Below are 55499 nucleotides of genomic sequence, written 5' to 3'. Positions count from 1 at the left end.
TCCCCAATGCCACCCCCACTGCCCGCGTTGGCGTCGATGTCGGCGGCACCTTCACCGATCTCGTCCTGCACGACCCGGCACGCAACCTGGTCCGCACCGGCAAGCTGCTGACGACGCCCGAGGATCCGAGCGAGGCCATCCTCGCCGGCATCGCCCGCATCCTGCGCGAGGCCGGGCTGCGGCCGGAAGACGTCCACAGCGTCATCCACGGCACCACCCTCGTCACCAACACCATCATCGAGCGCACCGGCGCCAGGGTCGGGCTGCTGACCACGGACGGCTTCCGCGACACGATCGAGATCGGGCGGGAGACGCGCTACGACCTCTATGACCTGTTCCTGGAAACGCCGGCCCTGCTGGTGCCGCGCGCCCTGCGCCTCGAAATTCCCGAACGCATCGCCGCCGATGGCCGCGTGCTGAAGCCGCTGGACGAGGCCGCGGTCGCCGCCGCGGCGCGGCAGCTGGTGGAGGCGGAGGGCGCCGAGGCCATCGCGGTCGGCTTCCTCCATTCCTACCATGCGCCGCTGCACGAGGTGCGGGCGGGCGAGATCATTCGTGGCCTCTATCCCGGCCTGCCCATCTCGCTCTCGGCCGAGGTGGCGCCCGAGATCCGGGAATTCGAGCGCATCTCGACCGCCTGCGCCAACGCCTATGTGCAGCCGCTGATGGCCCGATACCTGGATCGGGTGCGATCCTCGCTCGCCGCCACCGGCTTTCGCGGACAGCTCTACATCATGCTCTCGGGCGGCGGCATCACCACCCTGCGGGAAGCGAAGGACTTTCCCATCCGGCTGATCGAATCCGGCCCCGCCGCCGGCGCCATGGCCGCCGCCTTCATCGCCCGGCTCGCCGGGCTCGACCATGTCGTCTCCTTCGATATGGGCGGCACCACGGCGAAGATGTGCCTCGTCGACCACCAGGAGCCGAACCACAAATTCGAATTCGAGGCCGGACGGGTGCGCCGCTTCCAGCGCGGCTCCGGCCTGCCGCTCAAGGTCTCGGTGGTGGACATGATCGAGATCGGCGCCGGCGGCGGCAGCCTGGCGCGGATCGACCCGGGCTCTGGCCTGATGAAGGTCGGGCCACGCAGCGCCGGCGCCCGGCCGGGCCCGGTCTGCTACGGCCGCGGCGGGACGGAACCCGCCGTGACCGATGCCGACCTGCTGCTCGGCCGGCTCGACCCTGCCTATTTCCTTGGCGGCGAGATGGCGCTCGACCTCGCGCCGGTGCGGGAGGCCTTCGCCACCCGCATCACCGCCGAGACCGGCATCGGGGTGGAAGGGGCGGCGCTCGGCGTGCAGCGCATCGTCGATGAGACCATGGCCTCGGCGACGCGGATGCATCTGGCGGAGAAGGGGAAGGACCCCCGCCGCTACACCATGGTCGCCTTCGGCGGCGCCGGGCCGGTGCATGCCTGGAACCTGGCGCGGCTGCTGAAGATCGGCCGGGTGGTGGTGCCGCTTGGCGCCGGGGTCGCCTCGGCGCTCGGCTTCCTGGTGGCGCCGCCGGCGACCGACATGGTCCGCAGCTATGTGGCGCGGCTGGAGGCGCTGGACTGGGCGCGGGTGAATGCCCTGTTGGCCGGGATGCGCGCCGAGGGCGAGGCGCTGCTGACCGAGGCGGGCGCTGCCCCGGACCGGATCACCTACCGCCCCGTCGCCGAGATGCGCCATGTCGGCCAGGGCTTCGAGATTCCGGTGCCGCTGCCGGGCCTGACGCTCTCCGCCGCCGACCTGCCGGCCATCCGGAGCGCCTTCTTCGCGGCCTATCGTGCCCGCTTCGAGCGGGTGGTGGAGGAGAGCCCGATCGAGGCGCTGAGCTGGCGGCTGGCCTGCGCCGCGCCGGGCGGGAGCATCGACCTCGCCGGCGCCGTGCCGGCGGAGGCGGGCGCCGCGCCGCCCGGCCCGCGGGCGCATCGCCGGGTGCTGTTCGAGGGGGCGGGTTGGCTGGATTGCCCGGTCCATGACCGCTACGCCTTGCCGGTCGGGGCGCGCCTCACGGGCCCGGCGCTGGTCGAGGAGCGGGAATCCACCTGCGTCATCGGCCCCGGCGCCACGGCCGAGGTCGATGCCTGGCGGAACCTGGTGATTACGCTGGCCTAGCCGCCCGGATCGCGCCCCAGATCTTCGCCGGCGTCACCGGCATGTCGAGCGTCGTGACGCCGAGCGGCGCGAGGGCATCCAGCACCGCATGCATCACCGTCTGCGGCGCGCCGATGCAGCCCGCCTGGCCAGACCCCTTCACGCCCAGCCGGTTCGACTGCGTCGGCACCTCGACCAGGCGGATATCGAGCGGCGGCAGGTCGGCGGCACGCGGCAGCACATAGTCCATGAAGGAGGCGGTGAGGAGCTGCGCCGAATCGGGGTCGTAGGCCACCTCCTCGAACAGCGCCTGGCCGATCCCCTGGGCCAGCCCGCCCTGCACCTGGCCGAGGGTCAGCATCGGGTTGATCAGGCGCCCGTAGTCATCGACGGCGGTGTAGCGGTCGAGATGCAGGAGGCCGGTCTCCGGGTCGATCTCGACCTCGGCGATCTGGCAGCCATTCGGGAAGGTGACGAGGTCGAGGTCGCTATCCACCTCGGCATCGAGCGGGCTGCTCGCCTCCCGCGCCGCCGCGGCGAGGTCGAGCAGGCCGATGCCGCGGCCCGGATCGCCGGCCACGGCGAAGCGCCCGGCCGCGAATTCCAGCGCCGCCGCATCCGCCTGCAGCAGTTGCGCCGCCAGGTGCCGTGCCTTGGCCAGCACGGCATCGATCGCCCGCACCAGCGCCTCGCCGCCCATATGCAGGGACCGGGCGCCGCCATGGCCCTGGCCGCGCGCCACCGCCGCCGTATCCGCCTGCACCAGGCGGAAGGCCTCGACCGGCAGGCCGAGCAGGTCGGCGGCGACCTGCGGGAAGCTGGTCTCATGCCCCTGGCCGTTGGATTGCGTGCCGAGGGCGAGCTCCACGCTGCCATCCGCCGGGAAGCGCACTGCCGCCCATTCGCCCGGCGCACCGCGCGAGGTTTCCAGGAAGCAGGCGAGGCCGAGGCCGCGCAGCAGCCCCCGCGCTTCGGCGGCAGCGCGGCGGGCGGCGAAGCCGGCGATATCGGCCGCCTGCATGGCGCGGTCGAGATTGGCGGTGAACTCGCCACCATCGACCAGCATCCCCATCGCCGTGCGATAGGGGAATTCGGCGATCAGGTTCCGTCGCCGCAACTCGGCGGGCGCCAGGCCGAGGCGCCGCGCGGCGAGATCGACCAGCCGCTCGATCGCGTAATTCGCCTCCGGCTTGCCGGCGCCGCGATAGGCATCGATGGGGACGGTATTGGTGAAGACGCCCTGCACCTCCATCAGGACGGCCGGAATGGCATAGAGCCCGCCCATCGCCGCCCCCGGCGCGGTGGTGGAACTGCCGGGCCCGCTGCTGGACATGTAGGCGCCGAGATTGGCCACCGTCTCGACATGCAGGCCGAGGAAGCGGCCTGCCTCATCCAGTGCCAGACGCGCCCGGGTGCGGTTGTCGCGCCCCTGGACGGTGGCGAGGAAATCCTCCGTCCGGTCCCCGGTCCAGCGCACCGGTCGGCCGAGCCGCCGCGCTGCGACGAGGACGAGGACATATTCGGGGAAGACGAAATTCTTGGCGCCGAACCCGCCCCCGACATCGGGCGCCACCACCCGCACCCGGTCGCGCGGCAGGCGGAGAATGCTGTCGGCCAGCTGGTCGCGCATGGCATGCACGCCCTGGCCGGTCGCCTCCAGCAGGAAGGATTGCGTGGCGGGGTCGTAGCGGCCGATGGCGGCGCGCGGCTCCATCGGCGCCGCGGTGACGCGGTTGTTGACCAGGTCGAGCGAGATGATGCTGGCGGCGCGGGCGAAAGCCGCCGTCACCGCCGCCGGATCGCCCTTGCGGAAGCGGTAGGAGAGATTGCCCGGCGCCTCCGGCCAGAGCTGCGGCGCGCCCGGGGCCAGGGCGGCGGCGGCATCGGCCACGGCCGGCAGGATCTCATACTCGACGGCGATCGCCTCGGCCGCATCGCGCGCCGCGGCCGCGGTCTCGGCGATGACGCAGGCGACCGGGTCGCCGACATGGCGCACCGCGCCCTCGGCGAGGGCCGGGCGCGGCGGGGCGATGAGTGGCGTCTCGGTCGCCACCTTGGCGGTGCAGGGCAGGGGGCCGATCCCTTCCTCTCGCAGCTCCGCCGCGGTCAGCACCAGCTGCACGCCTGGCATGGCCCGCGCCGCCGCCACGTCCAGCGAGAGGATGCGCGCATGCGCATGCGGCGAGCGCAGCAGCACCGCATGCAGCGCGCCCTGCACCGGGATGTCCTCGACGAAGCGGCCGGCGCCGCGCAGGAAGCGATCATCCTCCAGCCGGCGGCGGGAGGTGCCGCGTTCGGCGACCGGGGCGGGGAGTGCAGGGGGTGTCATGCCCGGCAGCTTGGCACGGCCGCGGCCGGGCTGGAATCAGTCCCGCGCCACCGCCACCAGCGCGGTCGCCGGCGCATCGCCGATGCGGCGCAGCCGGTGCGGCAGATGGCCGGCGAATTCCGCCGCATCGCCGGCCGAGAGCTGCAGGCTGCGATCGGCGAAGGCCAGCTCGATCCGGCCTTCGAGCACATAAAGCAGCTCCTGCCCGCCATGGTCCTGCGCGCCTTCCTCGGCGAATTCGGCGGGCGGATGGATCAGGAAGGCGGCCAGCGGGCCGGAGCCCTCGGTCAGCATCTGCATCGGGGCGGCCCGGCGGCGGCTGGCGCGGGTGATGCGCACCGCATCGGCTGGCAGGGTCTCACCCAGCAATTCGGCGACCGAGACGCCGAGGCTACCGGCCAGCCGCAAGAGGGTGGCGATGGAGGGCGCCTTCTGCCCCCGCTCCAACCGCGAGAGATAGCCCTTGTCCAGCCCCACCGCCTCGGCCAGCGCATCCAGCGTCAGGCCGCGCGCCTGGCGCAGCCGGCGGAGCTGCGGGCCGAGGATGCCGGTGGCGGTCGGTGTCTCGCTCACAGGTCCAGCACCAGGCGCGGGCCGGCGCAGCCGGCGACGCAGGCCATGCAGTCGGTGGCGCGCTCCGCCGGCTTCAGCACCCGGTCGCGGTGGATCGGCGGGCCTTCCAGCCAGCGCACCCGGCAGGCGCCGCAGATGCCGCCCTCGCAACTCGCCTCGACCGCGGCGCCGAGGGCGCGCAGCGCGGGCAGCAACGGGGTGCCGGCGGGCAGGTCCATGCTGCGGCCGCTGCGGGCGAGGACCAGGGTGAAGGGCCGGGCATCCGGCGCCGGGGCGAGGGGCGGCGGGACGAAATGCTCGACCTGGGCCTGCTCGACGGGCCAGATCGCCTCGAAATCCGCCAGCAGCCCGGCGGGGCCGCAGGCATAGGCCTGCACCCCTGTCTCCGGCGGGCCGAGCAGGGCGGCGAGATCGGGCCGGCCGGCGCCCGTGTCGTGCAGGACGGCTTGGCCGCGGGCGAGCAGCGGGGCGAGCTGCGCCGGCATCGGCACGGCGCCGCGATGCAGGACGTGCAACAGGTAGTCGCCCCCGGCGCGGTCCAGCGCCGCCGCCATCGAGAGGAAGGGCGTGACACCGATGCCGCCGGCCAGGAACAGGTGCCGCCGCGCCCCCGCCGCCAGCGGGAAGGTGCAGCGTGGCAAGGAGACGGAGAGCTCCCCGCCCACCGCCAGCCCGTCATGCAGCCAGGCGGAGCCGCCGCGGCCCGCATCCTCCCGCTTCACCGCCACGCGCCAGCGATCCGCCTCGGCCGGGTCGCCGCAGAGGGAATAGGCCCGCACCAGCCCGTTCGGCAGGTGCAGGTCGATATGCGCGCCGGGCCGGAAGCGGGGCAGGGGCCAGCCATCCGGGTCCATCAGGGTCAACAGCCGGATGCCGGGCCCGGCCGGCTCCGCGGCCCGAAGGATGGTGCGGATATGCCTCAAGCGGGGCGGATCGGGTCGCCGAGCCGCACCGTGCCGCCTTCCAGGATGCGGCAGTTGAGGCCGGAGCGGTTGATCATCGGGTCGAAGACCGGCTTGTCCAGGATCTCCTCGATATGCCGGCAGGGGATGGAGAGGCGCGTCGCTTCCAGCAGGCAGTCGCCCAGGCGGAAGCGGCGGCCGACGAGGTGCGTCAGCGGCACGCCGCGCGTGGTGACGTTGCGGCGGTGCTCCTCCGGCAGCAGCTCGATCCCATGGTCACGGCGGATCGCCTCCAGCGCCTCCTCCTCGAACAGGGTGACCTGGCGGCCGGGCTCGGGCTTGGCGGAATAGAAACCCTCCTCCGTCCCGATCCGGTAGCGGTCGCCGAGGATGCCCTCGCCGGCGATCAGCTCGATCGCCTCCATGGCGCGCATGGGCAGGAAGGCCCGGGCGGTGATGTGCAGATGCGCGACGGTGCCGAGCCAGGTGGGGGTGACGGCCATGCGGATGCTCCGGCTTTGGGCAACATGTTGCCCGACAGACAGCCAAATGCCACGCCCGGGGCGCGGATTCAAGCGGTGCCGGACTGGCACCAGCCTTGCAACCAGCCCGGTGAGACAGGAGGCCCCACCATGCAGCGTCGCTTCATGCTTGCCGCCGGCGCCACCGCGCCGCTCGCCCTCGCCGCGCCCTTGGCCGCGCCGGCCATCGCCCAGACCCTGCCGGAGCTGCGCTGGCGGCTGACCAGCAGCTTCCCCCGCAGCCTCGACATCACCTATTCCACCAGCGAATACATGTGCCGGATGGTGGGCGAGATGACGGATGGCCGCTTCCGCATCACCCCCTTCGCCGCCGGGGAGATCGCGCCGGCCCTGCAGGCGATGGATGCGGTGCAGTCCGGCGGCGTGGAAATGGCGCATACCGGCGGGCTGTTCTTCACCGGCAAGAACAGCGCGCTGGCCTTCTCCACCACCGTGCCCTTCATGCTGAATGTCCGCCAGCAGCATGCCTGGTTCTTTCATGGCGGCGGCAACGAAATGCTGAACGCCGTCTACAAGGACTTCAACATTCACGCCCTGCCCTGCGGCAATACCGGCAACCAGATGGGCGGCTGGTTCCGCAAGGAGATCCGCTCGGCCGAGGATCTGAAGGGGCTGAAATTCCGCGTCGCCGGGCTTGCCGGCAATGTGATGCAGAAGGTCGGCGTGGTGCCGCAGCAGATCGCCCCGGGCGACATCTACCCGGCGCTGGAGCGGGGGACGATCGACGGCGTCGAATATATCGGCCCCTATGACGATGCGAAGCTCGGCTTCAACAAGGTCGCCCGCAACTACTACTATCCGGGCTGGGGCGAGGGCGGCGCGATCTTCCACGCCTTCGTGAACCTGCAACGCTGGCAGGAGCTGCCGCCGGCCTACCGCGCCGCGATCGAGACCGCCAGCACCGCCGCCACCACCTGGATGCTGGCGCAGTACGACTGGAAGAATGTCGATGCGCTCTACCGGCTGGTCGCCGAGGGCGTGCAGCTCCGCGCCTTCCCGAACGAGGTCATCGATACGCTCTACCGGGCGACAGGGGAGGTCTTCGCCGAGGCCTCCGCCGCCAATCCGCAGTTCAAAGCCCTGCTGGACAGCCAGGCCGCCTTCCGCGACCGCCACTACGCCTATCATCAGGTCTCGGATTACGCTTTCGACAGCATGATGATCCGGCTGCGCCGGCAGCAGGGGCGATAGCCTGCTGGGCCCAGCCCTGTAGCCTTTTGTGGCTTGCGCGCGGCTGGGCTTGGCCCTTCAAATGCAGCTGTCCAGGATGAATCGCGGTTGACCCGGAATCGGGCGCCAGGGCCGCGAAGGGAGGTTGCATGGGGAGAGGGCGCAGTGACTCGCGGCTGCGTGGGCCCACCATTCCGCTTCGGGGTGGCTAGGGCGCATGGCGCTGCTCGAGGTTCGCGATGTGGTCGTCCGCTTCGGCGGCGTCACCGCCGTGGCCGGTGTCTCCTTCGATGTGGAGGAGCGGCAGATCTGCGGGCTGATCGGCCCGAACGGGGCCGGCAAGACCACCCTCTTCAACGTCATCAGCGGCATCTACAAGCCGACCGAGGGCGAGGTCCGCTTCGCCGGCCAGATGGCGACCGGCCTGCCGCGGCACCGCATGGCCCCGCTTGGCCTCGGCCGCACCTTCCAGAACCTGGCGCTGTTCCGCAGCATGACGGTGCGGGAGAATATCCTGGCCGGCGCCCATGCCGAGGGCCGGGCCGGCTTCCTCGCCAATGCGCTGCGCCTGCCGGCCGCCCGGCGGGAGGAGCAGGCCGCCGCCGAGCATGCCCGCTCCCTCCTCGCCCTGCTGGATCTGGAAGCGGTGGCGGAGGTGCCGGTCGCGGCGCTGCCCTTCGGCACCCAAAAGCGGGTCGAGATGGCCCGCGCCCTGATCTCGAAGCCGAAGCTGCTGCTGCTGGATGAGCCGGCGGGCGGGCTGAACCATGGCGAGGTCGACGGCCTCGCCCAGCGTCTGCGCGAGGTGAAGCGGAACTTCAACCTGAGCATCCTGCTGGTCGAGCACCACATGAATCTCGTCATGCGCGTCTCCGACAAGGTGGTGGCGCTGGATTTCGGCAAGAAGATCGCCGACGGGTCGCCGGCCGAGGTGCGGGCCGATCCGGAGGTGATCCGCGCCTATCTCGGGGCGGAGGCGACGGCGCATGCTGCTTGAGGTCAAGGGCATGCAGGCCGGCTACGGCCAGACCCATGTGCTGCACGGGCTCGATTTCGTCGTCGAGGCAGGCGGCGTCACCGCGCTGCTCGGCGCTAATGGCGCGGGCAAGACGACGACGCTGCGCGCCATCTGCGGCATGGTCCGCACCGAGGGCGACATCACCTTCCGCGGCGAGCGGATCACCGGGCGCGCGACCGAGGACATCGCCCGGCGCGGCCTCGCCCATGTGCCGGACGGGCGCGGCACCTTCATGGAGCTCTCGGTCGAGGAGAATTTCCGCCTCGGCGCCTATGTCCGGCGCGATCCGGAGGTGCGGGCCGATTTCGAGCGCATGTTCGAGTGGTTTCCCCGCCTCAAGCAGCGCTGGCGGCAGCAGGCCGGCACGCTCTCGGGCGGGGAGCAGCAGATGCTGGCGATCGCCCGCGCCCTGCTGCTGCGGCCGAAGCTGCTGCTGCTGGACGAGCCGAGCTTCGGCCTCGCGCCGCTGATCGTGCAGGAGATCTTCGGGATCATGCGCCGCATCCGGGAGGAGAGCGGCGTCGGCATCCTGCTGGTCGAGCAGAACGCCAACCTCGCCCTCGAACTCGCCGACCGGGCCTATCTGCTGGAGACCGGCCGCATCGTCGTCGCCGGGCCCGCCGCCGAGATCCGCGAGGACGAGGCCATCCGCCGTTCCTATCTGGGGTACTGAGACGCATGGACGGCTTCGCGCACCAGATCATCGCCGGCATCGCCACGGGGGGCATCTATGCCTCGGTCGCGCTGGCCCTGGTGATGATCTACCAGGCCACGCATCACGTGAATTTCGCGCAAGGCGAGATGGCCACGCTCTCGACCTTCATCGCCTGGGCGATGGTGGAGGCGGGCATCCCCTATTGGCTCGCCTTCGTCGCCACCGTGCTGGTCTCCTTCATCATCGGCGTGCTGGTCGAGCGGCTGCTGATGCGGCCGGTGCAGAATGCGCCGGTGCTGACCCATGTCGGCGTCTTCATCGGGCTGCTGCTGATCGTCGGCAACATGACGGGCTGGATCTTCGGCTACACCACCAAGGTCTTCCCGAGCCCCTTCACCAGCAGCGGGCCGCTGATGGGCGGCCTCATCTCGGCGCATGAGCTGGGCAGCACGGCGGTGACGCTGGTGGTGCTGACCCTGGTCTTCCTCTTCTTCCGCTACACCTCGCTCGGCCTCGCCATGCGGGCGGCGGCCTATAACCCGCGCTCGGCCCGGCTGGTCGGCATCCGGGTCGGCTGGATGCTGGCGCTGGGCTGGGGACTGGCGGCGGCGATCGGGGCGGTGGCGGGGATGATGGTGGCGCCGGTCGTCTTCCTCGACCCGACCATGATGACCGGCATCCTGCTCTATGCCTTCGCCGGCGCGCTGATCGGCGGCATCGACAACCCGCTCGGCGCCGTGATCGGCGGCTTTGCCGTCGGCGTGCTGGAGAACCTGGCCGGCGCCTATGTGGTCGGCACCGAGCTGAAGCTGACCGTTGCCTTGGCAATCATCATCGGCGTGCTGGTCGTCCGGCCCTCGGGCCTGCTCGGCCGCGTCGTCGCCAGCAGGGTGTGAGGGGCGGATGAGCGCGAGCGAGAACATCCCCCTTCCCGCCGGCCTCACCGCCGCGGCGCGGCCCAGCCTTGCCGGCTGGCAGCGCGGGCTGCTGGTGGTGGCGGGCGCGGTGGTCGCCATCGCCCCGGCCTTCCTGCTGGAAAGCTTCCAGCTCTTCCAGCTCACCACGGCGGTGATCATGGGGCTCGCGGTGCTCGGGCTGAACATGGTCACCGGCTATAACGGCCAGATCTCGCTGGGGCATGGCGCCTTCTACGCCCTTGGCGCCTATTCCACCGCCATCCTGATGTCGCATCTCGACTGGTCCTTCTGGGCGACGCTGCCGGTCTCGGCCGCGGTCTGCGGGCTGGTCGGCTATGGCATCGGCTTCCCGGCGCTGCGGCTCGGCGGGCTCTACCTGGCGCTGACCACCTTCTCGCTCGCGGTCGCGGTGCCGCAGATCCTGAAATACAAGGCCTTCGAGGACTGGACCGGCGGCGTGCAGGGGCTGTTCCTGGTGAAGCCGGATGCCCCGGCCTGGCTGCCGGGCGAACTGACCTCGGACCAGTGGATGTATTTCGTCGCGGTCATCGTCGCCGCCGCCTGCTTCCTGCTCTGCTGGAACCTCATCCGGGGTCGCATCGGCCGGGCGCTGATGGCGACGCGCGACCATCCGGTGGCGGCCGAGGCCATGGGCATGGACATCGCCACGCTGAAGACCCGCGCCTTCGCCGTCAGCGCCATGGTGACGGGCATCGCCGGCTCGCTCTCGGCCGTGGCGATCGAATTCGTAGCACCTGACAGCTTCTCCCTGATGGTGTCCATCACGCTCTTCGTCGGCATGGTGGTGGGCGGCGTCGCCTCCATCCTCGGCTCGCTGTTTGGTGGGCTCTTCGTGATCTTCGTGCCCAATATCGCCGAGGCCATCTCCAAGGCGGCGCCGGGCGTGATCTACGGCATCATCCTCATCGCCTTCCTCTTCATCCTGCCGGATGGCTTCGCCGGGCTGCTGCGCCGCATTGCGGGGCGGCTGCGCCGGCGCGGCTGACGGCACAAAACCGGGACCTATCGCATGACCTTGCATCGCCGTGCCCTGCTGACCGGGGGCGTCGCCGCACTCGCCCTGCCCAACCTCGCGCCCGCGCAGGAGGCGCCGGGGGTCACGGCGAATGAGATCCGCATCGGCAGCACCAATGCGCTCTCGGGCCCTGCTTCCTCCTACTCCGTCATCTCCCGCTGCCTCACGGCCATGTTCAAACGGCTGAACGACCAGGGCGGCGTCGGCGGGAAGCAGGTCAACTTCATCGTTTATGACGATGCCTATACCCCGCCCCGCACGCTGGAGCAGACGCGGCGGCTGGTCGAGCAGGACAAGGTCGCCTTCCTCTTCAACCAGCTCGGCACGCCGACCAACAGCGCCATCCATCGCTATGTGAACCAGCGGAAGGTGCCGCACCTGTTCCTGGCGACGGGCGCCGACAAATGGGCACAGCCGCAGGAATACCCGTGGACGATGGGCTGGCAGCCCAGCTACCGGACCGAGGCGCAGATCTACACCAAGCACATCCTGGAGCAGCGGCCGCAGGCGAAGATCGGCGTGCTCTACCAGAACGACGATTTCGGCAAGGACTACGTGAACGGCGTGCGCGACGTGCTGGGCGCCCGCTTCGACAGCATGGTCAAGCTGGTCTCGCATGAGGCCACCGATGCGACGATCGACAGCCAGATCGTGACGTTGCAAGGCTCGGGCGTCGATGCGCTGATCTGCGGCATCATCCCCCGCTTCGCCGCCCAGGCCATCCGCAAGGTCTTCGATATCGGCTGGAAGCCGGCACTGATGTTCATGACCAATGTCTCGGTCTCCGGCTCCATCGTCATGCAGCCGGCGGGGGCGGAAAAGGGCGTCGGCCTCATCACCTCCGACTATCGGAAGGACCAGTCCGACCCGTCCTGGGCCGACGATCCGGGCATGAATGAATGGCGCGACTTCATGCGCCGCTACATCCCGGATGGGGAGCTGGGCGACAACAACTACACCTACGGCTATGGCGCCGCGAGCACCATGATCCAGGTGCTGCGGCAATGCGGCACGAATTTCTCCCGCGACAACGTCATGAAGCAGGCCACCTCCATCGCGCCGCTCGAGATCGGGACGCTGCTGCCGGGCGTGAAGGTCTCGACCACGCCGACCAACTACCACCCGATCCGCCACATGCAGCTGCAGCGCTGGGACGGACGGTCCTGGGTGCGCTTCGGCAATGTGATCGAGGGCGCAAACGTCTGATCCGTCTGGCTGCCACAGGACTGACTGCCACTGGGAGGACAACAAGAATGCTGAACCGTCGCACGCTGCTCGGGGCCGCTGCCGGGGCGCTGGCCGCGCCGTCCCTCGTCCGGGCGCAGGACCTGCCCGGTGTCACAGCCTCCGAGCTCCGCATCGGTAACACCATGCCGTATAGCGGGCCGGCCAGCGCCTATGGCAGCATCGGCCGGTCGCATCAGCATTTCTTCAGGATGATCAACGACCAGGGCGGGATCGCCGGGCGGAAGATCAACTTCATCACCTATGACGACGGCTACAGCCCACCCAAGACCGTCGAGCAGACGCGGCGGCTGGTCGAGCAGGACCGGGTCGCCTTCCTGTTCAACCCGCTCGGCACCGCCAGCAACAGCGCCATCCTGCGCTACGTCAACCAGCGCAAGGTGCCGCACCTGTTCCTGTCCACCGGCGCCGACAAGTGGGGAAACTACCAGGACACGCCCTGGACCATCGGCTGGCAGCCCAGCTACCGGACCGAGGCGCAGATCTACATGAAGCACATGCTGGAGCAGAAGCCGAACGCCAAGCTGGCGCTGCTCTACCAGAACGACGATTTCGGCAAGGACTACTTGACCGGCGTCAAGGACATCCTCGGCTCCCGCTTCGACAGCATGGTGAAGGTCGTCTCCTACGAGGCGACCGACCCGACCATCGACAGCCAGGTGGTCTCGCTCCAGGCGAGCGGCGCCGATACGCTGCTGACCGCGGCGACGCCGAAATTCGCTGCCCAGGCGATCCGGCGCGTCGCCGATCTCGGCTGGAAGCCGCTGCACTACCTGACCAATGTCTCGATCTCGGTCGGCACGGTGATGGAGCCGGCGGGGGCGGAGCGCGGCATCGGCATCATCACCTCGGCCTATCTGAAGGATCCGACCGATCCGGGCTGGGCCAATGATGCCGGGATGAACCAGTGGCGCGCCTTCATGCAGAAATACATCCCCGACGGGGACATGAAGGATGGCAGCTTCCCCTTCGCCTTCGGCGTGGCCACCACGCTGATGCAGGTGCTGAAGCAGTGCGAAGGCAATTTCGCCCGCGAAAACATCATGCGCCAGGTGGCGAGCATCAAGGACCTGGAGGTGCCGACCCTGATACCGGGCATCCGCGTGAACACCGCACCGGACAATTTCCACCCGATCCGGCACATGCAGCTGCAGAAATGGACCGGCACCACCTGGGAGCGGTTCGGCAGCGTGATCGAGGGCGCCAAGGTCTGAGGCGCGCCGGGCCCGGCATCCCGCCGGGCCCGCCTTCAACCTCCCCCGGCCACCACCAGGATCCCGGCCGAGGTCACCGGGTAGCCACGGATCGAAAGCCGCAGATGCGGCGGGAAGATCAGGCCGAGCGGCGGGCTTTCCTCATGCCGCGGCGACAGGTCGACGAAGCGGTCCAGCATGCCGTCGCCCTGCCCGTCATCCAGCGGCAGCATCCGGTGGCCCTCGGCGGCCAGCCGCGCCGCCAGCGCTTCCAGATGCTGGCGCTGATAGAGCACGGTGCTCCCCCGCCGCAGCGTGCCGCCCTCCGCATCCAGGTTGAATTCGGTGGTGTGGACCGCGACCCCGCCCGGCCGCAGGCAGCGCATGGCCGAGAGGACGAAATCCATCCCCCGCTGCAGGCTGCCGAGATGTTCCAGCGCACAGACCGACCAGACCATGTCGAAGCCGCCGCGGCAGAGCTCCCCTGGGATGCGGGCCATGTCGGCCGGGCGGAAGCTGACCAGCCGGTCGAATTCCGCGCGCGGCAGCAGGCCGGGGCGATACAGCGCCTCCGCCGCGTCATTGTGCTGGCCGGTCTCGATCCAGTCCTGCGCCCGCGCATCCCGGGCATCGAGGTCGGTCGCCACGACCTCCACCCCCTGGGCGGCGAGGATGGCCGGCAATGCCTCCCGCCCCACCGCGAAGCCGAGGCCGCGGCGGCCGGGCGCCAGCATTCCCGCCTCCCACAGCGCCTGGAGGACGAAGCAATCCTCCCAGAGCTTGCGGTGATAGGCCGGCACCACGCCCAGGATGTGGGACCAATGGCGCAGCCAGTCGGATTCGATATCGCCCTGGCGGCAGGTGCGGCTGGTCAGGCCGGCCTGCACCGGCCCGGGCGGCACCGGCGCCGCGGGTCCTGCCAGGCCCATGGCATAGTGCCGCTGCGCCAGCTCCGCCCCCAGCACCTTGACGTTCCAGCGCAGCAGCAGCGATTCCCGCTCGGAGCGCAGGCGGGTATCGCCGATCAGCGGCAGGGTGCGATGGCGCCGCCGCCAGCGGGCGAGGCGGCGCAGGAGGGAGATCAGCTGTCCAGCCGGATGCCGAGATCGCGGATCAGCGGCCGCCATTCGGCATTCTCGCGCTTCACGAAATCCTGGAATTCCGCCGGGCTCCAGGGCGCGCTCTCGATGCCGAGGTCGCGGTAGCGCGCCTGCACGTCATCGGCGCCGACGCCGGCCTTCAGCGCATCGGCCAGCCGCGCCACCACCGGGGCGGGCACGCCAGCCGGGACGCTCATCCCCTGCCAGCCATAGGCCACCGCTTCGGCATGGCCGAGTTCCCGCAGCGTCGGCACGTCGGGCGCGCGGGACGACCGGGCCTCGGAGAAGACACAGAGGGTCTTCACCTTGCCGGTGGTGATGAAGGGGATGCCAGACGCGCAATCGATCACGACCGATTCGAGATTGCCGGCCAGCAGGTCCTGCATGGCGGCCGGGCCGCCGCGATAGGGCACATGCGTCGCCTCCAGCCCGGTGCGGCGCTTCACCATCTCCATCGCCAGGTGGTGCGGCGAGGCGACGGCGGGGGTGCCGTAATTCGGCGCCCGCGTCTTCGACTGCGCCAGGAATTCGGCGAAATCCTTCACCGGATTATCCGGCCGGACCACCAGGAACAGCGGGAAGCGGCCGATGAAGCCGACGCCCTGGAAGTCCCGGTCCGGGTCATAGGGCAGGCGGCCATAGAGCGCCGGGTTGTAGACCAGGATGCCGTTATCGACGTGCAACAGCGTGTAGCCATCCGGCGCGCTGCGGGCCACCGCCTCGCTCGCCACCACCGCGCCGCCGCCCGGCCGGTTCTCCACCACCACATTCTGGCCGAGCCGGGTGCCGATATGGGCACCGATCAGCCGGGCGAAGGTGTCGCTGGCGCCGCCCGGCGGATAGCCGACGATCCAGCGCAGCGGCCGGTCGGGAAAGCCTTGCGCCCGCGCCGGGGCAGCCAGCCCCGCTGCGCCCATGCCCGCCAGAAATCCACGCCGTCCCAGCATCGCCGAAGCCCCCGCCTGCCGCATCGCATCTGCTGCACCGCATCTAGCGGAAAATCCCCGCCCCCGTCACGATCCCTTCATGGCCCACCGGGCAGCACCAGGGCCTGCAGCAGCAGGATCCAGCAGGGCAGGGTCAGCACCGAGAGCAGATGCTCGAGGCTGGTCAGCGCCGCCATCAGCGGCGCATCGCCGCCCATGGCGCGGGCCATCACATAGCTCGTCGTCGCCGTCGGCAGCGCCATGAAGACCACGGCGGTGGCCAGCGGCAGCGGGTCCAGTTCCAGCCATGTGCCGAAGCCGAGGGCGATGGCCGGCATGACCAGCAGCTTGAGCAGGCTGGTCGCCAGTTGCAGCGGCAGCCGCCCGCCCAGTGCACCGAGCGAGAGCGCCGCGCCGACGCAGAGCAGGCCGAGCGCGACCGAGGCCTGGCCGAGGGCCTGCAGCAGCGGCCGCAGCCCGTGCGGGAGCCCGCCCAGCAGCCCGGAGACCAGGAAGCCGCCGATGCAGGCGAGCAGCAGGGGGTTCAGCAGGAGCTGCCGCAGCACCCGCCGCGCCGAGAACCGCCCGCCCTGGCCCGGCCCCATGGCGAAGACCAGCGTCGTCAGCGTCTGGACGAAAGGCACGATCAGCCCGGTGGCGACCGCGCCGAAGCCGGTGCCGCCCGCCCCGAGCACGCTGCCGGCCAGCGCGAAGCCCATCAGGTTGTTGAAACGGATGCCGCCCTGGAAGACCGAGGTGGTGGCCGGATGGTCCGCCCGGAACAGCCGCGCCAGGCCGAGGCTGAGCGCCGCGCCGCAGAGCAGGCTGAGCCAGATCGCCAGCCCCATCCGGCCGAGCGGCAGGGCCGAGACATCGACCGCGGCGATGCCCGAGACCAGCAGCGCCGGCATCAGCGCCCAGAAGACCAGTCGCTCGATCCCCGCCCAGACCGCTTCCTGCGGCAGCAGCAGCCGGCGCAGCAGCGCGCCGAGCAGCAGCAGCCCGAAGGGGGGCAGGAAGATGTCGAGATAGAAGCCCACCAACTAGATGCCGCGATCGGTGGGTGGCGTCCGCAATCCGGCGAGTTCGCGCAGGCAATGCGCCTCAGTCCGCGGCTCCGTGCCGCTGGCCCGGGCGCTGGCATGGGCGACGCGCAGCCGCCCGCCCTGCGGATAGAGCACGAGGTCGAGGGCGCAGGCCGGTCCGGCATAGAGCCAGACCTCCGCATCCCCCTCCGCCCGGCGGAGCGAGGGCTCGCCGAGCCAGCGCCGCAGCGGCTCCGGCCCGAGGCCGAGGAGTTGCGGTGCGGCAGCCGGCACGGGCGCGGCATCGACCAGGACGGGTGCCGCGGCGGGCAGCGGTCGCGCGGCGGTGGCAGGCATGGCGGCGAATTGGGCCTGCCCGCGCTCGAAGGCGAGGCGCAGCTCGGCCGCCCGGTCCTCCGGGCTGGCGCAGGCGCCGACCGGGCAGAGCAGCAGCAACAGGGCGAGGCGGGGCGCCATGCGCGGCGCGGCTCCGGCAAGGTGTGTGGCCGCCGGGAAGCCCCCGGCGGCCTTCGGCATCAGGCCTCGGCGGGGGCCACGACGCGCGGGGCGGGGGCCGCGGGGGCCTCGCCGCTCACCATCTCCATGCGGCCGGAGATCTGGCCGCCTTCCTCGACGGAAAGCTTGCGATAGCGGGCGGTGCCGTTGACCTTGCCGGTGCCACGGATGGTGAGCGACCCGCGGGCGGTGACGGTGCCGTCGAACAGGCCGGCGATCTCGGCATCCTCGACCTGGACCTCGCCGCGGAACACGCCGGTCGGCGCGACATAGAGCTCGGCCGCCTGGATCATCTCGGACTCGACGGTGCCTTCGACCACCAGCCGCTCCGCATCGGTCACGGTGCCCTGCAGGCTGATGCCCCGGCCGACCACGAGGGTGCGGCGCTCGGCGGAATCCGGCCGGCCCTGCGGGCGGGCGGGAACGCCGAGGGTGGCGGCCGGCGCCGTCGGGCGCGGCGGGACGGTCGGCGTGGTGGGCGTGGCGGTCGGCTTGGGGGCCATCGACATCATCGGCGTGTCCTTGAGAGTTGCGCGGAATGGCGGCACGCCGATCTCGGTGTCATGGGCGGACGGCATCCCGGTTTCGGGTGCTTGGCCGGCAGCCGGCTCGCTGGCCGGCGAACCGGGCCCATCCTCGCGTTTGCGGCCAAAGATGGCCATCTGCATCCCCCATCCACAGCGGCGCGCCAGTGGCGCATCAATGGGCGGCATGCCATCCCTGCATCGCCATCCCACGGGCCCCCGGCTAACACGTCGCGTTGAGCGCGCACAACGGCGCGCTGCGGCTCAGCGCCGGAATTCGTCAGCTGTTTCCTTGACGACACCATTTCTGTTTCGATGCAACAGGTGTGTCATCGCCGCAGTGCCGAGGACCGGCACCAGCAGGTTCAGCCCCGGCACCAGCGCCAGCCCCGCCAGCAGCGCGCCGATGCCGAGCACCGGCACCTCCCGCCGCCGCCGTTCGGCCGCCGCGGCGGCGACCGGCATGCGCCGCTGCGCCACCCCCTCGAACAACCCATGGCCGAGCGCGACGGTGGAAATCACCCAGAGCAGGATGGCACCGATCGGGGGCGCCACCGCCAGCAGGGGCAGCGCCGCCAAGGCCAGGACGCCGGTCTTCACCCCGAGCCGGAGGTTGAAGCCGGCCTGGGCGAAAAGGCTCGCGCCGAGCGCCGGCGGCAGCCCGCCATAGAAGCGCCGCTCCACCGCCGCCGCGACGGGGTCGAGGAACAGGCCCGACAGCGCCAGCATCACCGGCACGAAAAGCCAGATGGCGAGCGCCAGCACCATCAGCCCGCCGAAGGCGCCGGCCAGGCCGGCGAGCCAGCCGGTGCCGCCTGCCAGAGTGCTCACCCCCCAGGCGGCCAGCGCCGCCAGGCCGAGAAAGGCGAGCAGCGCCGCCCCGAACGCCTTGGCGAGCGGCCCCAGGAAACTCGGGTCGCCGAGCTGGCGGAGGGCGAGGAGGCAGGCGGTGAGCATGCGGCGGGACCTTCCCATGGTTGCGGCATGAAGGGGTGGGGGCTATCCAACGCCGCCGGCGCCGGCCGGACGCAACCGCGGCGGAGGTCTTATGAGCGAGCCCACCCTCGATATCCTTGGCATCGGCAATGCCATCGTCGACGTGCTCGCGCGCGCCGAGGACCAATTCCTCGCCGAGCAGGGCCTCGACAAGGGCGCCATGCGCCTGATCGCGGCCGAGGAGGCGGAGGCGCTTTATGGCCGGATGGGGCCGGGGCTGGAAAGCTCCGGCGGCTCGGCCGGGAATACCTGCGCCGTGGCCGCGGCGCTCGGTGCCCGGGTCGGCTTCCTCGGCAAGGTCGCGGAGGACCAGCTCGGCCGGGTCTTCGCCCATGACATCCGCGCCGCCGGCGTGCATTTCCCGACCGCGCCGCTGCAGGGCGATGCGCCGACCGCCCGCTGCCTGATCCTGGTCACGCCCGATGCGCAGCGGACCATGAACACCTATCTCGGCGCCTGCGTCGCCTTCTCGGAGGATGACGTGGACCCGGCCGAGGTGGCCCGCGCCCAGGTGCTGTATCTGGAAGGCTATCTCTTCGACCCGCCAGCGGCCCAGGCGGCCTTCCGCAAGGCGGCCCGAGCGTCGCATGCGGCCGGGCGCCAGGTCGCGCTCAGCCTTTCGGATGCCTTCTGCGTCCACCGTCACCGCGCCGCTTTCCGGCAATTCCTGCGCGAGGAAACCGACATCCTCTTCGCCAATGAGTCGGAGCTGCTCGCCCTGTTCGAGACCACCGATCTCGAGGCGGCGCTGGCGGCGATCGTGCCGGAGGTGGCGATCGCCGCCGTGACCCGCGGCCCTGCCGGCAGCCTGGTGCTGACGGGCGGGGAGCGGCATGCGGTGGAGGCGGCGCCGACCGAGGTGATGGACACCACCGGCGCCGGCGATGCCTATGCCGCCGGCTTCCTCGCGGCGCTGACCCGGGGGCTGCCGCTGCCGGAATGCGGCCGCTGGGGCGCCGTCGCGGCGGCCGAGGTCATCTCGCATTTCGGGGCCCGGCCGCAGGCCGACCTCAAGGCCATGGTGGCGTCCGTTCCGGGGAACCATCCAGTCTCGACCGTGTTGGGCTGACCGAGGGCGGGCGCCAATTGCGCCCGCGCCCCTACGCAGCCCGCCGGGTCCCAAGGCCGGCGGCCAAGGGAGACGCCCCATATGCATATCAAGACCAAGCTCCTCGCGACCGCGCTCGGCCTGACGCTCGCGGCCGCGCCTGCCTTCGCCCAGCAATCCACCATGCCGATGCAGTCCCAGGGGGGCGCCATGGGTGGCTCCGGGATGTCCTCCGGCACCGATATGCGCGACAGCGGCATGCATCATGACGGCATGCGCGGCCATCGCCGGGCCGAGCGCCGGGCGGAGCGGGCCGAGAACCGCATGAATGCCGCCGAGCTGGTCCAGGAGGCGAGCGCCGCGCTCCGCCGCGGCCGGATCGCCGAGGCGAATGAGCTGATCGAGCAGAGCGAGACCCGCCTGCTGACCCGCAGCACCCCGGCCGACCGCGCCGAGCAGCCGGCCAGCGGCCCGGTGCTGCAGCATCTCTCGGCCGCCCGCAACGCCCTCCGTTCGCGCGACCGCTCCGGCGCCCAGCAGGAGCTCGACCAGGCCCTGTCCGGCCTGCAGGCGGCCAATAGCCGCTCCGGCAGCAATGGCATGGGCATGGCGCCGACGCAGGGCTCCGGCATGGGTGGCATGCGGCAGGATTCCATGGGCGGCCGCCCGATGGGTGGCAGCACCCTGGGCAGCGGCCCCATGGGCTCCCCCCGCATGGGCCCGGGTGGCCAGACCATGATGGATGGCGGCTCGGCCGGTTCGAGCATGAGCCGGGCCGATGGCATCATCCGGGTCCAGGCCGGCAGCAGCAGCGGCTCGGGCGGGCTCAGCGGCTCCAGCCCCGGCTCGCCGGGGGTCGGCAATCCGGGCAGCCTGCCGGGCACCGGCGCGGCGGTGAATGGCGGCAGCGGGGCCGGTGGCCGCGCCCTGCCGGGCAGCAGCGCGGCCGGCGTCGGCGCCCCGCCCCCGGGCGGCACCAGCGGCACCCCGCAGATGAGCGGCACCGGCCGCAGCAGCAGCGGCGGCGCCGTCAGCACCGGCCTGCCCAGCAGCGGCACCGGCGGCAATATCCCGCCCGGCAGCAGCCAGAGCGGCGGCGGCACCGGCAATAATCCGGGCCGCTGACCACGGCTTTCGCCCGGTCGCACGGGTGATGGGCGCCGCGCGCATGGGATTCCATGCACGCGGCGCTCGCTTTTTCAGCGGCGACGCCCTATGTGTGCGCTGCAACAAGCCGCCACCCTGCTCTGCCCGACCCCCAGCCGCCTCCGGCTGGTGAGGCCGGGCTTCGCTTTGCGTTGCGGCGGCACCGGAATTAAGGCCCCGCAATGGATATCCGTAACGTCGCGATCATCGCGCATGTCGACCATGGCAAGACGACCCTGGTGGACAACCTGCTGAAGCAGGCTGGCGCCTTCCGCGCCAACCAGGCCGTCGCCGAGCGCGCGCTGGACCGAAACGACCTGGAGCGCGAGCGCGGCATCACCATCCTCGCCAAATCCACCGCGGTCGAGTGGAAGGGCGTGAAGATCAACATCGTCGACACCCCCGGCCACGCCGATTTCGGCGGCGAGGTGGAACGCATCCTCTCCATGGTCGATGGCGCCATCGTCCTCTGCGACGCCGCCGAGGGCCCGCTGCCGCAGACCAAGTTCGTGCTGACCAAGGCGCTGGCCCGCGGCCTCAAGCCGATCGTGGTCATCAACAAGGTGGACCGCCAGGACGCCCGGCCGGACGAGGTCCATAACGAGGTGTTCGACCTGTTCGCCGCGCTCGGCGCGACGGATGAGCAGCTCGACTTCCACACCATGTTCGCCTCGGGCCGGCAGGGCTGGGCGGATCTCGAGCTGGAGGGGGCCCGCAAGGATCTCTCGCCGATGTTCGACCTGATCCTGTCGCATGTGCCGCCGCCGAAGGTCGAACTCGACAAGCCCTTCGCGATGAACGCGGCGATCCTCGAGGCCGACAACTTCCTCGGCCGCATCCTGACCGGCCGCGTCGAGCAGGGCGTCGCCCGGGTCAACATGCCGGTGAAGGTCCTGCGCCAGGACGGCAGCCAGGTCGAAACCGGCCGGCTGACCAAGCTGATGACCTTCTCCGGCCTCGACCGCGTGCCGGTCGAGGAGGTGCAGGCGGGCGACATCATCGCCATCGCCGGCCTGTCCGACGCGACGATCCCGGACACCATCTGCGCCCCGGAGGTGTCCGAGCCGCTGCACGCCATCCCGGTCGACCCGCCGACGCTCGCCATGACCTTCCGCATCAATGACGGCCCGCTCGGCGGCCGCGAGGGCAAGAAGGTCACGTCGCGGCAGATCCGCGACCGTCTCTTCAAGGAGACCGAGGGCAACGTCGCCATCAAGGTGAAGGTGTCCGAGGAAGTGGACGCCTTCGAGGTGGCCGGCCGCGGCGAGCTCCAGCTCGGCGTGCTGATCGAGCAGATGCGCCGCGAGGGCTTCGAGCTGACGATCGGCCGCCCGCGGGTGCTGACCCGCACCAACGAGGAGACCGGCGAGCGCGAGGAGCCCTATGAGGAGGTGCTCGTCGATGTCGACGAGGGCTATTCGGGCGTGGTCGTCGAGAAGCTGTCGATCCGCAAGGGCGTGATGCAGGACATGCGGCCGTCCGGCGGTGGCAAGATCCGCATCACCTTCGAGATCCCGTCGCGCGGCCTGATCGGCTACCACGGCGAGTTCATGACCGACACCCGCGGCACCGGGCTGATGAACCGCCTGTTCCTCGGCTACCGCCCCTGGGCCGGGGTGATCCCGGGCCGCCGCAACGGCAGCCTGATCTCCTCCGAGCCGGGCGAGGCGATCCAGTACGCGCTGTTCTACCTGCAGGAGCGCGGCACGCTCTTCGTCGATCCGGGCGTCAAGGTCTATGAGGGCATGATCCTCGGCGAGCATTCGCGCGAGAACGACCTCGACGTGAATCCGATCAAGGAGAAGAAGCTCACCAACATCCGTGCCGCCGGCAAGGATGAGGCGCTGCTGCTGACCCCGCCGCGGCGGATGAGCCTGGAGCAGGCGATCGCCTATATCGAGGACGACGAGCTGGTGGAGGTGACGCCGAGCGCGATCCGCCTGCGCAAGCGCTACCTCGACCCGCATGAGCGGAAGAAGCACGCCCGCCGTGCGGAGAGCGAAGCGGCGTAATCAACCGGGGCGCGAATTCGTCCATGATCCGGGAAGGCTCTGGTGCCATGATGCACCGGAGCCTTCACCACCGGAGCAAGGACGACCGCCCCGTGACCACGCCTATCGCCGAGGATTTCGCCGCCATCCGCGCCCGGCTGGACGCCATCCGGGCCGAGGAGCGCCCGGTCGCTGCAGGGCCGGCGCCGGCCGCCGCGCCACAGGCGGCTGGCCAGCAGCCGGGGGATTTCTATTCCTGGCTGGTGGGCGGCACGCTCTGGTCGGTCAATAGCTGACTAGAACCTGAAAACGAGGCTCGCCAGCAGCCCGAGCACCAGGTTCACCAGGAAGCCGATCACCACCGCGGCCAGGGTGAAGCCACCCACCCTGTCCCGCGGCACCAGCATCACCACCGGCGCGCCCTTGTAGAAGGTGTAGATGCTGACGAGGCCAAGGATGCCGAGGATCGCCAGCGGCGGGATGATGGCGAAGAGTCCTGCCAGCCAGATCGCCGTCGGCGTATGCACGGCGAGCTTCATCGCCGGCACCTCCTCCGCCAGTCCGCCGAAGCGGGGCGACAGCGCCTCCAGCACCTTGCCCCAGACCCAGAGGGCGGCGAGGCCGAGCAGGTAGCCGGTGATCGCATTCACCAGCAGGCCGAAGATGCCGATCCGGGCCCCGACCATGCCGCCCAGCATGCCGGCGAAGAGCGCGGCGCCGATGAAGCCCGCCACGGCCGGCAGGGCCGAGAGCGGCGCGGCATAGGTCTTGAACAGGCTGGCGGTATCCGCCGGCTCCGCCGCGATCACCCGCCATTCCTGCTCGGGCCGCAGCAGCAGGGCCTTCGCCCGGTCGAACAACGCCATCCTGGTCCCCTTACCGATAGACGAAGGCTGCATCATCCAGGTCGATGGCGGCGAAGGCATCCTTTTCCGACCAGTAATCCTGGGTGTGCTGCCATTCCGGCTTGTCGCCGCGCTTCGGCAGCAGGTGCATCCCGCGCATCAGGTAGCCCGGATTGAAGTTCTCCGGGTCGATCCAGGGCAGGATCGGCATGTCGGCATCCTCGGGCCGCAGCGCCACCTCGACGCGCCTGGCGCCCTTGGCCTTCATATGCGTCAGCAGCCGGCAGACGAAATCGCCGACGAGGTCGGCGCGCAGGGTCCAGCTCGCCCGGAAATAGCCGAAGACCCAGGCCATGTTCGGGATGCCGGTGAACATCATGCCGCGATAGGTCACCGTCTCATGGAAGGCGAGCGGCTTGTCGTCGATGCTGAAGGCGATGTCGCCCAGCACGTTCAGGTGGAAGCCGGTGGCGGCGACGATGATGTCGGCTTCCAGGTGCTGGCCGGATTTCAGCTGGATGCCGGTCTCGTCGAAATGCTCGATTTCATCGGTGACGACCGAGGCCTCGCCACGCGCCACCGCCTGGAACAGGTCGGCATCGGGGACGAAGGCGATGCGCTGCCGCCAGGGCCGGTAATTCGGGGTGAAATGCGTGCCGATGTCGTAGTCGGGGCCGAGGATGCTGCGGAGATTGCCGAGCATCTCCGCCTTCACCTTCTCCGGCTCGTTGAAGCAGCGGTCGGTGAAGACCGTCTGCTCCAGCAGGATCTTGCGGCGGACGATCTCGTGGATCCAGGTCTCGTCCACCTGCAGCTTGCGCAGCTCCTCCGCCAGCTCGATCGCGTTGCGGCCGGTGCGGAAATAGGTCGGCGTGCGCTGCAGCATGGTCACATGCGCGGCCTTGCCCGCCATGGCCGGCACGATGGTCGCGGCCGAGGCGCCGGAGCCGATGACGACGACCCGCTTGCCCTCGTATTCCAGCCCTTCCGGCCAGTTCTCGGAATGCACGAGCTCGCCGCGGAACCTCTCCTTGCCGGCCCAGTCCGGCATGAAGCCATGCTTGTGGCGGTAATAGCCCTGGCACATCCAGAGGAAGCCGGCGGTGACGGTCAGGCGCTCCCCGGTATCGGTGCGGGTCGCCTCGATGGTCCAGAGATTGTCGGCGCTCGACCAGCGGGCGCTGTCGATCCGGTGCCTGTAACGGATATGGCGGTCGAGGCCGTTCTCCTCGATCACCTCGCCCATGTATTTGCGGATCTCGTCGGCGGTCGCTATGGGCGGGCCGACCCAGGGCTTGAAGCGGTAGCCGAAGGTGTGCAGGTCGCTGTCCGAGCGGATGCCGGGATATTTATGCGTCCACCAGGTGCCGCCGAAGGTCTCCTCGCTTTCCAGCACCAGGAAGCTGGTGCCGGGCAGCTGGGTCTTCAGGTGGTAGGCGCCGCCCACCCCGGAGATGCCGGCGCCGACGATCAGCACATCCACATGTTCGGGCCGCTGCGCCGGCGCGGGCCTTTCGAGGGTAGCGGCTTCGGACATCGCCCTTGCATCCCTATCCTGGAGGCGCCGTCTGGCGGGCGCCTGGGTCCCCCGATAATGATAGCCGCCTATCGGTCGGACAAGCAGGATCGAGTCAGGCTGCCGTGTCCTGCACCGGCGGCACCCAGCCGCGGCCCGGCACGCTGGCCAGCAGGGACCGCGTATAGGGATGCTGCGGCGCGGCGAAGAGGGAGCCGGTCTCGCCCGTCTCCACCACCTCGCCCCGATGCATCACGAGGATGCGATCGCAGATCTGCGCCGCCACCCGCAGGTCATGGGTGATGAAGACTAGAGAGAGGGAGAGCCGCCCCTTCAGCTCCGCCAGCAGCCGCAGCACCTGGGCCTGGACGGAGACATCGAGGGCCGAGACCGGCTCATCCGCCACCAGCACCGCCGGTTCCAGCGCCAGGGCCCGGGCCAGGCCGATGCGCTGGCGCTGGCCGCCGCTGAATTCATGCGGGAAGCGCCCGGCGGCCGAAGGGTCGAGCCCGACCAGCTCCAGCATCCGCACCGCCCGGGCCCGGGCCTCGGCGCGGGAGGCGCCATGGATGCGCGGCCCCTGGGCGATGAGGTCGCCGGCCCGCCGGCGCGGGTTGAGCGAGGCGAAGGGGTCCTGGAAGACCATCTGGATGCGCCGCGTCAGCGGCCGGAAGGCAGAGCGGGAGGCGGTGCGCAGCTCCGCCCCGTCCAGGGTGATGCTCCCGCCATCGGTCGGCAGCAGCCGGACCAGGGCGCGGGCGATCGTCGACTTGCCCGAGCCGCTTTCGCCGACGATGCCGAGCGTCTCGCCGCGATGGAGGGTGAAGGAGACGCCCCGGAGCGCCTCCACGCTCCGCCGCCGGGCGAAGAGCCCGCCGCCGCGATAGGTTTTTCGGAGATCCTCGACAGCCAGGACCGCCGGGCCGGGGGCGACCGGCGGGCGGCGGGGTGGCAGGAGGGGTGGGACGGCGGCGATCAGGGCGCGGGTATAGGGATGCTCCGGCGCCTCCAGCACCTGGCTTGCCGGCCCGGTTTCCACGATGCGGCCACGCTGCATCACGGCGACCCGGTCGGCGATCTCCGCCACCACGCCGAAATCATGGGTGATGAAGAGCACGCCGGTGCCGCGCCGTGCCTGGATCTCCCGGATCAGCTTCAGGATGCGGGCCTGGGTGGTGACGTCGAGCGCGGTGGTCGGCTCATCGGCGATCAGCAGGCGCGGCTCCATCGCCAGGGCCATGGCGATCATCGCCCGCTGCCGCTGGCCGCCGGAGAGCTCATGCGGATAGGCCCGCGCCGCGGCGGGCGGGTCGGGGATGCCGACCTCCTCCAGCAGGCCGGTGACGCGGCCGGTGTCGCCGCCATGCTCCTCCAGCACCTCGGCGATCTGCCGGCCGATGGGCATCAGCGGGTTCAGCGCCGTCATCGGTTCCTGGAAGATCATGCCGATGCGGGCGCCGCGGATGGCGCGCAGCCGGGCTGGCTGCAGTCGCGCCAGATCCTCGCCCTCGAACAGGATCTGCCCAGCAGCCAGCGTCACCCGCGGCGCCGGCAGCAGGCCGAGGATCGCGGTCGCGGTGAGCGACTTGCCCGAGCCGCTCTCGCCTACGACGCACAGAATCTCGCCGGCGGCGAGGTCGAGATCGACATCCTGGAGGGCGAATTCCCGGTCCGCCCCGCGCGGCAGCCGCACCGAGACCCCGCGCAGCGAGAGCAGCGGGGCGCTCACAGCACCTGCATCCGCGGGTTCAGCGCATCATTCAGCCCCTGGCCGACCAGGCTGAAGGCCAGCACGGTGACGAGGATGGCCCCGCCGGGGATGGCCGAGACATACCATTCGGTCCTGAGCACCGCCCGCCCGGCCCCGATCATGTTGCCCCAGGAAGCGATGTTGGGATCGGAGAGGCCGAGGAAGGCCAGCGCGCTTTCCAGCAGGATGGCGATGGCCATGACGACGCTGGCATAGACGATGACCGGCGGCAGGGCATTGGGCAGCACCTCGCCCAGGATCAGCGGCAGGTCGCGCATGCCGAGACCCCGCGCGGCAAGGACGAATTCGCGGTTTCGCAGCGAGAGGAATTCCGCCCGCACCAGCCGGCAGGGCGCGGTCCAGCCGACCAGCCCGATGGCGATGGTGATGACCGACAGTTCCGAGCCGAAGACGGCGACCAGCACCAGCAGCAGGATGAAGTTGGGAACCGTCTGGAAGGCCTCGGTGATGCGCATCAGCAGGTCGTCGACCCAGCCGCCATAGAAGCCGGCAATGGCGCCGACCATCACCCCGATCCCGACCGCGACCACCGAGGCGACGAGGCCGATCAGCAGCGAGACCCGCGCGCCATGGAACAGGAAGGCGGCGATGTCCCGCCCCAGATTGTCGGTGCCGAGCGGCAGGCGCGGATTGGCCCCAGGCCATTGCAGCGGCCGCCCGGCGAGCGCCAGCGGGTCGCGCGGAAACAGCGCATCGGCCGAGAGCGCCGCGGCGATGACCGCGACCAGCAGCACCGCCCCGATCACCCCGGCCGGGCTGCGCAGATAGGCCCGCAGCGCCCTCATGCGCCGATCCGCGGATCCAGCCGCGCATAGAGCAGGTCGACCAGGAAATTCACGAGGATCACCAGCAGCGCCGAGACGAGGACGATGCCGAGCAGGGTGTTCAGGTCCCTCTGCACCACGCTCTCGAAGGCCAGCCGCCCGAGGCCGGGCAGGGAGAAGACGCTCTCCACCACCACGCTGCCGCCGAGCATGGTGCTGAATTGCAGCCCGACGAAGGTCACCATCGGCAGCAGCGCGTTCCGCAGCACATGCCGCCACAACACCCGGCTCTCAGACAGGCCCTTGGCCCGGGCGGTGCGGACGAAGTCGAGGCTCATCACCTCCAGCATGGAGGCGCGCATCAGCCGCAGATAGATGGCGAGGAAGATCAGCGCCAGGGACAGCACCGGCAGCACGAGATGCTCGGCGATGTCGAGCACGCGGGCCAAGCCGGTCAGCCCCGCGCCGATGCTCTCGAACCCGCCCGGCGGCAGCCAGGCCAGCTTCACGCTGAACAGCACGATCAGCATCAGCCCGAGCCAGAAGGAGGGGATGGCGTAGAAGACCAGCCCGAGCGTCGAGATCAGCGTATCCGGCCAGCCATTCACCCGCCGCGCCGCCAGCACGCCGAGCACCAGCCCGGCGGCGAAGGCGAAGGCCAGGGCGCAGGACATAAACAGCGCAGTGACCGCCAGCCGCTCCGCGATCACGCTCGCCACCGGCTTGCCATAGATGGCCGACTGGCCGAGATCGAAGCTCGCCAGTCGCAGCAGGTAGCGGCCGAGCTGCGCCGCGACCCCGACATCCAGCCCGTATTGCTCGCGCAGCCGCGCCGCATCCTCGGCGCTGCCGCCGCCCATCTGCGCCATCAGCGCATCGACGGTATCGCCTGGTGCCAGTTGCAGAAGCAGGAACAGCCCGACCAGGATGATCAGCAGCACCGGCAGCGACTGCGCCAGGCGGCGCAGCGCCAGCGCGGCCAGCCGCCTCATGAACCGGTCCTCATGTCGGGGCCAGCCAGGCATCCGCCCAGGAGGAGGAGGACCAGCGCGGATTGGTGTGGCTGTTCATCAGCCGCTTGGAATAGACGCTGATAAAGGCATGCTCGACTGCCGTATGGACGGGCACGTCCTCGATCGCGATCTTCACGAAATCCTGGTAGAGCGCCTTGCGTCGCGCCGGATCCAGCTCGGTCGCCGCCGCGTCGATCACCCGGTCCATCTCCGGATTGTCGTAGCCATACTGGTTGGTCCAGGGCGCGCCGACCGGGCTGCCGGTGCGGAACCAGACGGTGGTGGAGACCGCCGGGTCGTTGCGGTACTGGTGCCAGCCGGTCGTCAGGTCGAAATCATGGTTGCGATAGACGCCGGTGAGGAAGCCCGGCGCATCCCGCGCCTCGATCTCCACGCGGACCCCGATCTCCCGCAGGCTCTGCTGGATGAAGGTGGCGAAGTTCAGCGTGTATTCGCCCCAGGGCGCCGGCAGCAGCTTCAGCGGCTGGGCGAAGCGCATGCCGTTGCGGGACGGGCGCTTGTAGCCCGCCTCGTCCAGCAGCGCCTCGGCCCTGGCCTTGTCGAAGGGATAGGGCGCCGGCCGCGGCACGTAGAAGGGCGCGCTGCTGGACGGGATCGGCCCGGTGCCGAGCTTCGCATAGCCGAACAGGAAATTCTCGATGAAGAAGTCGAGGTCGAGCGCATGGGCGATGGCCCGCCGCACCCGCACATCCGAGAGCTCCTTCCGGCGCAGGTTGAACTCGCAGACCGTGTGCGCCGTATTGCCCTCATTCCCCTTGGTGCCGACATTGAAGCGCCCATCCTTCGACAGCCGCGCGATGTCGGAGAGCGACAGGCCCGAATAAGGGCTGAACTGCACCTGCCCGCTCTCGATCGCCGCCGCCGCCGCCGCGCGGTCGGCGATGAAGCGCCAGACGATGCGGTCGAGATAGGGCAGCCCGTTGCCGCGCCAGTAGTTGGGGTTGCGCTCGGCGATCAGGTATTGCCCGCGCTGGTATTCGACGAATTTGAACGGCCCGGTGCCGATCGGCGCGGTATTGGCTGGGTTCGTCCGGATATCCGTCCCCGCATAGACATGCGCCGGGATGACATGGCCGAGATCGGGCAGCGCCCGCAGCAGCAGCCCCTGTGGCATCGGCTTGCTGAATTTGAAGACAGCGGTGGTGTCGTCCGGCGTCTCCACCGCCTCGAGGAAGAGGTAGAGGGTGGTGCCGTAGTTGAGGATCTTCTTCCAGCACTCCATGGCGCTGAACTGCACGTCCTTGGACGTGAAGGGCTTGCCGTCATGCCAGGTGACGCCGCGGCGGAGATGGAAGGTATGGGTCAGCCCGTCCGGCGCGCTCTCCCAGCGCTCGGCCAGCACGCCGGTCGGTTCCCCGGCGGCGTCGAGATCGACCAGCGGCTCCACGATCTTGGAGGCCATGACATAGACGCCGGTCGAGGCCTGGATCGCCGGGTTCAGCACCCGCTGCTCGCTCGTCAATTGGACGGTCAGCGTGCCGCCGCGCTGCGGCGTGCCCTGGCCCAGCGCCAGGCCGGGCAGCAACCCGCCCAGCATCGCCCCGCCTGCGCCCGAGAGCGCCTGCCGCCGTCCTAGCTCCATGATCCGGCTCCTCTTCGTTGCAGTGCAACATGCCGGGCGCTGCTGCCGGCGGCAAGCTCAGCGGAAGGCGAGGATCATCCCATGCGCCGCGGCCGGCGGCACCGCCAGGCCGAAGCGCCCTTCCATGGCGCCGGTCCCAGCGGCGCAGCGCACGGCGGCGGCCGGATTGGCGACGCGCACCGCGAGCGTCACCGGCCCCTCCGGCGGCAGGCCGGTGAGGTCGAGGCCGGGATAGCGCCCGCCGAGCTGCAGCCCGGTCAGGAAGACCAGCGGCGCCGCGCCCGTTTCCAGCCGCATCGCCCCGTCCGGCTCCGGCACCGGCTGGCTGTCCAGTATCCGTCCCACGGCGGCCGCTGCGGCGGCCGGGTCGGCGGCCAGAACCTCGATGCCGGCCAGCGCCTCGGCGGTATTGGCATGGTCCATCAGGCCGGGAATCCAGGTCGCCTCCGGCGTCAGATGCTGGCAGGCAAACAGGCGCAGCCCCGGGACAGGCGGCTCGGCCAGGTGGAAGGTGCGGAAGCGCGTCTCGGCCTGGCTGCCATCCGGCATGGCCACCGGCCGGCCGAATTGCTGCACCGGCAGGGTCGCCACCCCGCGGGCGGCGATCTCGGCCGCGCCGGCATCGGCGTCATGGGCGCGCAGCGCGATGGCGGAGATGCCCTCGCGCGTCTCCAGCATCTCCCGCCAGCGGGCATTCGCCTCGGTCGGCGCCAGCACGCCCAGCAGCTCGAAATAGTCGGATTTCAACATGATGCAGTTGTTGCCGGTGCCCATATGCGGCGAATGCGTCCCCCGCGGCGCGACGGTGAAGCCGAGCCGGGCGAAGCCCGCGGCCGCGGCATCCAGGTTCCGCACCAGCACCACACCATGGTCGATCCCGCCCAGATGCGTCAGCATGATCCCAATCCCTCAACCCCAAGGACGCCATGTCGCACGCCATCGAAACCCGCGTCACCCGTCTGCTCGGCATCCGCTACCCGATCGTGCAGGGCGGGCTGGCGCGCGTGGCCTTCTCGGACCTGGCCGCCGCAGTCTCCAACGCCGGGGGGCTCGGCCAGATCAGCACCGCGGGACTCGACGGGCCGGAGGCGCTGCGGACCGAGATCAGGCGGTGCCGCAGCCTGACCGATCAGCCCTTCGCGGTGAATTTCCCGATCGGGCGGACCGACATCACCCCGGGGCTGGAGGCGGCGCTGGAGGAAGGCGTGCGCATCATCGCCCTGACCGCCGGCAACCCAGCGCCGTTCATCCGCCGCTGCGAACAGGTGGGGGCCAGGACTCTGGTGCTGACCGCGGGGCCGGAGCTGGCGAAGAAGGCCGAGGCCGCCGGTGCCGACATGGTGGCGACGGTTGGCTATGAGGGCGGCGGGCATATCGGCCGGTCCGACGAGACCACCATGGTGATGGTCCCCCGCACCGTGGCGGCGGTGAAGATCCCCGTCCTTGCCTCGGGCGGCATCGCCACCGGCGCCGGGCTGCTGGCCGCGCTCGCCTTGGGGGCCGAGGGTGTCGAGATGGGCACCCGCTTCGTCGCCAGCGCCGAGGCCATCGCCCATGACAAGTACAAGCAGGCCCTCGCCGCCGCCGCGCCGGGCGACACCATGCTGATCAAGCGGACGCTCGGCATGCCTGGCCGGGTGCTGCGCAGCCCGCATGCCGAACGCATCGTCGCCGCCGAGGCCGCCGGCGCTCCGAAGGAGGAGCTGATCGCCATGATCGCCGGCGCCGCCAATGCCCGCGGCACCGATGCCGGCGACCTCGAGGACAGCTATGTCTGGGCCGGCCAATGCGTCGGCCTGATCGAGGGCGTAGAACCGGCCGGCGCCATCATCGCCCGCATGGCCGAGGAAGCCGCCGCCGGCCTCACCCGCCTGCGGGGCATGATGGGATGAGCGACCCGGCGCTTCTCTCCGCCACCGCGCTCGCCGGCCGCTTCGCCCGGGGCGCGCTTTCGCCCATCGAGGCGCTGGAGGCGGTGCTGGCGCGCATCGCCCGGCTCAATCCGCGCCTCAATGCCATCATCGCGCTGGACGAGGTGGGCGCCCGCGCCGCCGCCGAGGCCAGCGCCGCCCGCTGGCGGGTCGGCCTGCCGCTCTCGCCGCTGGATGGCGTACCCTTCACGGTGAAGGACAATATCGCGGTCGCCGGCCTGCCCTGCGTCTGGGGCAGCCCGATCTTCCGGGATTTCGTGCCCGAGCGGGACGAGCTGCCCGTGGCGCGGCTGCGCGCGGCCGGGCTGGTGCTGCTGGGCAAGACCAACGTCCCGGAATTCACCCTCCAAGGCTATACCGACAACCCGGTCTTCGGCCCGACGCGCAATCCGTGGGACCCCGCGCTGACGCCGGGCGGCTCCTCCGGCGGGGCCGTCGCCGCAGTCGCGGCGGGGCTCGGGCCGCTGGCGCTCGGGACGGATGGCGGCGGCTCGATCCGTCGCCCGGCCTCGCATGCCGGGCTGCTCGGGCTGAAACCCACACCCGGCCGGGTGCCGCGCTGCGATGGGCTGCCCGCCATCCTGCTCGACCTGGAGCAGATCGGTCCTATTACCCGCACCAGCGCCGATCTGATCGCGGTGATGGCGCTGCTGGCGCCGCCCGATCCGCGCGACCCGCTTTCGGCCGGCTTCTCCCCCTTCGCGGTGCCGGGGGCGGTGCGGCCCCAGCGCATCCTCTTCGTCCCGCGCTTCGGCGCCAATCCGGTGGACCCGGACTGCGCTGCCAGCGCCGCCGCGGTCGCCGCCCGGCTTGCCACGCTCGGCCATCAGGTCGAGGAGGGCGAGGCGCCCTTCACGATGGAACTGCTGGCGGGCCTCTTCACGCCGGTCGGCCAGGCCGGCCTCGCCTGGCTGATGGCGGAGCGAGGAGGCGAACCCAGCGCGCCGATGCTGCGGGAGATGGCGGCGGCCGGCCGGGCGCTGTCCGGCGCGGACCTCTTCGCCGCGGTCCAGGGCATCGCCGCCTTCCACCGACGCATGGCTGGCTTCTTCGCCGCCCATGACCTGATCCTGACCCCCGCCGCCGCGGCGTTGCCCTGGCCGGCGGAGCAGGTGGCGCCGCCCATCATCGCCGGCCAGCCGGTCGGGCCGCGCGGCCATGCGGTCTTCACCAATTTCGCCAATCTCGCCGGCCTGCCGGGCATCGCCCTGCCGGGCCCGCCCTCCGCCACCGGCCTGCCGATCGGCGTGCAGCTCGTCGGGCCGCCGGGGGCGGATGGGCTGCTCTGCGCCCTGGCGCGGGACTGGGAAGCGGCGGTGCCCTGGGCGGAGCGCTGGCCGGCGCTGGATTAGGTCAGGGCGCCGCCGGCAGTAGCACCACCGTCACGCTGCGCTCGGCTGGCGCCGCGCCGCGGGCGAAGGCGGCTCGGCGGGCCTCGGCGCGGATGCGGTCGCGCTCCACGCCCAGCTTCGCCAGCGCCTCGGCCACCGCTCCGGCCCGCTTGGCGGCGAGTTGCAGCCCGGCCTGGGCGCCGCCTTCCTCCGGCCCGGCATGGCCGAGCACGCAGAGCAGCCGCTCCGGCTCCCGCTTCGCCCGCTCGGCGGCGGCATCGAGATTGCTGCGGGCATCCTCCCGCGGCTGGGCGATGCCGCGGGCGAAGGGGATGGCGAAGACATCCTCCTCGAGCTGCTCGGCGCCGACGCAGTTGAAGGGCCGGGGCTGTGCCGCGGCGAGTCCAGGCAGCAGCAGCAGCGCCGCAGTGAGAAGCGGGATCATGCGGCGGCCAGCAGCCCGGCCTCGCGCAGCCGTGCCAGCAGCGCCGGCGCATCCACCGCCGGATGGGCAGCGCGCAGCTCCGGCTCCGCCACATCCGGCCGGGCGAGGATCCAGCCGGCCGCCTCCACCTCGGCGCCGGCCAGTGGCACCATGCCCTGCGCCGTTTTCAGCACCCAGTCGGCGCCGCGCCGCACCGGCTTCGTGCCGGTGGCGAGCACCCGGAAGGCCGGTGCCTCGGCATCGGCCCCGGCCTGCCCGGCGGCGGGGGCGATGCCGCGCGCCGCCAGCAGGTCGTTGCCGCCGCGCGCGAAGCGGTAGTCGGCCACGAAGCGCTCCAGCACCTCCATCACCTTCGGCTCGCGGCAGAGCTCCGCCAGGCGCTGGCCGAGCGCGCCGGCCCGGCTGGTGAGGGCGAATTTCGCCGCCGCGCTGCCATCCTGCCGCGGCAGCGGCTTGCGGAACTCGACATCGTAGAGCGCCCGCTCAACCAGGATGTTCAGCAGGTCCATCCCGAGCGGCGCATGCACGCCATAGGCGATATGGACCGAGGCCGGCGCCTCGGCGAGCGCGTCATGGTACCAGCCGCGCGGCAGGTAGAGCAGGTCGCCCGGCCGCAGCAGCATCCTCTCCCGCAGCCGGCCCTTCTGCTGTTCGTGCTGGGCCTGGGGCATGGCGCGGAAGACCGGATGGGCGATCGGCCATTCGGCGCGGCCTTCCCAGATGTTCCAGGTCTTCTCGCCCTCGACCTGCACCGCCCAGACATCATGGGTGTCGAAATGGGCGGGGAAGGCCTTGTGGCTCTGCCAGGAGATATAGACATTCGCCTGCGCCTTCCCGAGCCCGGCGCCTTCCAGCGCGGCGGAGACGGCGGCGAGGCCGGGGGTGAGGCTGTCCATATCGTTCAGCACCAGGCTGGCGCCGCGCTTCACCCAATCCCGCACCTTGGGCGCCTCGGGCTGCAGCACCTGGGCATTGTCGCGGCTGGTGGCGCGGCCGCAATACTGCTCGGGCGGCACCGGCGTGCCATCCATCACCAGCTGCAGCGAATGGCCCGACCAGATATGGGTCATGTCCAGCAGCCGGTTGATCTGCCGCCAGGACAGGATATGGGCGAATTTGGCCGCCCCGCCCTGGACATGCAGCGGCTTGCGGTCGTGGTATTCGGCAAAGAACTGCTCCGGCGTCATCGGCGCCAGCAGCTCGGCGAGGGTCATGCTCATGACCCCGCCTTGTAGCAGATCGCGGGCCGCAACGGGCGCCGGATCAGGATTTCCGGTCGAGGATGCCGAGGGCGAGGCCGACCACCGGGGCGGCGACGAAGGCCGCGGCCAGCAGCGGCAGCAGCCAGCCCTGCCAAGCCATCACCGCCACAGCAGAGACGAGCAGCAGGCCGAGCCAGCCTTCCCAACCCGCATTTTGGCGGGCATCCGCCGCCAGCGCGACGGCGATGGGATCCACGGCCCGGCTGCGGGGCGTGCTGCGCGCTGGGGTCGGACGCTCATCCCGCTCGGCCCAGGGGGCGGGTTCGCCCATCACCCGGGTCCAGGACTGCGCCTGCCAGCGATGGCGGCGGCGGTCGAGGCTCGGACCGGGAGCGGAAGGCAGGCCGGGCATGGTGGTCTCCTGGGCTGGGCCTCGGTTTTCGAACCCTGAGTTGTGCTACCTGGGGTATATTAAGCATTCGCGGGGTGATTGCAACCTCAGGTGGTATCATCACCGCTTATTCAACTCCCGTCCCATGGGGGGGTTCCCGGCACACCCGATGCAAATCCGTCCCGATCACCAAGGCTTGCCCGCTGGGGCCGATGCCGCAGAGGATGCGCCCCGCGAACAGGGGGAAACCGAGATGACGGAGCCGGCCCGGCTTGAACTGCTCCGCCTGGCGGAGGAGGCGCTGCGGCGCCTGGCGCCCGCCCTGCCGCCCGATGCGGCAACATTGCTCCGCGCCCTGCATGCCGAGGTCCCGACCGCCGAGCTGGCGGCGCCCGAGGCGGTGGCTGCCGCCAGCGCCAGCCTCTTCGCCCTGGCGCAGGAGCGGCAGCCGGGCACGGTTCGCCTCCGCGTCATACCGCCCGCCGCCGGCCAGGGCCCGCATGCGGTGGCCGAGATCGTCACCGACGACATGCCCTTCCTGGTCGATAGCGCGCTCGGGGCGCTGTCCCGGCAGGGGCGGGTGGTGCGGCAGCTCCTGCATCCCGTGGTGCCGGTCCGCCGCGATGCCGCCGGCCGGCTGCTCGCCCTCGGCGAGGGGCCGGAGGCGCATCCCGAGAGCATGATGCGCATCACGCTTGGCGCCGCCCCGGCCGCCCTGCTGCCCGGCCTGCCCGGCGCCGCGCCAAATGACTGGGCCGGGCTGGAGGCGGCGCTGGCCGGGGCGCTCGCCGATACCCGCCGTGCGGTCGAGGATTTCCCTGCCATGGCCGCGCTGCTGCGCGGCGCCGCGGCTGAGGTCGCGCCGCGCGCCGAGCCGGGCGCCACCGACTTCCTGCGCTGGCTGGGCGAGGATAATTTCGTCCTGCTCGGCCATCGCCGGCTGATGCTGACGCCGGACGGGGCGCTGCGGGGGGTCGAGCCAGAGAATCTCGGCCTGCTGCGCGACCCGGCCCTGCCGGTCTTCGACGTGCTGCGCGGCGAGGGCACGCTGCCGCCGGCCTTGCGCGCCGCGCTGACCGATTCGGCCGCCGTCACCATCGCCAAGGCGAATATGCGCAGCACGGTCCACCGGCCGCAGCATGCCGATGTGATCGTCACCGACACGCTCGGCCCGGATGGCGCGGTGGTCGGGCTGCGGCTCTTCCTCGGCCTCTTCGCCGCCTCGGCCTATAACCGCAACCCGCGCAGCATCCCGCTCCTGGCGGAGAAGGTCGCCCGCATCCTCGGCGCCGCCGGCTACGACCCGGAAGCGCATGACGGAAGGGCGCTGCGCAACATCCTCGACACCTGGCCGCGCGACGAGCTGTTCCAGGCGCCGGAGGCGCAGATTCTCGCCGCCGCCCGGCGCGCGCTCGACCTGCAGATCAGGCCGCGCCCGGCCCTGGTGCTGCGGCGCGACCCCTTCGGCCGCTTCATCTCGGCCATCGCCTGGCTGCCGCGCGACACCTTCGACACGCGGCTGCGCGAGCGTGTCGGCGCCATGCTGGCCCGCGCCTGCGGCGGGCATCTCAGCGCCTGGTACATCGCCCTCGGCGATTCCCCGCTGGCCCGCATCCACTACATCATCGGCACCGACCCCGCCCGGCCGCCCGAGCTGGACGAGGCGGCGCTGGAGGCGGCCGTCGCCCAGGCCGCACGCGGCTTCCAGGACCGGCTGGCCGAGGCGCTGGCCGCCGAACGGGGAGAGGCCGCGGCCAGCGCGACCCTCGCCCGCTGGCGCGACGCCTTCCCGCCCGCCTACCGCGAGACCGCGACCGGCGCCGAGGGCGCGGCCGATCTCGCACTGGCCGAACGCGCCCTGGCCGAGGGCCGGCCCGCGGCGACGCTGATGCGCCCGCCCGGTGCGGCGGGCCTCGTGCTGCGGCTGGCCAATCCCGGCGGTCCGCTGCCGCTGGCGGATGCGCTGCCACTGTTCGAGAGCCTCGACCTCCGCGCCATCGAGGAGGTGCCGCACCGGCTGGCGCCGGCCGGGGCCGAGGCCATCGTGCTGCATGTCTTCACCCTGGAACCGGGCGCCCCGGCCGAGGAATCCCGCTTCCCGGCCCTGCTGGAGGCGCTGGCGGCGCTGCTGGAGGGCCGCGCCGAGCCCGACGGCTTCAACCGCCTGGTGCTGCGCGCCGGGCTCGGCTGGCGGGAATGCTGGCTGTTGCGCGCGCTCTATCGCTGGCTGAAGCAGGTCGGCTTCGCCTTCGCGCAGGCCAGCGTCGAGGCGGCGCTCGCCGCGCATCCGGCCGCCGCGCGGCTGCTGCTCGACCTCTTCCAGGCCCGCTTCGACCCGGACCGGCCGCGGGACGGGGAAGCGGCGCTGGAGGCCGGGTGGCGGGCGCTGCTGGATGCCGTCGAGAACCCGGATGAGGACCGCATCCTCTCCCGCCTGCACACCGTGCTCGGCGCGGTGCTGCGGACCAACTACTTCCAGCACAAGGACTACCTCTCGCTGAAGATCGACAGCGCCGCGGCCGGCGAGATGCCGGCGCCGCGGCCCTGGCGCGAGGTCTTCGTCCATTCGCCGCGGATGGAGGGCGTGCATCTCCGTGCCGGGCCGGTGGCACGCGGCGGCATCCGCTGGTCCGACCGGCGGGAGGATTTCCGCACCGAGATCCTCGGGCTGATGAAGGCGCAGCGCGTCAAGAACGTCGTCATCGTGCCGACCGGGGCGAAGGGCGGCTTTGTCCTCAAGCATGTGCCGACGGAGCGCGAGGCTTTCCAGGCCGAGGGCGTCGCCTGCTACCGGCTGCTGGTCCGCGGGCTGCTCGACATCACCGACAACCTCTCGCCAGAAGGCGTGGTTCCGCCCGCGCGCGTGGTGCGGCGCGACGGCGACGATCCCTACATGGTCGTCGCCGCCGACAAGGGCACGGCGACCTTCTCCGACATCGCCAACGGCCTCTCCGCCGAGTACGGCTTCTGGCTGGGCGATGCCTTCGCCAGTGGTGGCTCGGCCGGCTACGACCACAAGGGCATGGGCATCACCGCGCGCGGCGCCTGGGTGATGGTGGCGCGGCATTTCGCCGAACTCGGCCATGATATCTTCAGCCAGGATTTCACCTGCGCCGGCATCGGCGACATGTCGGGCGATGTCTTCGGCAATGGGCTGCTGATCTCGCCGCACACCAGGCTGGTCGCGGCCTTCGACCACCGCCACATCTTCCTCGACCCGAGCCCCGGCCCGGCCGCCTCCTTCGCCGAGCGGCAGCGCCTTTTCGCCCTGCCGCGCTCCTCCTGGGCCGACTACGACACCGCGAAGATTTCCGCGGGCGGCGGCGTCTTCCCGCGCTCGCTGAAGACCATCCCGCTCTCGCCCGAGGTGCGCACGCTGCTTGGGATCGAAGCAGAGCGGATCGAGCCGGCAGCGCTGATGCAGGCGATCCTCCGCGCCCCGGTGGACCTGCTCTATTTCGGTGGCATCGGCACCTATGTGAAGGCGAGCACGGAGAGCCAGGCCGAAGCCGGCGACCGTGCCAATGACGCGCTCCGCGTCAACGGCAAGGACGTCCGCGCCCGGGTGGTGGGGGAGGGCGCCAACCTCGCCGTGACGCAAGCCGGCCGGGTCGAGATCGCGCGCGCCGGCGGCCGCATCAACACCGATGCGCTCGACAACTCCGCCGGCGTCTCCACCAGCGACCATGAGGTGAACATCAAGATCCTGCTCGCCGACGCCGAAGCCTCCGGCGCGCTCACCCGTACGCAGCGTGACGCGCTGCTCGCCGAGATGACGGATGAGGTGGCGGGGCTGGTGCTGCGCGACAATGCCCAGCAGTCGCTGGCCGTCTCGCTCGAGGAGCGGGCGGGGGCCGAGGCGCTGCCGGGCCAGGCGGCGCTGATGCTGCGGCTGGAGGCGGCCGGGGTGCTCGACCGTGCGGTGGCCGGCCTGCCCGATGCCGCCGCCATGACCAGCCGGATCGCCGCCGGCGAGGCACTCGCCCGCCCCGGCATCGCGGCCCTGCTGCCGCTGGCCAAGCTCTGGCTGACCGAGACGATCGAGGCGGGCGACCTGCCGGACGACCCGGTCTTCGCCCCCATGCTGCTCGCCTATTTCCCGCAAGCCCTGCGGGAGCGCTTTCCGCAGATGATCGCCCGCCACCGGCTGCGGCGGGAGCTGGTGGCGACCGCCATCGCCAATGAGGTGGCGAACCGCCTCGGCTGCGCCGCGCTCGGAAGGCTGGCGGCCGCGGCCGATCCGGCGACCATCGCCCGCGCCGCCTGGCTCGCCGGCGAGGTCTTCGCCCTGCCGGAGGCTGCGGATGCCGCCGATGCCTCCACCGCCCCGGCCGCCGCCCGAATGGTGCTGCTGCTGGCGCTGCGGCGGCTGCAGGAGGAGGCGGCGCTCGGCCTGCTGGATGCGCCGCGGCCGCTGGAGCTGGCGCTGGCCGCGCTACGCCCCGGCGTGGAGGCCTTGGTCGCCGGCGCCGAGCCGGGGCCCGAGGCGGCCGCCTGGCGCGAGGCCGGGCTGCCGGAGCCCGCCGTGGCGCTGGCCGCCGCGGCGGGGCGCCTCGCCGCGGCGCCGGTGATCCTGCAACTGGCCGGTACCACCGGCGCCGCGCCCGAGGCCGCCGCGACCGCCTGGTCCGGCGTCGGGGCCGAGTATGGGATCGAGGCGCTGCGCGGCGCCGCCCATGCCGCCCCCGCCCCGGGTCCCTTCGGCCCGCGGGCCCGGGCGGCGCTGCTCGCCGATCTCGGCGCCATCCAGGCGCGGCTGGCCGCTGCCCGTCTGTCAGGCACGGCACCCCCGGCCGAGGCGCCCATCGCCCTGGCGCGGGAGGCGGCGAAGGTCGGCGACCTGGCGGCGGTCGGCGTCGCGGTCCGGGCGCTGGCGGCGGTGGCGTGAGCCATATCCTGCCGGACCTGCTCCGCCCCGGCCTGCGGCTGGTGATCTGCGGCAGCGCGGCGGGCGCCGTCTCCGCCGCGCGCGGCGCCTATTACGCCGGGCCGGGCAATAAATTCTGGGACATCCTGCACCGCATCGGCCTGACGCCGCGGCGCTTCCGGCCGGAGGAGTATTCCCTGCTGCTCGATCTCGGCATCGGCCTGACCGATCTCTGCAAAACCGCCTTCGGCGCGGATGCCGACCTGCCGCGGGACGGCTACGACCTGCCTGGGCTGAGGGCCCGGCTGGCCGCGGTGGCGCCCCGGCTGCTCGCCTTCAACGGCAAGGCAGCGGCGTCGCGCTGGCTCGGCGCCCACGCCCCGCGCTTCGGCTGGTGGGAGGGTGCGCCGCCGGTCATGGTGATGCCCTCCACCTCCGGCCTCGCCTGCCGGAGCTGGCAGGAGGCGCCCTGGTTCGACCTCGCCCGGCGCCTCGCATGACGCGCCAAGCCTGGGCCTGGGCCCTCTATGACTGGGCGAACAGCGCCTTCCCGACCGTCGTCTCCACCTTCGTGATCGCCGCCTATTTCACCCGCGGCATCGCGCCCGATCCCGCGACCGGCCAGGCGCAATGGGGCTGGATGCAGACAGTCGCGGGACTCGCCATCGCGCTGCTCTCGCCCGCCCTCGGCGCGGTCGCCGATGCGGGCGGCCGGCGACGGCTGATGCTCGGCCTCTGCACCGGGATGATGGTGGTGGCGACGGCGGGCATCTGGTTCGCGCAGCCGCGGCCGGAGGATGCGCTCTGGGCGCTGGCCTGCGTCGGCCTCGCCACCATCGCCTTCGAGCTGGGGACGGTCTTCTACAACTCCCTCCTGCCGGAGGTCGCGGCGCCGGCGCAGATCGGCCGCGTCTCCGGCCTCGCCTGGGGCCTGGGCTATGCCGGGGGCCTCGTCTGCCTCGTCATCGCGCTTGTCGTGCTGGTGCAGCCGAAGCCGCCGCTGTTTGGCCTGGATGCCGCCAGCGCCGAGCCGGTGCGGGCGACGGCCCTGCTGACCGCCGCCTGGGTCGCCGCCTTCGCCTGGCCGGTCCTTGCCCTGCTGCCGGGCAGCCATGGCCCGAAGCCCGGCTGGTGGGCGGCGGCGCGCGGCGGCATGGCCGAAATCACCCGCCTGCTGCGCCGCCTGCCGCGCAACCCGGTGATGGCGCGCTTCCTGGTCGCGCGCCTGTTCTACACCGACGGGCTGAACACCCTGTTTGCCTTCGGCGCCATCTATGCCGCCGGCGTCTTCGGTATGGGCTTCGAGGAGATCCTGGTCTTCGGCATCGCCCTCAACCTGACGGCCGGGCTGGGTGCCGCCGGCTTCGGCCTGGTCGAGGACCGGATGGGTTCGAAACGCACGGTGATGGTGGCGCTCGGCGCGCTGGTGCTGCTCTCGGCCGGGCTGCTGGTGGTGGAGAGGAAACCCGCTTTCTGGGCGCTGGCGCTGACGCTCGGCCTCTTCATCGGCCCAGCCCAGGCGGCGAGCCGCACGCTGATGGCCCGCCTCGCCCCGCCCGAGGAGGTGGCGGCGCATTTCGGGCTCTTCGCCCTCAGCGGCCGCGTCACCGGCTTCCTCGGCCCGGCCGTGCTCGCCGCCGTCACCACGGCGACGGGCAGCCAGCGGGCGGGGATGGCGACGGTTGTCGTCTTCCTCGCCCTCGGCGCCGCGGTCCTGGCGGGCGTGAAGCCCTATGCCGCGACCGAGAGATAGGCCGGCATCGGCTGGGTCTCGTCGACCACCTTGGTGACGCCGGGGATGTTCTCCGCCAGCACGCGCAGTGCCCGCCGCGCCGCCTCGCTGCGGACGAAGCCGTGGAAGGTGACGGTGCCGCCCTGCACCTCGACCATGGTGCTGAAGGTGTCGGCCCAGGGTTGCTTCCGCATCTGCGCCAGCACCGCCGCGCGGATGCGCCCGTCCGAGAGCCCATGCGCCGGCTCCGGCGGTGCCACCAGCGCGCGCAGCAGGTCGGCCCGGCTGACCAAGCCGCGCAGCTTGCCGTCCTCCACCACGAGCACGCGGCGGATGCCCATCTCCTCCAGCAGATGCGCCACATGGGTGGCGGTGGTGCCGGGGGTGACGGTGACGAGCTGTTCGGTCATCACATCGCTGGCGGTCGCGCCATGGGTGCGGGCATAGCGCTCCGCCTCGGTGGCGGCATCGGCGAAGAGGCGGCGCAGCCAGCCGGCGGGCCGGTCCTCGGCGCCAGCCAGGCGGCGGATCAGGTCGGCCTCGGTCACGATGCCGCGCAGCCTGCCGTCATGGTCCAGCACCGGCACGGCCGAGATGCCGCGCTCGGCCAGCAGCCGGGCGATGGCGACCACCGGCGTCTCCGGCGGCACGGTGACGACATCCACACTCATCAGGTCGCGGGCGGTGAGGCTGGTCATCGGGGCTTCTCCTTCGCCGATGGGCGGAGGATGCGCGCCGGCCCGCGATCACGCCTTGATCCGGCGCAAATGCGGCGCCTTTCGCCACTCCGCCGCAATGGCTATTGCTTGCGGTGCGATCCCTCCGGGAGGAACCGAAACCAATGTCCCAGATCACCCGCCGCGCCACGCTCGGCGCCGCTGCGTCCCTGCTCGCCGCCCCGCGCCTCGTTCGGGCCCAGGGCATGCAGCTTGCCATCGCCACCGGCACCACGGGCGGCGTCTACTATCCGCTGGGCGGCGGCCTCGCGAATATCCTCTCCCGCACCATCCCGGGCATGAGCGCGACGGTCGAGGTCACCGGCGGCTCGGTCGCCAACAACCAGCTGCTCGGCGCCGGCCGGGTCGGGCTGATCTTCTCCCAGGTCGATGCCAGCGTCGATGCGGTGAAGGGCGAGGACCGCTTCCGCGGCCGGCCGGTGAAGGTCCGCGCCATCGCCGTGCTCTACACCAACCGCATGCAGGCGGTGACCACCGCCGCCAGCGGCATCCAGAGCATCCAGGACATGAAGGGCAAGCGCATCTCCTCCGGCGCGCCCGGCTCGGCGACCGAGGTGATGGCCTTCCGCCTGATCGAGGCCGCGGGCCTCGACCGCGACAAGGATTTCCGCGCGCGCGAGCGGCTGTCGCCGGCCGAGAGCACCAATGCGGTGAAGGACGGCAAGCTCGACGCCTATTTCTTCGTCTCCGGCGTGCCGACCAGCGCGGTGACCGACCTCGCCGCCTCGCCCGGCATCACCATGCGGCTGGTGGACCATGCCGATCTGGTGCCGAAGATCACCGCGAAATACGGTCCGGTCTATTTCCCCGAGGTGATCCCGGCCGGCACCTATCCCGGCCAGACCACGGACAACCAGCAGATGTCGGTCGCCAATATCCTCGCGGTGATGGACACCATGCCGGACGACATGGTGACGAAGATCCTGGAGAGCACCTGGAACGGCCGCGCCGAGCTGGCCCAGGTGCATGCCGAGGGCCGCGGCTTCACGCTGGAGCGGCAGAAGACCGCGGCGGCCGGCGTGCCCTGGCACCCGGCGGCCGAGGCTTTCTGGAAGAAGCAGGGCGCCAACCTGGGCTGAGCGGCCAGGAGCGTTGCGGGGGGCATGGTGCCGGCGTGAACGATACGCAATGCCAGCAACCTGCCCCTCCGCCTCCCGTTCCCCTGACCCAAGGAGAGCTGGAGAGCCGCCCCATGAAGACCATCCTCGCCGCCGCAGCCGCCGTGGCGCTGCTGTCTGCCGCGCCCGCCATGGCCAAGCCGTCCTGTGCCAAGGGGGCCGCCCTTGGCGCGGTGGGCGGGCATATGGTGGGCAGCGGCCATGCCGTCGCCGGCGCCGCGGCGGGCTGCGCCGTCGGCTCGCATGAGCGCAGCCGGGCCGACCGCGCCGCTGCCAGGCAGCAGGCGCCCCAGAACCAGCAGCAGCCCGCGCCACAGCCGGCACACTGAACCAGGCCCCGCCGCGCTACCGTCGCGTCGGTGCGTGGTGCTAGCCTTCCGGCAACGAAAACCGGGAGGAATATCCAGTGCTGCACCGCCGCGGGCTGCTTGCGACACCCATGCTGGCCGCCTTGCCCCTTGCCGGGCGAGCGCAGGGAAGCTGGCCGGACCGGCCGGTCCGCATCATCGTCGGCTTCCCGCCCGGCGGCTCGCTCGATGTCATGACGCGGCTGGCCGCCGAGCAGATGGGGCAGCGCCTCGGCCAGCCCTTCATCGTCGAGACCCGCACCGGCGCCTCCGGCAATATCGGAACGGAGGCGCTCGCCCGCGCCGCGCCGGATGGCACCACCATCGGCACGGTCAGCATGCACAACCTGCTGATCAACCCGCACCTCTTCAAAAGCCTGCCCTACGACCCCGACCGCGACTTCGCCTGGATCAGCGCGATGTGGGACCTGCCCAACGTGCTGGTCGTGCCGGCGCAGCATGTCCCGGCGCGGACGCTGGCGGAGTTCGTCGCCTGGGCGAAGGCGCGGCCCGGCGGGGTCAGCTACGGCTCCTCCGGCGTCGGCACCACCATCCATCTCTCCGGCGCCTACCTCGCCAATCGCGCCGGCCTTGATGCGCAGCACGTCTCCTTCCGCGGCGGCGCGCAGACCATCACCGCCATGCTGGGGGGCGACATCCAGTATGCCGTGGACAACCTCGCCTCCTATGTCGGGGTGATCCAGGAGGGGCGGATGCGGGCGCTGGCCGTGGCGCTGCCGCAGCGCTGGCCGGCCCTGCCGGATGTGCCGACCATGGCGGAGGCCGGCCTGCCCGGCTTCGACGTCTCGCCCTGGCATCTCTGGGCAGCGCCACGGGGCACGCCTCAGGCGGTGGTCGAGCGGCTCTCGGCCGAGGTGCGCGCCGCCTGGACCGACCCGGCGCTGCAGCAGCGGGCGATCGGGATGGGCGCCCGGCTGACCGGCTCCACGCCCGAGGGGCTGGCGGCGCGGCTCGCCAAGGAACGGCCGATCTGGGGGGAGATGGTGAAGGTCAGCGGCGCTCGGCCGGAGTAGCGCGGGCCAGGATCCGGCCGAAATCGCCATCCAGCGCGGCGAGGGCCCCGTCGATCCGGGCCCGGCGCTCGCCGATCCATCCCTCCTGCGCCGCCAGCCTCTCGCCGGCGGCGCGCAGCATCCGTGCCATCTCCGACGGCTGCGGCCCGCCGCTGGTCGCCCGGTTGCGGATGATGGCGGCGGGGTCGAGCGCGGCGCGGAATTCCGTCTCGCTCATGGGCAGCTCACCCTCCGGCTGGCGCATCTCGCGCAGCGTCTCCGCATAGATCCGCCGCGCCTCGGCATAGGGGAAGTCGGCCGGGCGGATGTCATGCGCCTTGGCGTAATCGACCACCTCCGAGGCGAAGTGGTGGCCGACGCGGAAGGGCAGGCGATGGCGTCGCATCAGCACATCCGCCACCTCCTGCGAGGCGGTCCAGTCGCTGTTCAGCTCCTCCAGCGCCCGCTCCGGGCTGAGGACGAGCGCATGCAGGATGCGGTCCCAGCGTTCCAGCAGGTTCACGGTCGCGGCGATCAGCGCCATGTTGTCGGCGGTGACCTTCGGGTCGTTCATGCCGGCGGGATGTTGTGCGCCTGCAGCGCCCTTCCCATGCCGAGCGTCACCACCGTCGAGGCCTGCCGCCGCGCATCGTTCAGCAGGCCCGGGTTGCGCTTCTGCGGCATGGCGCTCGAGACATAGGTGTTGCCGCCGCCTTCCTCGAGCAGGATCCAGGGCCGCGGCTGGGCATACTGGGTCATCACATCGGCGATGTAGGCGCCGGCATGGAGCGCGATGCTGGTGGCGACGGCGCCGATCTCGACCGGCAGGTCGGTGGCGGCGATCTGCGCCGCGTCATAGGCATTGTCCACCTTGTCCGGGAAGCCGAGATAGCGCGCCATGCGGTCGCGGTTCAGCGGCCAGCTCGTGCCGTTCAGCACCGTCGTGCCCATGGGCGAGAGGTCGAGCCGCGCATAGGCCTCGCGCAGCCGCTGGGCGTCGCGGTCGAGCCCGGCGATATGGCCGAGCAGGTAATGGCCGTAGCTGTTGGGCTGGGCGGCGACACCGTTGGTGTAGTTCGGCACCACCGTCCCGGCATGGCGCTCCGCCACGCGCAGCATGGAGTCCGTGGTGCGGCGGAGCTGCCCGGCCAGGCGCAGCAGCCCGTCCCGCAGCATGGCGGCGCGGACCGTCGCCAGCATGTCCTGGCTTGATCGCCCGGCATGCAGCAGCGTCGCCTCGACGCCCGCGGCCTCGATCAGCAGCGGCTCGAAGGTGATGACGAGGTTGGGGCGCTGGCCGCCCGGCTGCGCGCCCGCCTGCAGCACGGCATCGAGCCCGGCGGCGATCCGTGGCGCCAGCGCCGGGTCCAGCAGCCCTTCCTCCGAGTTGATGACGGTGCTGGCCTTGTTGATCTCGCCCAGCCAGAAGAACTCGTCGCGCCGCGGCGACGGCTGCGCGGCCAGCGGCGCCGCCAGGCTGCCCATCATCATCACCCCGATCAGTGCCCCGATGCCGCGCCGCATGCTCAGCCCCCTTCGGCCATGCGCCGCATCGCCGCGGCGGTGGCGCGGTCGCGGGGATCCTCGCTCGCGGCCAGACCCGCAGTCGCGCCATCCCGGTCGGGGGCGGCGCGGTTCTGGCTGAGCTTGCGCTTGCCGGTCAGAAGCTCGATCCGAAGCGTGAAGCCGACGATCCCCTTGAGCTGCCCCGCGATGAATGGCTCCGGCGCATCGGCGACCGACCAGGGCCGCGGCTGCGACGCCTCCTTCTCCTCGGTCAGCTGGCTGACGATGGCGTGCAGCCGCACCGGGTCCTCGATGATCTCGACCGGCCCCTCGGCATGCACCGCCTCGTAATTCCAGGTGGGCACCACCCGGTGATGCTCGGCCTTGGAGGGATACCAATTCGGCGAGACATAGGCCTCCGCCCCGCGGAACACCGCGATCGCGCGCCCGGCCTCGCGCAGCGCTGCCGCATGCGGGTTGGCCCGCGCCAGATGGCCGATCAGCAGCCCCGCCCCGGCATCCAGCGTCAGCGGCAGATGGGTGATGTCCGGCACGCCGCCCGCCCCGTTCGAGACGAGCAGGGCAAGTCGGGCCTGGCGGATCAGGCTGTGCAGGATCTCCGGGCGGTCCTCCCGGAAGGCGGCGGGGTTGTACATGGGCCGAGCATGGCAGGACGGCCCCGCCGCCGTCCAATGCCGGCAGGGCGGGTCAGCGGTGCTTGTCGGGCTCGGTCTCGGCGGCGGCGCTCTCGGTCTTGGCGCGCTCGTCATTCGGCCGGCCCCCGGGCGATCCGCCGGCCTGCTCGATCTCCTCGGGCTTCGCGGCGCCGCGGGATTTCTCCTCCTCGGTCCAGGGGGCCTCGCCCGTGCCCTTCTGCACTGGCCTGGGTTCCGGCATCTCGCATCTCCTCCGTATCGAGCTTCCAGCGCGTCCCGGGCGCCACGGTTCCGCCGCTGCCGCGTTGGGGCGGCGGCTGCCCGAGAGAAAGGACTGCCATGCTGACCGAGTTGCTCACGGGCGGGCGGGAGATGCCGGTCTGGCTCTCGCTCCTGGTCGCCTTCGTCCTGGCCCCGGCGCTGGCCCTGCTGGTGCTGTGGCTGCTGCATGCGCTGCTGGACCGGCTGCTCTCGGCCAGCAATGCGCGGGTGCTGCAGCGGGTGATGGTGGATGGCCGCAGCGCGGTCCGGGTCGCGGTGGCGCTGCTCGCGATCCAGGCGGCCTTGCCGGAGGTGGACCTGCCGACCGAGGCCTCACGCGCCGCCAGCCGCGCCGCCGCGCTCGGCCTGGTGGTGGCGCTCGGCTGGGCGGCGACCCGCAAGGTGGCCGCGGTCTTCGATTCCTACATGGTCGAGGAACTCGGCGAGAATGCCGACTGGCTGCAACGGCGGCGGCGCACCCAGCTGATCGTCTTCCGCCGCCTGGCCGTCTCAGCCGGGGTGGCGCTGACGGCGGGGCTGGTGCTGACAGCGATCCCGGCGGTCCGGACCGTCGGCCTCAGCCTCTTCGCCTCCGCGGGGGTTGCCGGCATCGTCGCCGGCCTCGCGGCCCGGCCGGCCGTCTCCAACCTCATCGCCGGCATCCAGATCGCGCTGACCCAGCCGATCCGCCTCGGCGATGCGGTGCTGGTCGAGGGCGAATGGGGCCATGTGGCGGAGATCACCTCGACCTATGTGACCATCGCCACCTGGGACCAGCGCTCGCTGGTGGTCCCGATCAACTATTTCACCGAACGCCCCATCCGCAATTGGACCAAGACCAGCGCCCAGCTACTGGACACCGTCTTCGTCTATGTGGACTACACCGTCCCGGTCGCCGCGCTGCGGGCCGAGGCGCAGCGCATCCTGGAGACCAGCCCGCTCTGGGACCGCCGGGTCTTCGCCGTGCAGGTCACCGACCTGAAGGAGCGGAGCATCGAGGTCCGGGTGCTCATGAGCGCGGCCAATTCCGGCGCCATGTTCGACCTGCGCTGCCTGATGCGCGAAGAACTGGTCGCCTTCCTCGCCAAGCACTACCCGAAGGCCCTGCCGCAGACCCGGTTCACCCTGTCCGAGGCGCAAGCGGCTTGACCCGGCGCGGCGCCGCCGCCAGCCTTTCCCAAAAGGCGGGAGGGCCGACCGATGCCGGGACGTCGCATGCTGCTCGGGGGCGCGCTCGCCGCCGCCGCCATCCGCCGGGCCGGGGCCCAGTCCTGGCCGGACCGGCCGATCCGCATCATCGCGCCCTATGCGCCGGGCGGGCAATCCGACACGGTGGCGCGGCTGCTCTCGCCGAAGCTGGCGGAATCCCTCGGCCAGAGCATCGTGATCGAGAACCGCACCGGCGCCGGCGGCTCGATCGGCGCCGGGATCGTCGCCCAGTCCCCGCCTGACGGCTACACGCTGCTGTTCGAAAGCTTCGCCTTCCTCGTCGTGCCCTTCATCGTGAAGGGCCTGACCTTCGACTACGAGACGGCCTTCGCCCCGGTCGGCCAGGCGGTGGCGCTGCCCTATGTGCTGGTGGTGAAGCGCGACTTCCCGGCGAAGGACATGGCCGGCTTCCTCGCCCATGCCAAGGCGCATCCCGGCGTCAGCTACGGCACGCCCGGCGTCGGCTCCCTCGGCCATCTGGCCGGCGCGCTGCTGGAGAACCGGGCCGGGATCAAGCTGGAGCACGTGCCCTATCGCGGCGGCGCGGAATCGGCGCGGGACCTGGCCGCCGGCACCATCGACGCCGCGATCGGCACCGCCAATACCTTCGGCCCCCTGGTGCAGGAGGGGAAGGTGCGGGGCCTGGCGCTGACCAGCGGCGAGCGGCGCGGCAGCCTCTCCCACCTGCCCACCATTGCCGAGAGCGGCTTCCCCGGCTTCGACCTGACCAGCTGGAACGGCCTGTTCGCCCCCGCCGGCACGCCGGCGCCGGTGATGGCGCGGCTGGAGGCGGCGCTGGCCCATGCGACGCGCGATCCGGCGACGCGGGAGAAGCTGGCGATGACCGGCAATGACGCGGTCACCGAAGGCTCGGCCGCCTTCACCGCCCGCATCCAGCGGGAGAGGGTGGTGGTGAAGCAGATCGTGGCGCAGACCGGCATCCGGGCGGAGTAGTCAGCTCTCGCCCTCGTTCGGAATGTTGAGCAGGATGCCGCAGGCCTTGCAGTGGACCGCATCCGGCTCGTGCCGCTGCAGGCCGCAATCCGGGCAGGAAAAGCGCACCTTGTTCGGCCGGAACAGCGTCTGCGCCAGCCGAAGGAACAGGGTGACGCCGGCCAGCATGATCACCACCGAGAGCAGCCGCCCGAGCGGCCCCTGCAGGGTGATGTCGCCGAAGCCCGTCGTCGTCAGGGTGGTGACAGTGAAGTAGAGCGCGTCCGAATAGTTGGTGATGTGCGGGTTGCCGCGGTGCTGCGTCTCGAAGACCACGCCGGTCATGACGAAGATGAAGACACCGAGCTGCGCCGCCGCCAGCGCCGCTTCCTCGTTCTGGCGGAAGAAGGGCAGGTCGCTGCGGAGCGAGGCGATCAGCCGGACCGAATGCAGCAGCCGGAGCGTCCGCAGCACGCGGAGGAACCCCAGCGCGCCGTGCAGCAGCGGCGCGAGCAGCAGGGAGAGGATGCCGAGCAGGTCGGCCAGCTCCAGCGGCCGCATCAGGTTCCGCCAGGGGCGCGCACTGGCGCCGATCCGCGTGGCGAATTCGGCCAGCAGGACGAGGCCGAGCCCGACATCCACGGCCAGCACCAGCGTGCTGAGCGGCAGGAAGGAGGCCGTGACGATCCAGCCGATGCTGACCAGGTCGAGGCCGAGCAGGGCATAGCGGAAGCGCCGGGCCTCCGGCACCTCCGCCCGGTAGAGCCTCCGCAGCGCAACCCGGAGCCGATCGCGCCGCGGCCACCGCATGGCTACAGCGCGCCGCCCCGGCGCCCGGCCATGGCGCCGAGCCGCAGCCGCAGCGCGTTCAACTTGATGAAGCCCTGGGCATCGAACTGGTCATAGGCGCCCTGGTCTTCCTCGAAGGTGACGTGCTTCATCGAATAGAGGCTGTGCGAGCTGCGCCGGCCGGTGACGATGACATTGCCCTTATACAGCTTCATCCGCACCTCGCCGGTGACGCTGCGCTGGCTTTCATCCGCCATGGCCTGGATCATCCGGCGCTCCGGGCTGAACCAGAAGCCGTTATAGACGATCTCCGCATAGCGCGGCATCAGCGAGTCCTTGAGGTGCGCCGCCTCGCGGTCCAGCGTGATGCTCTCGATGGCGCGGTGCGCCTGATAGAGGATGGTGCCGCCTGGCGTCTCGTAGCAGCCGCGCGACTTCATGCCGACGAAGCGGTTCTCCACCAGGTCCAGCCGGCCGATGCCATTGGCCTTGCCGAGGGCATTGAGCTCGGTCAGCAGCGTCGCCGGGCTCATCCGCTTGCCGTTGATGCCGACGGCGTCGCCGCGCTCGAACTCGACCACGATCTCGGTCGGGCTGTCGGGCGCCTCCATCGGGCTGATGGTGCGCTGCCAGACCATCTCGTCCGGCGCGTCCCAGGGCTCCTCGAGGATCTTCCCCTCGGAGCTGCTGTGCAGGAGGTTGGCATCGACCGAGAAGGGCGCCTCGCCGCGCTTGTCCTTGGCGATCGGGATCTGGTTCTGTTCGGCGAATTCCAGCAGCCGGGTACGGCTCGTCAGCTCCCATTCACGCCAGGGGGCGATGACCTTCACATCGGGTTTCAGCGCGTAATAGCCGATCTCGAAGCGGACCTGGTCATTGCCCTTGCCGGTCGCGCCATGGGCGACGGCATCGGCGCCGACCTCTTCGGCGATTCGGATCTGCTCCTGCGCGATGAGCGGCCGGGCAATGGAGGTGCCGAGGAGATACTGGCCTTCATAGAGGGCATTCATCCGGAACATCGGGAAGACGAAGTCCCGTACGAATTCCTCCCGCAGGTCACGGATGAAAACGTTCTCGGGCTTGATGCCGAGCAGCAGCGCCTTGTCCCGGGCCGGGCCCAGCTCCTCGCCCTGGCCGAGATCGGCGGTGAAGGTCACCACCTCGCACCGATAGGTGGTCTGGAGCCATTTGAGGATGACGCTGGTGTCGAGGCCGCCGGAATAGGCCAGCACGACCTTCTTCACATCCTTCACGCGCATGGTCGGGTCCTTGGGGAGCTGGATCGCGGCTTGGTGCCCCGGAAGGCGGCCCCAAACAAGGGGCTAGTTGTGCAGATCACGGTTGCGCGAGTCGGGTCTGTCATGGTTTCATCACATCCATGGGATATCACATACTATTGTGGCTAGCCCTGATGCTGGCCCTGCCGCTGCCGCTCCATGCCGAACCCGTCTCGGTACTGGATGCCGGCGCCGTGCCGCATCTCTCGGCCGAAGGCCGCGCCGACTATCAGCGTTTCCTCCAGCAGGCGACGCCGCGGGTCTTCGCCCTCAGCCCGAGCGGCGCCTGGGGCTGGGCCGCCGCCCAACCCGATCTCGCCGCCACCGAGGCCCGGGCCATCGCCCTTTGCGCCCAATGGGTCGGCGCAGAGGCCGGCGCCGGCTGCCGTGCCTATGCGCGCGATCTCACCGTGGTCTGGCCGGGGCTTGAGACGGTCGCCTCGCTGCCGCCGCCGCCCAACCGGCCGCTGCTCGGCGGGCCGGGCTGGGCGATGGTGGCGGATGGCCGCTTCTTCTGGCAAGGCCCGGCCGCGGCGCGTGGCGCCTATATCTGGGCGCATGGCCGCGCCGCCGGAGGCCAGGACAGCCGCGGCAGCCAGCCGCAGCCGCATGTCCGCGTCTTCAACAATGCCGGCTGGGACGTGCTGCGCTTCGACCGCGACCCCTCCCTCGATGAGACCGAGGATGCCGCCATCTGGCTGCGGGGGGCGCTGCGGGCGCTGCGGGCCCGGGGCTACGCCCGGATCGTCGTCGGCGGCCAGTCGCGCGGCGCCTGGAACGCCCTGCAGGCGCTGGACGAGCCGGGGCTGGTCGATGGCGTGGTGGCGGTCGCCCCCGCCGCGCATGGCCCGCGCGGCAGCCCCGCCTGGGGCTGGGCAGTGGCGGAACTGCGCGAGGTGCTGGAGCGTGCCCGCAACCCCGCCGCCCGCGTCGTCGTCGCCACCTTCGAAGGCGATGAATTCGACCCGGACCCGAATGCCCGCGCCCGGCTGTTCCAGGCCCTCGGCCGGCGGGTGCAGGACCTGCTCTTCCTCGACCGGCCCGCCGGACTCGCTGGCCATGGCGGCGGGGCGGAATCGCTCTTCACCCGCCGCTTCGGCGACTGCCTGCTGGAATTCATGGAGGGCCGGCCGGCCCAGTGTGGGTGATCAGGGTGGGTTAGTCAGCCGGGCCGGCGCGGCACGATCAGGTTCGGCACGAACACCTGCACCGCCTCGCCCTGCTGGTTGAGCGTGGTACAGCGGGCCCGCAGCATCCCCTGTTGCGGCCTGGACCGGCTGGGCCGCACCTCCAGCACCTCGACCTCGACCCGAAGCACATCGCCCGGCCGCACCGGGCGGGGCCAGCGCAGTTCCTCCATCCCACCGCCGATGATCCCGCCGGCGGGGCGGAATTCGCTGCCGACCAGCAGCTTCATCGTCATCGCCGCGGTGTGCCAGCCGCTGGCCGCCAGCCCGCCGAACATCGTGCCGCGCGCCGCGGCATCGTCCAGATGGAAGGGCTGCGGGTCGAATTCCCGCGCATAGGCGATGATCGCCTCCTCCGTCACCGCCAGCGTGCCGGAACGGAAGACCTGCCCGGCCGCGAAATCCTCCAGGTAGTGCTCCGCCATCACTTCGTCCCCTGTCTGGCCCAGAGGGCCAGGGCCAGCACCCCGCAGCCCGCCGCGGCGAAGGCGCCGCGATAGCCGATGGCCACCAGCCCCAGCCCGAAGGCGAGCGATCCTGCACTCTGGCCGAGGAAGAGCGCCAGGGCGAAGGCGCCCACCGCGGTGCCGCGCGCCTCCGGCAGCGCCTCGGTCGATTGGGTCTGCAGCACGCCATGGAACATGTAGAAGGCGAGGCCGAGCCCGATCTGCACCGCGGCCACCACCGGCCAGCCCGGCGCCGCCGCCAGCAGGCCGAGCAGCGCCGCAACCAGCGCGCCCCCGGTCATCAGCAGCCCCCTCTCCCCGAAGCGGGCCAGCAGCCGCCGCGCCAGCCGCGTATAGACGAAGGCGCCGAGGCCGAAGCCGGCGACGATCAGCCCCGCCTCCGCGGCATTGCGGCCGAAACGCTCGATCAGGAAGGAGCCGACGAAGGGAAAGGCGCCGCCGAACAGCAGGAAGCCGTCGCAGAAGGCGATGCCCATCAGCCAGCGCCCGGCCGGCCGCCGCAGCAGGTCCCCATAGGCCGCCATGCCGCGGCCACGCGCCGCATCCTCCGGCATCCGCCAGAGGGCCGGCCCCAGCCGGGCGGCGAGGATCGCGCCCACCGCCAGCGCCAGGGCACCCAGCAGCAGGAAGGGCAGCCGCCAGCCCGCGGCCTCGGCCACCACGCCGGAGACCGGGCCGGCGATGAGCTGCGCCATCACCATGCCCGTCAGGAAGCGGCTGATCGCCACCTGGCGGTCCGCATAGGGCACGGCATCGGCGATATGCGCCATCAGCAGCGGGATGACGGCGCCGGCGAAGAAGCCGCACCAGGCCCGCAGCCCGACGAGGCCATACAGCGCCGGGGCGAAGCCGCTGGCGACCAGGCCGAGCCCGTAGAGCAGCAGCGCGCCGCAGACGATCCGCAGCTTGCCCATCCGGTCGCCGAGCGGCCCGGCGACGAGCTGCACCAGCCCATAGGGCAGCACGAAGCCGGCGACGAGGATGGTGGCCTGCGGCACGCTGACCCCGAAGCTGGCGGCGACCGAGGGCAGCAGCGGGTCGAGCATCCGCATGCCGGCGCCGGTGGTGAATCCGGCCAGGGCCAGCAGGGCAATGGGAAGGGCAGGGGGCATGCGCGGCGCGAGTAGGCGGTGCCGCCGCCTGGAGGTCAAGCTGGCGCGGCACCGGTCCGCACCCCCACCGGTGCCGTTATCAGGAATGCGCCGCAAGGCGCATTCCCCAAAGTATCAAGTCGTGGGGTCGAGCGCGGCCGCCACCGCCTCCTTGCGATGCCGCGGCAGCAGCTTCATCACCAGGATGAAGGCCGAGAGGGCGAGGCAGATGCCGTTGGTCAGGATCAGCGGCCATTGCCCGAGCAGCAGCCCATAGGTCAGCCACAGCGCGAAACCCACCACCGTGACGGTGTACATCCGCTTCGAGATCGCCGCCGTATCGCGGGTGCGGATCACCTTCCAGGCCTGAGGCAGGAAGCTGGTGGTCGAGGCCAGCGTGGCCAATCCGCCGATGATAGGGGCGGCATCCATCGCGGCATTCCCTCCGGTTCCAGGCGCCGTGTCCTAACCGGCGCCTGGGATCGCGGTTCCGTTGACAGCGGTGTCCTAACCGGCGCCTGGGATCGCGGTTCCGTTGACAGCGGCATCCCGGGCGAGGAGCCT

At 71.4% G+C, this 55499-nt stretch carries 53 protein-coding genes (1 of these 53 running past the window's edge); 23 read left to right on the top strand and 30 right to left on the bottom strand.

The features are described 5' to 3' along the window. Window positions 1-2102, top strand: partial view of a hydantoinase/oxoprolinase family protein gene (locus JMJ55_RS22750; protein ID WP_236033937.1) — the 3' portion only. The gene continues 13 nt to the left of window position 1, outside the view; 2102 of the gene's 2115 nt are visible here — the last part of the coding sequence; the start codon falls outside the window, past its left edge; its stop codon occupies window positions 2100-2102. Here JMJ55_RS22750 and JMJ55_RS22745 read toward each other — a convergent pair. From JMJ55_RS22745 to JMJ55_RS22730, 4 genes are read right to left on the bottom strand one after another with little or no spacing between them, the layout of a single operon-like run. Beyond that, complete coding sequence (locus tag JMJ55_RS22745) at window positions 2089-4410, bottom strand: xanthine dehydrogenase family protein molybdopterin-binding subunit (RefSeq protein ID WP_202827900.1); 2322 nt, start codon at window positions 4408-4410, stop codon at window positions 2089-2091. The two genes, JMJ55_RS22750 and JMJ55_RS22745, sit on opposite strands and share 14 nt — an antisense overlap. A 36-nt stretch (window positions 4411-4446) precedes the next feature. Beyond that, on the bottom strand, window positions 4447-4983 hold the full coding sequence (locus JMJ55_RS22740; protein ID WP_202827899.1) for a helix-turn-helix domain-containing protein: 537 nt from the start codon (window positions 4981-4983) through the stop codon (window positions 4447-4449). Then, a complete protein-coding gene (locus JMJ55_RS22735) occupies window positions 4980-5906 on the bottom strand; it encodes a PDR/VanB family oxidoreductase (RefSeq protein ID WP_202827898.1) in 927 nt (308 codons plus the stop codon). The genes JMJ55_RS22740 and JMJ55_RS22735 overlap by 4 nt, the downstream gene beginning before the upstream one ends. Further along, window positions 5903-6388: an MOSC domain-containing protein gene (locus tag JMJ55_RS22730; RefSeq protein ID WP_202827897.1), complete on the bottom strand. Its 486-nt coding sequence runs from the start codon at window positions 6386-6388 to the stop codon at window positions 5903-5905. The genes JMJ55_RS22735 and JMJ55_RS22730 overlap by 4 nt, the downstream gene beginning before the upstream one ends. 129 nt (window positions 6389-6517) lie before the next feature. Between JMJ55_RS22730 and JMJ55_RS22725 the strand changes: the two genes are divergently transcribed. The 7 genes from JMJ55_RS22725 to JMJ55_RS22695 all read left to right on the top strand — a co-directional run bounded on the left by JMJ55_RS22725 (window position 6518) and on the right by JMJ55_RS22695 (window position 13682). Continuing rightward, entirely contained in the window at window positions 6518-7618 is a 1101-nt protein-coding gene (locus tag JMJ55_RS22725) for a TRAP transporter substrate-binding protein (RefSeq protein WP_202827896.1), read from the top strand. A gap of 196 nt (window positions 7619-7814) precedes the next feature. Next, the gene (locus JMJ55_RS22720; RefSeq protein WP_202827895.1) at window positions 7815-8594 is read left to right on the top strand and encodes an ABC transporter ATP-binding protein; all 780 of its coding nucleotides are present in this window, start codon (window positions 7815-7817) and stop codon (window positions 8592-8594) included. Beyond that, window positions 8584-9288, top strand: coding sequence for an ABC transporter ATP-binding protein (locus JMJ55_RS22715; RefSeq protein WP_202827894.1), 705 nt, complete (start codon window positions 8584-8586; stop codon window positions 9286-9288). Before JMJ55_RS22720 ends, JMJ55_RS22715 begins: the two co-directional genes overlap by 11 nt. 5 nt (window positions 9289-9293) lie before the next feature. Then, window positions 9294-10166, top strand: a complete 873-nt coding sequence (locus JMJ55_RS22710; RefSeq protein ID WP_202827893.1) for a branched-chain amino acid ABC transporter permease — start codon at window positions 9294-9296, stop codon at window positions 10164-10166. Window positions 10167-10173: 7 nt separating this feature from the next. Further along, the gene (locus JMJ55_RS22705) at window positions 10174-11193 is read left to right on the top strand and encodes a branched-chain amino acid ABC transporter permease (RefSeq protein ID WP_202827892.1); all 1020 of its coding nucleotides are present in this window, start codon (window positions 10174-10176) and stop codon (window positions 11191-11193) included. A gap of 24 nt (window positions 11194-11217) precedes the next feature. Next, a complete protein-coding gene (locus JMJ55_RS22700) occupies window positions 11218-12429 on the top strand; it encodes an ABC transporter substrate-binding protein (RefSeq protein ID WP_202827891.1) in 1212 nt (403 codons plus the stop codon). Between the two features lie 47 nt (window positions 12430-12476). Then, window positions 12477-13682, top strand: a complete 1206-nt coding sequence (locus JMJ55_RS22695) for an ABC transporter substrate-binding protein (RefSeq protein WP_202827890.1) — start codon at window positions 12477-12479, stop codon at window positions 13680-13682. Window positions 13683-13717: 35 nt separating this feature from the next. Here JMJ55_RS22695 and JMJ55_RS22690 read toward each other — a convergent pair whose 3' ends face one another. The 6 genes from JMJ55_RS22690 to JMJ55_RS22665 form a co-directional block, all read right to left on the bottom strand. Beyond that, complete coding sequence (locus tag JMJ55_RS22690; RefSeq protein ID WP_202827889.1) at window positions 13718-14788, bottom strand: SAM-dependent methyltransferase; 1071 nt, start codon at window positions 14786-14788, stop codon at window positions 13718-13720. Further along, window positions 14743-15732, bottom strand: coding sequence for a Bug family tripartite tricarboxylate transporter substrate binding protein (locus JMJ55_RS22685; protein WP_202827888.1), 990 nt, complete (start codon window positions 15730-15732; stop codon window positions 14743-14745). The genes JMJ55_RS22690 and JMJ55_RS22685 overlap by 46 nt, the downstream gene beginning before the upstream one ends. A 53-nt stretch (window positions 15733-15785) precedes the next feature. Beyond that, on the bottom strand, window positions 15786-16727 hold the full coding sequence (locus JMJ55_RS22680) for an AEC family transporter (RefSeq protein WP_202827887.1): 942 nt from the start codon (window positions 16725-16727) through the stop codon (window positions 15786-15788). Window positions 16728-16730: 3 nt separating this feature from the next. Beyond that, the gene (locus tag JMJ55_RS22675) at window positions 16731-17189 is read right to left on the bottom strand and encodes a hypothetical protein (RefSeq protein ID WP_236033936.1); all 459 of its coding nucleotides are present in this window, start codon (window positions 17187-17189) and stop codon (window positions 16731-16733) included. 59 nt (window positions 17190-17248) lie between these two features. After that, a complete protein-coding gene (locus JMJ55_RS22670) occupies window positions 17249-17806 on the bottom strand; it encodes a bactofilin family protein (RefSeq protein ID WP_236033935.1) in 558 nt (185 codons plus the stop codon). Window positions 17807-18016: 210 nt separating this feature from the next. After that, window positions 18017-18709: an EI24 domain-containing protein gene (locus tag JMJ55_RS22665; RefSeq protein WP_202827884.1), complete on the bottom strand. Its 693-nt coding sequence runs from the start codon at window positions 18707-18709 to the stop codon at window positions 18017-18019. A gap of 91 nt (window positions 18710-18800) precedes the next feature. Between JMJ55_RS22665 and JMJ55_RS22660 the strand changes: the two genes are divergently transcribed. From JMJ55_RS22660 to JMJ55_RS22645, 4 genes are all read left to right on the top strand, one after another. Then, entirely contained in the window at window positions 18801-19817 is a 1017-nt protein-coding gene (locus JMJ55_RS22660; RefSeq protein ID WP_202827883.1) for an adenosine kinase, read from the top strand. Between the two features lie 81 nt (window positions 19818-19898). Then, window positions 19899-20921 carry a hypothetical protein gene (locus JMJ55_RS31700; RefSeq protein WP_202827882.1) on the top strand — a complete coding sequence of 341 codons (1023 nt, stop codon included), beginning with the start codon at window positions 19899-19901 and terminating at the stop codon, window positions 20919-20921. A gap of 203 nt (window positions 20922-21124) precedes the next feature. Beyond that, window positions 21125-22954 (top strand): translational GTPase TypA, encoded by a 1830-nt coding sequence (gene typA, locus JMJ55_RS22650; protein WP_202827881.1) that lies wholly within the window; start codon window positions 21125-21127, stop codon window positions 22952-22954. 92 nt (window positions 22955-23046) lie between these two features. Then, window positions 23047-23229 carry a hypothetical protein gene (locus tag JMJ55_RS22645; RefSeq protein WP_202827880.1) on the top strand — a complete coding sequence of 61 codons (183 nt, stop codon included), beginning with the start codon at window positions 23047-23049 and terminating at the stop codon, window positions 23227-23229. Here JMJ55_RS22645 and JMJ55_RS22640 read toward each other — a convergent pair whose 3' ends face one another. The 7 genes from JMJ55_RS22640 to JMJ55_RS22610 all read right to left on the bottom strand — a co-directional run bounded on the left by JMJ55_RS22640 (window position 23230) and on the right by JMJ55_RS22610 (window position 31342). Then, window positions 23230-23799 carry a YIP1 family protein gene (locus JMJ55_RS22640; RefSeq protein WP_202827879.1) on the bottom strand — a complete coding sequence of 190 codons (570 nt, stop codon included), beginning with the start codon at window positions 23797-23799 and terminating at the stop codon, window positions 23230-23232. A gap of 10 nt (window positions 23800-23809) precedes the next feature. Beyond that, window positions 23810-25315, bottom strand: coding sequence for a flavin-containing monooxygenase (locus tag JMJ55_RS22635; protein ID WP_202827878.1), 1506 nt, complete (start codon window positions 25313-25315; stop codon window positions 23810-23812). Between the two features lie 94 nt (window positions 25316-25409). Then, window positions 25410-27023 (bottom strand): ABC transporter ATP-binding protein, encoded by a 1614-nt coding sequence (locus JMJ55_RS22630; RefSeq protein WP_202827877.1) that lies wholly within the window; start codon window positions 27021-27023, stop codon window positions 25410-25412. Next, the gene (locus JMJ55_RS22625) at window positions 27020-27850 is read right to left on the bottom strand and encodes an ABC transporter permease (RefSeq protein ID WP_202827876.1); all 831 of its coding nucleotides are present in this window, start codon (window positions 27848-27850) and stop codon (window positions 27020-27022) included. Before JMJ55_RS22625 ends, JMJ55_RS22630 begins: the two co-directional genes overlap by 4 nt. Beyond that, entirely contained in the window at window positions 27847-28821 is a 975-nt protein-coding gene (locus JMJ55_RS22620; RefSeq protein WP_202827875.1) for an ABC transporter permease, read from the bottom strand. Before JMJ55_RS22620 ends, JMJ55_RS22625 begins: the two co-directional genes overlap by 4 nt. 10 nt (window positions 28822-28831) lie before the next feature. Beyond that, entirely contained in the window at window positions 28832-30445 is a 1614-nt protein-coding gene (locus tag JMJ55_RS22615) for an ABC transporter substrate-binding protein (RefSeq protein WP_202827874.1), read from the bottom strand. A gap of 57 nt (window positions 30446-30502) precedes the next feature. Further along, window positions 30503-31342 carry a VOC family protein gene (locus JMJ55_RS22610; RefSeq protein WP_202827873.1) on the bottom strand — a complete coding sequence of 280 codons (840 nt, stop codon included), beginning with the start codon at window positions 31340-31342 and terminating at the stop codon, window positions 30503-30505. A 29-nt stretch (window positions 31343-31371) separates the two neighbouring features. Here JMJ55_RS22610 and JMJ55_RS22605 point away from each other — a divergent pair, with 29 nt between their 5' ends. Together JMJ55_RS22605 and JMJ55_RS22600 are read left to right on the top strand one after the other, a co-directional pair. After that, a complete protein-coding gene (locus JMJ55_RS22605; protein ID WP_202827872.1) occupies window positions 31372-32337 on the top strand; it encodes an NAD(P)H-dependent flavin oxidoreductase in 966 nt (321 codons plus the stop codon). Beyond that, window positions 32334-33728: an amidase gene (locus JMJ55_RS22600; RefSeq protein WP_202827871.1), complete on the top strand. Its 1395-nt coding sequence runs from the start codon at window positions 32334-32336 to the stop codon at window positions 33726-33728. The genes JMJ55_RS22605 and JMJ55_RS22600 overlap by 4 nt, the downstream gene beginning before the upstream one ends. Window position 33729: 1 nt before the next feature. Here JMJ55_RS22600 and JMJ55_RS22595 read toward each other — a convergent pair whose 3' ends face one another. From JMJ55_RS22595 to JMJ55_RS22585, 3 genes are read right to left on the bottom strand one after another with little or no spacing between them, the layout of a single operon-like run. Further along, entirely contained in the window at window positions 33730-34152 is a 423-nt protein-coding gene (locus tag JMJ55_RS22595; protein WP_202827870.1) for an OmpA family protein, read from the bottom strand. Beyond that, the gene (locus JMJ55_RS22590) at window positions 34149-35372 is read right to left on the bottom strand and encodes a cupin domain-containing protein (protein ID WP_202827869.1); all 1224 of its coding nucleotides are present in this window, start codon (window positions 35370-35372) and stop codon (window positions 34149-34151) included. Before JMJ55_RS22590 ends, JMJ55_RS22595 begins: the two co-directional genes overlap by 4 nt. A 43-nt stretch (window positions 35373-35415) precedes the next feature. Then, on the bottom strand, window positions 35416-35766 hold the full coding sequence (locus JMJ55_RS22585; protein ID WP_202827868.1) for a hypothetical protein: 351 nt from the start codon (window positions 35764-35766) through the stop codon (window positions 35416-35418). A gap of 232 nt (window positions 35767-35998) precedes the next feature. On the opposite strand from JMJ55_RS22585, the gene JMJ55_RS22580 reads away from it, so the two are divergent. The 3 genes from JMJ55_RS22580 to JMJ55_RS22570 are packed head-to-tail and all read left to right on the top strand — an operon-like array spanning window position 35999 to window position 42365. Continuing rightward, window positions 35999-40633, top strand: coding sequence for an NAD-glutamate dehydrogenase (locus tag JMJ55_RS22580; protein WP_202827867.1), 4635 nt, complete (start codon window positions 35999-36001; stop codon window positions 40631-40633). Further along, entirely contained in the window at window positions 40630-41112 is a 483-nt protein-coding gene (locus tag JMJ55_RS22575; protein ID WP_328702752.1) for a mismatch-specific DNA-glycosylase, read from the top strand. The genes JMJ55_RS22580 and JMJ55_RS22575 overlap by 4 nt, the downstream gene beginning before the upstream one ends. Then, window positions 41109-42365 carry an MFS transporter gene (locus JMJ55_RS22570; protein WP_202827866.1) on the top strand — a complete coding sequence of 419 codons (1257 nt, stop codon included), beginning with the start codon at window positions 41109-41111 and terminating at the stop codon, window positions 42363-42365. Before JMJ55_RS22575 ends, JMJ55_RS22570 begins: the two co-directional genes overlap by 4 nt. Here the strand turns inward: JMJ55_RS22570 and JMJ55_RS22565 are convergent. Next, a complete protein-coding gene (locus JMJ55_RS22565) occupies window positions 42344-43042 on the bottom strand; it encodes a CBS domain-containing protein (RefSeq protein WP_236033934.1) in 699 nt (232 codons plus the stop codon). The two genes, JMJ55_RS22570 and JMJ55_RS22565, sit on opposite strands and share 22 nt — an antisense overlap. Before the next feature lie 143 nt (window positions 43043-43185). On the opposite strand from JMJ55_RS22565, the gene JMJ55_RS22560 reads away from it, so the two are divergent. The 3 genes from JMJ55_RS22560 (at window position 43186) to JMJ55_RS22550 (ending at window position 45580) form a co-directional block, all read left to right on the top strand. Then, window positions 43186-44160 carry a TAXI family TRAP transporter solute-binding subunit gene (locus JMJ55_RS22560; protein WP_202827865.1) on the top strand — a complete coding sequence of 325 codons (975 nt, stop codon included), beginning with the start codon at window positions 43186-43188 and terminating at the stop codon, window positions 44158-44160. A 113-nt stretch (window positions 44161-44273) separates the two neighbouring features. After that, window positions 44274-44528, top strand: coding sequence for a hypothetical protein (locus JMJ55_RS22555; protein ID WP_202827864.1), 255 nt, complete (start codon window positions 44274-44276; stop codon window positions 44526-44528). A gap of 77 nt (window positions 44529-44605) precedes the next feature. Continuing rightward, entirely contained in the window at window positions 44606-45580 is a 975-nt protein-coding gene (locus JMJ55_RS22550) for a Bug family tripartite tricarboxylate transporter substrate binding protein (protein WP_328702751.1), read from the top strand. On the opposite strand, the gene JMJ55_RS22545 is transcribed toward JMJ55_RS22550, so the two are convergent. From JMJ55_RS22545 to JMJ55_RS22530, 4 genes are read right to left on the bottom strand one after another with little or no spacing between them, the layout of a single operon-like run. Continuing rightward, window positions 45558-46133 carry a lyase family protein gene (locus JMJ55_RS22545; protein ID WP_202827863.1) on the bottom strand — a complete coding sequence of 192 codons (576 nt, stop codon included), beginning with the start codon at window positions 46131-46133 and terminating at the stop codon, window positions 45558-45560. The genes JMJ55_RS22550 and JMJ55_RS22545 overlap by 23 nt on opposite strands. Beyond that, a complete protein-coding gene (locus JMJ55_RS22540) occupies window positions 46130-47083 on the bottom strand; it encodes a lyase family protein (protein ID WP_202827862.1) in 954 nt (317 codons plus the stop codon). Before JMJ55_RS22540 ends, JMJ55_RS22545 begins: the two co-directional genes overlap by 4 nt. Before the next feature lie 2 nt (window positions 47084-47085). Next, complete coding sequence (locus JMJ55_RS22535; protein WP_202827861.1) at window positions 47086-47721, bottom strand: FMN-binding negative transcriptional regulator; 636 nt, start codon at window positions 47719-47721, stop codon at window positions 47086-47088. Between the two features lie 52 nt (window positions 47722-47773). Continuing rightward, window positions 47774-47962 (bottom strand): hypothetical protein, encoded by a 189-nt coding sequence (locus JMJ55_RS22530; RefSeq protein WP_202827860.1) that lies wholly within the window; start codon window positions 47960-47962, stop codon window positions 47774-47776. A gap of 98 nt (window positions 47963-48060) precedes the next feature. Between JMJ55_RS22530 and JMJ55_RS22525 the strand changes: the two genes are divergently transcribed. Together JMJ55_RS22525 and JMJ55_RS22520 are read left to right on the top strand one after the other, a co-directional pair. Further along, a complete protein-coding gene (locus tag JMJ55_RS22525) occupies window positions 48061-49131 on the top strand; it encodes a mechanosensitive ion channel family protein (protein WP_202827859.1) in 1071 nt (356 codons plus the stop codon). 51 nt (window positions 49132-49182) lie between these two features. Continuing rightward, window positions 49183-50145, top strand: coding sequence for a Bug family tripartite tricarboxylate transporter substrate binding protein (locus JMJ55_RS22520; RefSeq protein WP_202827858.1), 963 nt, complete (start codon window positions 49183-49185; stop codon window positions 50143-50145). Here JMJ55_RS22520 and JMJ55_RS22515 read toward each other — a convergent pair whose 3' ends face one another. Together JMJ55_RS22515 and JMJ55_RS22510 are read right to left on the bottom strand one after the other, a co-directional pair. Continuing rightward, window positions 50146-50934: a potassium channel family protein gene (locus JMJ55_RS22515; protein WP_202827857.1), complete on the bottom strand. Its 789-nt coding sequence runs from the start codon at window positions 50932-50934 to the stop codon at window positions 50146-50148. Window positions 50935-50936: 2 nt separating this feature from the next. Continuing rightward, window positions 50937-52172, bottom strand: coding sequence for an argininosuccinate synthase (locus JMJ55_RS22510; protein WP_202827856.1), 1236 nt, complete (start codon window positions 52170-52172; stop codon window positions 50937-50939). Window positions 52173-52309: 137 nt separating this feature from the next. On the opposite strand from JMJ55_RS22510, the gene JMJ55_RS22505 reads away from it, so the two are divergent. Further along, a complete protein-coding gene (locus JMJ55_RS22505; RefSeq protein ID WP_202827855.1) occupies window positions 52310-53338 on the top strand; it encodes an alpha/beta hydrolase in 1029 nt (342 codons plus the stop codon). Between the two features lie 14 nt (window positions 53339-53352). On the opposite strand, the gene JMJ55_RS22500 is transcribed toward JMJ55_RS22505, so the two are convergent. The 3 genes from JMJ55_RS22500 to JMJ55_RS22490 all read right to left on the bottom strand — a co-directional run bounded on the left by JMJ55_RS22500 (window position 53353) and on the right by JMJ55_RS22490 (window position 55367). Next, window positions 53353-53802, bottom strand: a complete 450-nt coding sequence (locus tag JMJ55_RS22500; protein ID WP_202827854.1) for a MaoC family dehydratase — start codon at window positions 53800-53802, stop codon at window positions 53353-53355. After that, on the bottom strand, window positions 53802-54956 hold the full coding sequence (locus JMJ55_RS22495; protein WP_202827853.1) for an MFS transporter: 1155 nt from the start codon (window positions 54954-54956) through the stop codon (window positions 53802-53804). The genes JMJ55_RS22500 and JMJ55_RS22495 overlap by 1 nt, the downstream gene beginning before the upstream one ends. 114 nt (window positions 54957-55070) lie before the next feature. Continuing rightward, window positions 55071-55367 carry a SemiSWEET family sugar transporter gene (locus JMJ55_RS22490; RefSeq protein ID WP_202827852.1) on the bottom strand — a complete coding sequence of 99 codons (297 nt, stop codon included), beginning with the start codon at window positions 55365-55367 and terminating at the stop codon, window positions 55071-55073. Window positions 55368-55499 lie beyond the last annotated feature (132 nt).

The organism is Belnapia mucosa (assembly GCF_016775475.1).
Classification (GTDB): Bacteria; Pseudomonadota; Alphaproteobacteria; order Acetobacterales; family Acetobacteraceae; genus Belnapia; species Belnapia mucosa.
This window is presented reverse-complemented; position numbering and strand designations above follow the sequence as displayed.

Excerpts from the sequence above, each read along its gene's own strand:
- JMJ55_RS22745 (WP_202827900.1), bottom strand. The coding sequence starts at position 4,410 with ATGACACCCCCTGCACTCCCCGCCCCGGTCGCCGAACGCGGCACCTCC.
- JMJ55_RS22730 (WP_202827897.1), bottom strand. The coding sequence starts at position 6,388 with ATGGCCGTCACCCCCACCTGGCTCGGCACCGTCGCGCATCTGCACATC.
- JMJ55_RS22725 (WP_202827896.1), top strand. The coding sequence starts at position 6,518 with ATGCAGCGTCGCTTCATGCTTGCCGCCGGCGCCACCGCGCCGCTCGCC.
- JMJ55_RS22720 (WP_202827895.1), top strand. The coding sequence starts at position 7,815 with ATGGCGCTGCTCGAGGTTCGCGATGTGGTCGTCCGCTTCGGCGGCGTC.
- JMJ55_RS22715 (WP_202827894.1), top strand. The coding sequence starts at position 8,584 with ATGCTGCTTGAGGTCAAGGGCATGCAGGCCGGCTACGGCCAGACCCAT.
- JMJ55_RS22710 (WP_202827893.1), top strand. The coding sequence starts at position 9,294 with ATGGACGGCTTCGCGCACCAGATCATCGCCGGCATCGCCACGGGGGGC.
- JMJ55_RS22705 (WP_202827892.1), top strand. The coding sequence starts at position 10,174 with ATGAGCGCGAGCGAGAACATCCCCCTTCCCGCCGGCCTCACCGCCGCG.
- JMJ55_RS22700 (WP_202827891.1), top strand. The coding sequence starts at position 11,218 with ATGACCTTGCATCGCCGTGCCCTGCTGACCGGGGGCGTCGCCGCACTC.
- JMJ55_RS22695 (WP_202827890.1), top strand. The coding sequence starts at position 12,477 with ATGCTGAACCGTCGCACGCTGCTCGGGGCCGCTGCCGGGGCGCTGGCC.
- JMJ55_RS22690 (WP_202827889.1), bottom strand. The coding sequence starts at position 14,788 with ATGGCGGCCGCTGATCCGCGATCTCGGCATCCGGCTGGACAGCTGATC.
- JMJ55_RS22685 (WP_202827888.1), bottom strand. The coding sequence starts at position 15,732 with ATGCGGCAGGCGGGGGCTTCGGCGATGCTGGGACGGCGTGGATTTCTG.
- JMJ55_RS22675 (WP_236033936.1), bottom strand. The coding sequence starts at position 17,189 with ATGGCGCCCCGCCTCGCCCTGTTGCTGCTGCTCTGCCCGGTCGGCGCC.
- JMJ55_RS22670 (WP_236033935.1), bottom strand. The coding sequence starts at position 17,806 with ATGCCGTCCGCCCATGACACCGAGATCGGCGTGCCGCCATTCCGCGCA.
- JMJ55_RS22665 (WP_202827884.1), bottom strand. The coding sequence starts at position 18,709 with ATGCTCACCGCCTGCCTCCTCGCCCTCCGCCAGCTCGGCGACCCGAGT.
- JMJ55_RS22660 (WP_202827883.1), top strand. The coding sequence starts at position 18,801 with ATGAGCGAGCCCACCCTCGATATCCTTGGCATCGGCAATGCCATCGTC.
- JMJ55_RS31700 (WP_202827882.1), top strand. The coding sequence starts at position 19,899 with ATGCATATCAAGACCAAGCTCCTCGCGACCGCGCTCGGCCTGACGCTC.
- typA (WP_202827881.1), top strand. The coding sequence starts at position 21,125 with ATGGATATCCGTAACGTCGCGATCATCGCGCATGTCGACCATGGCAAG.
- JMJ55_RS22640 (WP_202827879.1), bottom strand. The coding sequence starts at position 23,799 with ATGGCGTTGTTCGACCGGGCGAAGGCCCTGCTGCTGCGGCCCGAGCAG.
- JMJ55_RS22635 (WP_202827878.1), bottom strand. The coding sequence starts at position 25,315 with ATGTCCGAAGCCGCTACCCTCGAAAGGCCCGCGCCGGCGCAGCGGCCC.
- JMJ55_RS22625 (WP_202827876.1), bottom strand. The coding sequence starts at position 27,850 with ATGAGGGCGCTGCGGGCCTATCTGCGCAGCCCGGCCGGGGTGATCGGG.
- JMJ55_RS22620 (WP_202827875.1), bottom strand. The coding sequence starts at position 28,821 with ATGAGGCGGCTGGCCGCGCTGGCGCTGCGCCGCCTGGCGCAGTCGCTG.
- JMJ55_RS22615 (WP_202827874.1), bottom strand. The coding sequence starts at position 30,445 with ATGGAGCTAGGACGGCGGCAGGCGCTCTCGGGCGCAGGCGGGGCGATG.
- JMJ55_RS22610 (WP_202827873.1), bottom strand. The coding sequence starts at position 31,342 with ATGCTGACGCATCTGGGCGGGATCGACCATGGTGTGGTGCTGGTGCGG.
- JMJ55_RS22605 (WP_202827872.1), top strand. The coding sequence starts at position 31,372 with ATGTCGCACGCCATCGAAACCCGCGTCACCCGTCTGCTCGGCATCCGC.
- JMJ55_RS22600 (WP_202827871.1), top strand. The coding sequence starts at position 32,334 with ATGAGCGACCCGGCGCTTCTCTCCGCCACCGCGCTCGCCGGCCGCTTC.
- JMJ55_RS22595 (WP_202827870.1), bottom strand. The coding sequence starts at position 34,152 with ATGATCCCGCTTCTCACTGCGGCGCTGCTGCTGCTGCCTGGACTCGCC.
- JMJ55_RS22590 (WP_202827869.1), bottom strand. The coding sequence starts at position 35,372 with ATGAGCATGACCCTCGCCGAGCTGCTGGCGCCGATGACGCCGGAGCAG.
- JMJ55_RS22585 (WP_202827868.1), bottom strand. The coding sequence starts at position 35,766 with ATGCCCGGCCTGCCTTCCGCTCCCGGTCCGAGCCTCGACCGCCGCCGC.
- JMJ55_RS22580 (WP_202827867.1), top strand. The coding sequence starts at position 35,999 with ATGACGGAGCCGGCCCGGCTTGAACTGCTCCGCCTGGCGGAGGAGGCG.
- JMJ55_RS22570 (WP_202827866.1), top strand. The coding sequence starts at position 41,109 with ATGACGCGCCAAGCCTGGGCCTGGGCCCTCTATGACTGGGCGAACAGC.
- JMJ55_RS22565 (WP_236033934.1), bottom strand. The coding sequence starts at position 43,042 with ATGACCAGCCTCACCGCCCGCGACCTGATGAGTGTGGATGTCGTCACC.
- JMJ55_RS22560 (WP_202827865.1), top strand. The coding sequence starts at position 43,186 with ATGTCCCAGATCACCCGCCGCGCCACGCTCGGCGCCGCTGCGTCCCTG.
- JMJ55_RS22555 (WP_202827864.1), top strand. The coding sequence starts at position 44,274 with ATGAAGACCATCCTCGCCGCCGCAGCCGCCGTGGCGCTGCTGTCTGCC.
- JMJ55_RS22545 (WP_202827863.1), bottom strand. The coding sequence starts at position 46,133 with ATGAACGACCCGAAGGTCACCGCCGACAACATGGCGCTGATCGCCGCG.
- JMJ55_RS22540 (WP_202827862.1), bottom strand. The coding sequence starts at position 47,083 with ATGCGGCGCGGCATCGGGGCACTGATCGGGGTGATGATGATGGGCAGC.
- JMJ55_RS22535 (WP_202827861.1), bottom strand. The coding sequence starts at position 47,721 with ATGTACAACCCCGCCGCCTTCCGGGAGGACCGCCCGGAGATCCTGCAC.
- JMJ55_RS22530 (WP_202827860.1), bottom strand. The coding sequence starts at position 47,962 with ATGCCGGAACCCAGGCCAGTGCAGAAGGGCACGGGCGAGGCCCCCTGG.
- JMJ55_RS22525 (WP_202827859.1), top strand. The coding sequence starts at position 48,061 with ATGCTGACCGAGTTGCTCACGGGCGGGCGGGAGATGCCGGTCTGGCTC.
- JMJ55_RS22520 (WP_202827858.1), top strand. The coding sequence starts at position 49,183 with ATGCCGGGACGTCGCATGCTGCTCGGGGGCGCGCTCGCCGCCGCCGCC.
- JMJ55_RS22515 (WP_202827857.1), bottom strand. The coding sequence starts at position 50,934 with ATGCGGTGGCCGCGGCGCGATCGGCTCCGGGTTGCGCTGCGGAGGCTC.
- JMJ55_RS22510 (WP_202827856.1), bottom strand. The coding sequence starts at position 52,172 with ATGCGCGTGAAGGATGTGAAGAAGGTCGTGCTGGCCTATTCCGGCGGC.
- JMJ55_RS22500 (WP_202827854.1), bottom strand. The coding sequence starts at position 53,802 with ATGGCGGAGCACTACCTGGAGGATTTCGCGGCCGGGCAGGTCTTCCGT.
- JMJ55_RS22495 (WP_202827853.1), bottom strand. The coding sequence starts at position 54,956 with ATGCCCCCTGCCCTTCCCATTGCCCTGCTGGCCCTGGCCGGATTCACC.
- JMJ55_RS22490 (WP_202827852.1), bottom strand. The coding sequence starts at position 55,367 with ATGGATGCCGCCCCTATCATCGGCGGATTGGCCACGCTGGCCTCGACC.